The organism is Bradyrhizobium sp. AZCC 2262 (genome assembly GCF_036924535.1).
Classification (GTDB): domain Bacteria; phylum Pseudomonadota; class Alphaproteobacteria; order Rhizobiales; family Xanthobacteraceae; genus Bradyrhizobium.
The window spans coordinates 7,315,047-7,371,176 of record NZ_JAZHRT010000001.1 but is presented as its reverse complement, the minus strand read 5'-3'; the positions used below and the strand labels follow the sequence as shown (position 1 = coordinate 7,371,176).

General features: G+C 62.6%; 54 protein-coding genes, 1 tRNA gene and 1 pseudogene (2 of these 56 running past the window's edge). 35 read left to right on the top strand and 21 right to left on the bottom strand.

Annotation, left to right across the window (positions count from 1 at the left end; all coding sequences use genetic code 11):
- The 8 genes and pseudogenes from ctaD to V1283_RS34595 all read left to right on the top strand — a co-directional run.
- Nucleotides 1-1,431: pseudogene (gene ctaD / locus V1283_RS34630) on the top strand (cytochrome c oxidase subunit I) (it extends 196 nt beyond the left edge of the window).
- A 60-nt stretch (nt 1,432-1,491) separates the two neighbouring features.
- Nucleotides 1,492-2,430: a heme o synthase gene (locus tag V1283_RS34625; RefSeq protein ID WP_334391089.1), complete on the top strand. Its 939-nt coding sequence runs from the start codon at nt 1,492-1,494 to the stop codon at nt 2,428-2,430.
- Between the two features lie 18 nt (nt 2,431-2,448).
- Nucleotides 2,449-2,613, top strand: coding sequence for a CoxF protein (locus V1283_RS34620; protein WP_334391088.1), 165 nt, complete (start codon nt 2,449-2,451; stop codon nt 2,611-2,613).
- Nucleotides 2,614-2,636: 23 nt separating this feature from the next.
- Complete coding sequence (locus V1283_RS34615; protein ID WP_442895904.1) at nt 2,637-3,263, top strand: cytochrome c oxidase assembly protein; 627 nt, start codon at nt 2,637-2,639, stop codon at nt 3,261-3,263.
- Between the two features lie 91 nt (nt 3,264-3,354).
- Nucleotides 3,355-4,248, top strand: a complete 894-nt coding sequence (locus V1283_RS34610) for a cytochrome c oxidase subunit 3 (protein ID WP_334391086.1) — start codon at nt 3,355-3,357, stop codon at nt 4,246-4,248.
- Nucleotides 4,249-4,473: 225 nt separating this feature from the next.
- Nucleotides 4,474-4,863 (top strand): DUF983 domain-containing protein, encoded by a 390-nt coding sequence (locus V1283_RS34605; RefSeq protein ID WP_334391085.1) that lies wholly within the window; start codon nt 4,474-4,476, stop codon nt 4,861-4,863.
- Nucleotides 4,860-5,627: an SURF1 family protein gene (locus tag V1283_RS34600; protein ID WP_334391084.1), complete on the top strand. Its 768-nt coding sequence runs from the start codon at nt 4,860-4,862 to the stop codon at nt 5,625-5,627. Before V1283_RS34605 ends, V1283_RS34600 begins: the two co-directional genes overlap by 4 nt.
- Nucleotides 5,628-5,814: 187 nt before the next feature.
- The gene (locus V1283_RS34595; RefSeq protein WP_334391083.1) at nt 5,815-6,195 is read left to right on the top strand and encodes a nuclear transport factor 2 family protein; all 381 of its coding nucleotides are present in this window, start codon (nt 5,815-5,817) and stop codon (nt 6,193-6,195) included.
- On the opposite strand, the gene V1283_RS34590 is transcribed toward V1283_RS34595, so the two are convergent.
- Nucleotides 6,192-7,550 (bottom strand): histidine kinase, encoded by a 1,359-nt coding sequence (locus tag V1283_RS34590; RefSeq protein ID WP_334393282.1) that lies wholly within the window; start codon nt 7,548-7,550, stop codon nt 6,192-6,194. The two genes, V1283_RS34595 and V1283_RS34590, sit on opposite strands and share 4 nt — an antisense overlap.
- 88 nt (nt 7,551-7,638) lie before the next feature.
- Here V1283_RS34590 and V1283_RS34585 point away from each other — a divergent pair, with 88 nt between their 5' ends.
- Nucleotides 7,639-8,283: a response regulator transcription factor gene (locus V1283_RS34585; protein ID WP_334391082.1), complete on the top strand. Its 645-nt coding sequence runs from the start codon at nt 7,639-7,641 to the stop codon at nt 8,281-8,283.
- 130 nt (nt 8,284-8,413) lie between these two features.
- Here the strand turns inward: V1283_RS34585 and V1283_RS34580 are convergent, their stop codons facing one another.
- Entirely contained in the window at nt 8,414-8,656 is a 243-nt protein-coding gene (locus V1283_RS34580; RefSeq protein ID WP_334391081.1) for a hypothetical protein, read from the bottom strand.
- Between the two features lie 195 nt (nt 8,657-8,851).
- Between V1283_RS34580 and V1283_RS34575 the strand changes: the two genes are divergently transcribed.
- From V1283_RS34575 to V1283_RS34540, 8 genes are all read left to right on the top strand, one after another.
- Nucleotides 8,852-9,064, top strand: a complete 213-nt coding sequence (locus tag V1283_RS34575) for a hypothetical protein (RefSeq protein WP_334391080.1) — start codon at nt 8,852-8,854, stop codon at nt 9,062-9,064.
- 333 nt (nt 9,065-9,397) lie between these two features.
- On the top strand, nt 9,398-10,669 hold the full coding sequence (locus V1283_RS34570) for a lipoprotein-releasing ABC transporter permease subunit (RefSeq protein ID WP_334391079.1): 1,272 nt from the start codon (nt 9,398-9,400) through the stop codon (nt 10,667-10,669).
- 324 nt (nt 10,670-10,993) lie between these two features.
- Nucleotides 10,994-12,412, top strand: a complete 1,419-nt coding sequence (thrC, locus tag V1283_RS34565; protein ID WP_334391078.1) for a threonine synthase — start codon at nt 10,994-10,996, stop codon at nt 12,410-12,412.
- Complete coding sequence (locus tag V1283_RS34560) at nt 12,409-13,698, top strand: M16 family metallopeptidase (RefSeq protein ID WP_334391077.1); 1,290 nt, start codon at nt 12,409-12,411, stop codon at nt 13,696-13,698. Before thrC ends, V1283_RS34560 begins: the two co-directional genes overlap by 4 nt.
- Nucleotides 13,699-13,720: 22 nt before the next feature.
- The gene (locus V1283_RS34555; protein WP_334391076.1) at nt 13,721-14,308 is read left to right on the top strand and encodes a GNAT family N-acetyltransferase; all 588 of its coding nucleotides are present in this window, start codon (nt 13,721-13,723) and stop codon (nt 14,306-14,308) included.
- 131 nt (nt 14,309-14,439) lie between these two features.
- Nucleotides 14,440-15,051 (top strand): hypothetical protein, encoded by a 612-nt coding sequence (locus tag V1283_RS34550; protein WP_334393281.1) that lies wholly within the window; start codon nt 14,440-14,442, stop codon nt 15,049-15,051.
- A gap of 137 nt (nt 15,052-15,188) precedes the next feature.
- A complete protein-coding gene (locus V1283_RS34545) occupies nt 15,189-16,226 on the top strand; it encodes a trypsin-like peptidase domain-containing protein (RefSeq protein ID WP_334391075.1) in 1,038 nt (345 codons plus the stop codon).
- 65 nt (nt 16,227-16,291) lie between these two features.
- The gene (locus tag V1283_RS34540; RefSeq protein WP_334391073.1) at nt 16,292-19,537 is read left to right on the top strand and encodes a HEAT repeat domain-containing protein; all 3,246 of its coding nucleotides are present in this window, start codon (nt 16,292-16,294) and stop codon (nt 19,535-19,537) included.
- Between the two features lie 108 nt (nt 19,538-19,645).
- Here the strand turns inward: V1283_RS34540 and V1283_RS34535 are convergent, their stop codons facing one another.
- The 5 genes from V1283_RS34535 to V1283_RS34515 all read right to left on the bottom strand — a co-directional run bounded on the left by V1283_RS34535 (nt 19,646) and on the right by V1283_RS34515 (nt 22,226).
- Entirely contained in the window at nt 19,646-20,131 is a 486-nt protein-coding gene (locus V1283_RS34535; RefSeq protein WP_334391072.1) for a F0F1 ATP synthase subunit B family protein, read from the bottom strand.
- Nucleotides 20,132-20,135: 4 nt separating this feature from the next.
- Nucleotides 20,136-20,684 (bottom strand): F0F1 ATP synthase subunit B family protein, encoded by a 549-nt coding sequence (locus tag V1283_RS34530; protein ID WP_334391071.1) that lies wholly within the window; start codon nt 20,682-20,684, stop codon nt 20,136-20,138.
- Between the two features lie 59 nt (nt 20,685-20,743).
- Nucleotides 20,744-20,974: a F0F1 ATP synthase subunit C gene (locus V1283_RS34525; protein ID WP_016847054.1), complete on the bottom strand. Its 231-nt coding sequence runs from the start codon at nt 20,972-20,974 to the stop codon at nt 20,744-20,746.
- 55 nt (nt 20,975-21,029) lie between these two features.
- Nucleotides 21,030-21,785, bottom strand: a complete 756-nt coding sequence (locus tag V1283_RS34520; RefSeq protein WP_334391070.1) for a F0F1 ATP synthase subunit A — start codon at nt 21,783-21,785, stop codon at nt 21,030-21,032.
- Between the two features lie 69 nt (nt 21,786-21,854).
- Entirely contained in the window at nt 21,855-22,226 is a 372-nt protein-coding gene (locus tag V1283_RS34515; protein WP_334393280.1) for an AtpZ/AtpI family protein, read from the bottom strand.
- A 276-nt stretch (nt 22,227-22,502) separates the two neighbouring features.
- Between V1283_RS34515 and V1283_RS34510 the strand changes: the two genes are divergently transcribed.
- From V1283_RS34510 to V1283_RS34500, 3 genes are all read left to right on the top strand, one after another.
- Nucleotides 22,503-23,126, top strand: coding sequence for a 2-hydroxychromene-2-carboxylate isomerase (locus tag V1283_RS34510; protein WP_334391069.1), 624 nt, complete (start codon nt 22,503-22,505; stop codon nt 23,124-23,126).
- 64 nt (nt 23,127-23,190) lie between these two features.
- Nucleotides 23,191-23,730, top strand: coding sequence for a hypothetical protein (locus tag V1283_RS34505; RefSeq protein WP_334391068.1), 540 nt, complete (start codon nt 23,191-23,193; stop codon nt 23,728-23,730).
- 158 nt (nt 23,731-23,888) lie between these two features.
- Nucleotides 23,889-24,362 (top strand): secondary thiamine-phosphate synthase enzyme YjbQ, encoded by a 474-nt coding sequence (locus V1283_RS34500; RefSeq protein ID WP_334391067.1) that lies wholly within the window; start codon nt 23,889-23,891, stop codon nt 24,360-24,362.
- 59 nt (nt 24,363-24,421) lie between these two features.
- On the opposite strand, the gene V1283_RS34495 is transcribed toward V1283_RS34500, so the two are convergent.
- Entirely contained in the window at nt 24,422-26,101 is a 1,680-nt protein-coding gene (locus V1283_RS34495) for an MFS transporter (protein WP_334391066.1), read from the bottom strand.
- Nucleotides 26,102-26,419: 318 nt separating this feature from the next.
- On the opposite strand from V1283_RS34495, the gene V1283_RS34490 reads away from it, so the two are divergent.
- Both V1283_RS34490 and V1283_RS34485 read left to right on the top strand, forming a co-directional pair.
- The gene (locus V1283_RS34490) at nt 26,420-27,094 is read left to right on the top strand and encodes a response regulator transcription factor (RefSeq protein ID WP_334391065.1); all 675 of its coding nucleotides are present in this window, start codon (nt 26,420-26,422) and stop codon (nt 27,092-27,094) included.
- Nucleotides 27,095-27,101: 7 nt separating this feature from the next.
- A complete protein-coding gene (locus V1283_RS34485; RefSeq protein WP_334391064.1) occupies nt 27,102-27,773 on the top strand; it encodes an HAD family hydrolase in 672 nt (223 codons plus the stop codon).
- 163 nt (nt 27,774-27,936) lie between these two features.
- Here V1283_RS34485 and V1283_RS34480 read toward each other — a convergent pair whose 3' ends face one another.
- Nucleotides 27,937-28,578 carry a helix-turn-helix transcriptional regulator gene (locus tag V1283_RS34480; RefSeq protein ID WP_334391063.1) on the bottom strand — a complete coding sequence of 214 codons (642 nt, stop codon included), beginning with the start codon at nt 28,576-28,578 and terminating at the stop codon, nt 27,937-27,939.
- A 91-nt stretch (nt 28,579-28,669) separates the two neighbouring features.
- Between V1283_RS34480 and V1283_RS34475 the strand changes: the two genes are divergently transcribed.
- The gene (locus tag V1283_RS34475) at nt 28,670-30,073 is read left to right on the top strand and encodes an MFS transporter (protein ID WP_334391062.1); all 1,404 of its coding nucleotides are present in this window, start codon (nt 28,670-28,672) and stop codon (nt 30,071-30,073) included.
- A 50-nt stretch (nt 30,074-30,123) separates the two neighbouring features.
- On the opposite strand, the gene V1283_RS34470 is transcribed toward V1283_RS34475, so the two are convergent.
- Together V1283_RS34470 and hemA are read right to left on the bottom strand one after the other, a co-directional pair.
- Nucleotides 30,124-33,633: a PAS domain-containing hybrid sensor histidine kinase/response regulator gene (locus tag V1283_RS34470; RefSeq protein ID WP_334391061.1), complete on the bottom strand. Its 3,510-nt coding sequence runs from the start codon at nt 33,631-33,633 to the stop codon at nt 30,124-30,126.
- Nucleotides 33,634-33,763: 130 nt separating this feature from the next.
- Nucleotides 33,764-34,993: a 5-aminolevulinate synthase gene (gene hemA / locus V1283_RS34465; protein ID WP_334391060.1), complete on the bottom strand. Its 1,230-nt coding sequence runs from the start codon at nt 34,991-34,993 to the stop codon at nt 33,764-33,766.
- Nucleotides 34,994-35,394: 401 nt separating this feature from the next.
- Here hemA and V1283_RS34460 point away from each other — a divergent pair, with 401 nt between their 5' ends.
- Complete coding sequence (locus V1283_RS34460) at nt 35,395-36,711, top strand: (Fe-S)-binding protein (RefSeq protein ID WP_334391059.1); 1,317 nt, start codon at nt 35,395-35,397, stop codon at nt 36,709-36,711.
- A gap of 16 nt (nt 36,712-36,727) precedes the next feature.
- Here V1283_RS34460 and V1283_RS34455 read toward each other — a convergent pair whose 3' ends face one another.
- From V1283_RS34455 to V1283_RS34440, 4 genes are all read right to left on the bottom strand, one after another.
- Nucleotides 36,728-37,789, bottom strand: a complete 1,062-nt coding sequence (locus tag V1283_RS34455) for an MBL fold metallo-hydrolase (RefSeq protein WP_334391058.1) — start codon at nt 37,787-37,789, stop codon at nt 36,728-36,730.
- 144 nt (nt 37,790-37,933) lie between these two features.
- Nucleotides 37,934-40,060 carry a methyl-accepting chemotaxis protein gene (locus V1283_RS34450; protein WP_334391057.1) on the bottom strand — a complete coding sequence of 709 codons (2,127 nt, stop codon included), beginning with the start codon at nt 40,058-40,060 and terminating at the stop codon, nt 37,934-37,936.
- A 218-nt stretch (nt 40,061-40,278) separates the two neighbouring features.
- Nucleotides 40,279-41,007, bottom strand: coding sequence for an outer membrane protein (locus V1283_RS34445; RefSeq protein ID WP_334391056.1), 729 nt, complete (start codon nt 41,005-41,007; stop codon nt 40,279-40,281).
- A 222-nt stretch (nt 41,008-41,229) separates the two neighbouring features.
- On the bottom strand, nt 41,230-41,550 hold the full coding sequence (locus tag V1283_RS34440) for a helix-turn-helix domain-containing protein (protein WP_334391055.1): 321 nt from the start codon (nt 41,548-41,550) through the stop codon (nt 41,230-41,232).
- 101 nt (nt 41,551-41,651) lie between these two features.
- Between V1283_RS34440 and V1283_RS34435 the strand changes: the two genes are divergently transcribed.
- A complete protein-coding gene (locus V1283_RS34435; RefSeq protein WP_334391054.1) occupies nt 41,652-41,888 on the top strand; it encodes a hypothetical protein in 237 nt (78 codons plus the stop codon).
- A 21-nt stretch (nt 41,889-41,909) separates the two neighbouring features.
- On the opposite strand, the gene V1283_RS34430 is transcribed toward V1283_RS34435, so the two are convergent.
- Genes V1283_RS34430 through V1283_RS34420 form a run of 3 tightly spaced genes read right to left on the bottom strand, consistent with a single transcriptional unit; the run spans nt 41,910 to nt 44,837 of the window.
- Nucleotides 41,910-42,359: a MaoC family dehydratase gene (locus tag V1283_RS34430; protein ID WP_334393279.1), complete on the bottom strand. Its 450-nt coding sequence runs from the start codon at nt 42,357-42,359 to the stop codon at nt 41,910-41,912.
- A gap of 58 nt (nt 42,360-42,417) precedes the next feature.
- On the bottom strand, nt 42,418-43,881 hold the full coding sequence (locus V1283_RS34425) for a GH1 family beta-glucosidase (protein ID WP_334391053.1): 1,464 nt from the start codon (nt 43,879-43,881) through the stop codon (nt 42,418-42,420).
- A gap of 2 nt (nt 43,882-43,883) precedes the next feature.
- Entirely contained in the window at nt 43,884-44,837 is a 954-nt protein-coding gene (locus V1283_RS34420) for a glycoside hydrolase family 16 protein (RefSeq protein ID WP_334393278.1), read from the bottom strand.
- Between the two features lie 382 nt (nt 44,838-45,219).
- On the opposite strand from V1283_RS34420, the gene V1283_RS34415 reads away from it, so the two are divergent.
- Entirely contained in the window at nt 45,220-46,206 is a 987-nt protein-coding gene (locus V1283_RS34415; RefSeq protein ID WP_334391052.1) for an HD-GYP domain-containing protein, read from the top strand.
- Between the two features lie 148 nt (nt 46,207-46,354).
- Here V1283_RS34415 and V1283_RS34410 read toward each other — a convergent pair whose 3' ends face one another.
- Together V1283_RS34410 and V1283_RS34405 are read right to left on the bottom strand one after the other, a co-directional pair.
- Complete coding sequence (locus tag V1283_RS34410; RefSeq protein ID WP_334391050.1) at nt 46,355-46,861, bottom strand: YkgB family protein; 507 nt, start codon at nt 46,859-46,861, stop codon at nt 46,355-46,357.
- A gap of 46 nt (nt 46,862-46,907) precedes the next feature.
- Nucleotides 46,908-47,444 (bottom strand): carboxymuconolactone decarboxylase family protein, encoded by a 537-nt coding sequence (locus tag V1283_RS34405; protein WP_334391049.1) that lies wholly within the window; start codon nt 47,442-47,444, stop codon nt 46,908-46,910.
- A 131-nt stretch (nt 47,445-47,575) separates the two neighbouring features.
- On the opposite strand from V1283_RS34405, the gene V1283_RS34400 reads away from it, so the two are divergent.
- Both V1283_RS34400 and V1283_RS34395 read left to right on the top strand, forming a co-directional pair.
- Nucleotides 47,576-48,559 (top strand): AraC family transcriptional regulator, encoded by a 984-nt coding sequence (locus V1283_RS34400; protein ID WP_334391048.1) that lies wholly within the window; start codon nt 47,576-47,578, stop codon nt 48,557-48,559.
- Nucleotides 48,560-48,781: 222 nt separating this feature from the next.
- On the top strand, nt 48,782-50,194 hold the full coding sequence (locus V1283_RS34395) for a hypothetical protein (RefSeq protein ID WP_334391047.1): 1,413 nt from the start codon (nt 48,782-48,784) through the stop codon (nt 50,192-50,194).
- Between the two features lie 229 nt (nt 50,195-50,423).
- On the opposite strand, the gene V1283_RS34390 is transcribed toward V1283_RS34395, so the two are convergent.
- Nucleotides 50,424-50,498 (bottom strand) — tRNA-Thr (locus V1283_RS34390).
- A 305-nt stretch (nt 50,499-50,803) separates the two neighbouring features.
- On the opposite strand from V1283_RS34390, the gene V1283_RS34385 reads away from it, so the two are divergent.
- The 7 genes from V1283_RS34385 to V1283_RS34355 all read left to right on the top strand — a co-directional run.
- Nucleotides 50,804-51,004 (top strand): hypothetical protein, encoded by a 201-nt coding sequence (locus V1283_RS34385; RefSeq protein ID WP_334391046.1) that lies wholly within the window; start codon nt 50,804-50,806, stop codon nt 51,002-51,004.
- A gap of 75 nt (nt 51,005-51,079) precedes the next feature.
- Nucleotides 51,080-52,786: an FAD-dependent oxidoreductase gene (locus V1283_RS34380; protein WP_334391045.1), complete on the top strand. Its 1,707-nt coding sequence runs from the start codon at nt 51,080-51,082 to the stop codon at nt 52,784-52,786.
- A 15-nt stretch (nt 52,787-52,801) separates the two neighbouring features.
- Complete coding sequence (locus V1283_RS34375; RefSeq protein ID WP_334391044.1) at nt 52,802-53,110, top strand: UBP-type zinc finger domain-containing protein; 309 nt, start codon at nt 52,802-52,804, stop codon at nt 53,108-53,110.
- Between the two features lie 80 nt (nt 53,111-53,190).
- Nucleotides 53,191-54,087 carry an alpha/beta fold hydrolase gene (locus tag V1283_RS34370; protein WP_334391043.1) on the top strand — a complete coding sequence of 299 codons (897 nt, stop codon included), beginning with the start codon at nt 53,191-53,193 and terminating at the stop codon, nt 54,085-54,087.
- A gap of 145 nt (nt 54,088-54,232) precedes the next feature.
- On the top strand, nt 54,233-54,733 hold the full coding sequence (locus V1283_RS34365) for a hypothetical protein (protein ID WP_334391042.1): 501 nt from the start codon (nt 54,233-54,235) through the stop codon (nt 54,731-54,733).
- 87 nt (nt 54,734-54,820) lie between these two features.
- Nucleotides 54,821-55,645: an alpha/beta fold hydrolase gene (locus V1283_RS34360; RefSeq protein ID WP_334391041.1), complete on the top strand. Its 825-nt coding sequence runs from the start codon at nt 54,821-54,823 to the stop codon at nt 55,643-55,645.
- A 17-nt stretch (nt 55,646-55,662) separates the two neighbouring features.
- Nucleotides 55,663-56,130, top strand: partial view of an epimerase gene (locus tag V1283_RS34355; protein WP_334391040.1) — the 5' portion only. The gene runs 192 nt beyond the window's last position; the window shows 468 of its 660 coding nt (coding positions 1-468); it begins with the start codon at nt 55,663-55,665; its stop codon lies off the right edge, out of view.

Below are 56,130 nucleotides of genomic sequence, written 5' to 3'. Positions count from 1 at the left end.
ATCCGGGCGTCCAGTTCTTCCACGAAACGCATACCTACAATGTGTTCGTGACCTCGCACGGCCTGATCATGATCTTCTTCATGGTGATGCCGGCGATGATCGGCGGCTTCGGCAACTGGTTCGTGCCGCTGATGATCGGCGCGCCGGACATGGCGTTCCCGCGCATGAACAACATCTCGTTCTGGCTGCTGCCGGCGTCCTTTGCGTTGCTGTTGATGTCCACCTTCGTCGAGGGTGAGCCGGGCGCCAACGGTGTCGGCGCGGGCTGGACCATCTACGCGCCGCTGTCGACTTCGGGCCATCCGGGGCCGGCGGTCGATTTCGCGATCCTGTCGCTGCATCTGGCCGGCGCCTCCTCGATTCTCGGCGCCATCAACTTCATCACCACGATCTTCAACATGCGCGCGCCGGGCATGACGCTGCACAAGATGCCGCTGTTCGTGTGGTCGATCCTGGTGACGGTGTTCCTGCTGTTGCTGTCGCTGCCGGTGCTCGCCGGCGCCATCACCATGCTGCTCACCGACCGCAATTTCGGCACCACCTTCTTCGATGCCGCCGGCGGCGGCGATCCGGTGCTGTTCCAGCATCTGTTCTGGTTCTTCGGGCACCCCGAAGTATACATCCTGATCCTGCCCGCGTTCGGCATGATCAGCCAGATCGTCTCCACCTTCGCGAAGAAGCCCGTGTTCGGCTATCTCGGCATGGCCCTACGCCATGGTCGCGATCGGCGGCATCGGCTTCGTGGTGTGGGCGCACCACATGTACACCGTGGGCATGAACTCGGCGACGCAGGCCTATTTCGTCGCCGCCACCATGGTGATCGCGGTGCCGACCGGCGTGAAGATCTTCTCCTGGATCGCCACGATGTGGGGCGGCTCGATCGAGTTCAAGACGCCCATGCTGTGGGCGATCGGCTTCATCTTCCTGTTCACGCTCGGCGGAGTCACCGGCGTCGTGCTGGCGAACGCCGGCGTCGACCGTGTGCTGCAGGATACCTACTACGTCGTGGCCCACTTCCACTACGTGCTGTCGCTCGGCGCCGTGTTCGGCATCTTCGCGGGCTGGTACTACTGGTTCCCGAAAATGTCCGGCTACATGTATTCGGAAACGATCGGCAAGGTGCACTTCTGGTTCACCTTCATCGGCGTGAATCTGGTGTTCTTCCCGCAGCACTTCCTCGGCCTCTCCGGCATGCCGCGCCGCTATGTCGACTATCCGGACGCCTTCGCGGGCTGGAACCTGGTGTCGTCGGTCGGCTCCTACATCTCGGGTTTCGGCGTGCTGATCTTCATCTACGGTGTGGTCGACGCCTTCGTGCGCAAGCAGCAGGCCGCCGACAATCCGTGGGGTGCGGGCGCCACCACGCTGGAATGGACGCTGTCGTCGCCGCCGCCCTTCCACCAGTTCGAAGTGCTGCCGCGCGTGCAGTAAACGATTATTCGCGGCGCGGCGCCGTTTGCGTGCCGCGGCTTTAGTGAAGCGAGATAGATCTTGTCGGTAGTCGATCACAACGCCATCGATGCTCTCCCCCGGGTTTCCGAAGCGGAAGTCGGCGACTACCTCGCGCTGCTGAAGCCGCGGGTGATGTCGCTCGTGATCTTCACCGCACTCGTCGGTCTCGTCATCGCGCCGGGCCACGTCCATCCGATCCTGGCGTTCACCTCGATCCTCTGCATCGCGGTCGGCGCCGGCGCCTCGGGCGCGATGAACATGGCCTATGAGGGTGACATCGACGCATTGATGTCGCGCACCGCCAACCGGCCGATCCCGCGCGGACGCATCACGTCGGGCGAAGCCATGGCGTTCGGCCTGATCCTGTCGTTCTTCTCGGTGTTGACGCTTGGCATCCTCGTCAACTTGCTGGCCGGCGCGCTGCTGGCGTTCACGATCTTCTTCTATGTGGTGATCTACACCATGTGGCTGAAGCGCTGGACGGCGCAGAACATCGTGATCGGCGGCGCCGCTGGCGCGCTGCCGCCGGTGGTGGCGTGGGCCGCGGCCACCGGCTCGCTGTCGATGGAGCCGCTGCTGCTGTTCCTCATCATCTTCTTCTGGACCCCGCCGCACTTCTGGGCGCTGGCGCTGTTCCGCAGCGACGACTATGCCCGCGCCGGCATTCCGATGCTGCCCGTCGTCGCCGGGCCCGATGCGACGCGGCTGCAGATCCTGCTTTACACGATCGTGCTGGTCGCGATCGCGGCCGCGCCCTGGCCGCTCGGCTATTTCGACGCGATCTATGGCATCACCTCGCTGGTGCTCGGCGCCGGCATGATGTGGCTTGCCGTCGAGGTCTATCGCCGCCGCGTGGGCAAGGAAGCGCTGCGCGCCACGCGCCGGCTGTTTGCCTTCTCGATCTTCTATCTGTTTGCGCTGTTTGCGACCCTCCTGCTCGAGGTGGTCGTCCGCGCGGTCGCTCCAGTGTTCGGGTAGGGGGCGCATGGCGAGGACATGGACGACAATCGGAAGCCAGATGGAATCGTCCTCACCGAGGCGCAGAAAAGAAGCCGCCGGCAGCGCTCGATCGCCATCGCGCTCGCGCTCGGCGTGCTGGTCCTGCTGTTTTTCGCGGTCACCATGGTCAAGGGGCCGGGCGTCCTCGTCCGTCCGTTGTGATTGAGATGGAAAACAAACCGCAGATGCGCGAGGGAGTGACGGGAAGCGGCAAGACCACTTCGCGCCGAACCCTGACGCGCGATGCGGTGGTGGCCTCGATCTGCGGCTTCGTCGTGGTGTTCATGGTCGGCGCGTCCTATGCCGCCGTGCCCTTCTACGACTGGTTCTGCCGCGCCACCGGTTTCAACGGCACCACCCAGGTCGCGACCGCGGCGCCATCCGACGCGCCACTCGCGCGCAAGATCACGGTGCGGTTCGACGCCAATGTTGGCCCCGGCCTGCCCTGGAAATTCGAGCCCGAGCAGAACGAGATCGAGGTCCGGATCGGCGAAGTCGTCACCGTGTTCTATACCGTGACGAACCAGGCGGCGCGTACCACCGCCGGCCAGGCGGCCTACAACGTCGCGCCGCTGACGGTCGGCGCCTATTTCCAGAAGATCAACTGCTTCTGTTTCACCGAACAGACCATGGGCCCGGGCGAGAAGCGCGAGATGCCCGTGGTGTTCTATGTCGATCCGGCGCTGGCCAAGGACAGCGAGAACGACGGCCTGAACACCATTACGCTATCCTACACCTTCTATCCCGTGCGCGATCCGGCGCCGAAGCCGGTCGCGGCCGGCGAAGGCGACAAGCGCAAGGGAAACTTGTGAACCACGAATTCCGTATCTAACGGGATTTCGGCTTTGAAATTTGAGACGAATATGTGCCGAAGGGAACGGCACACCTAACGGAGAGACCGCAATGGCTACGGCGCAAGTCAAGCATCACGACTACCACCTCGTCGATCCGAGCCCGTGGCCGATCGTCGGCTCGATCTCGGCCTTCATCATGGCGGTGGGCGCTATCAGCTGGATGCACCACATGTACGCCGCGGCGCCGATCGTCTTCGGCGCCGGCACCATCGGCGTGCTCTACACCATGGCGAGCTGGTGGGGCGACGTGATCCGCGAAGCTCAGTACAAGGGCGACCACACCCGCGTCGTGCAGATCAGCCACCGCTACGGCATGATCCTGTTCATCGCCTCCGAGGTGATGTTCTTCGTCGCCTGGTTCTGGGCCTTCTTCAATTCCGCGCTGTTCCCGGCCGATGCGGTCCACGCCACCCGCGACGCGGTGTTCGGCTGCGGTCCGGGCACGGCGATGGGCGCCTGCAGCGTGCCGGGCACCTGGCCGCCGCATGGCATCGAGACCTTCGACCCCTGGCATCTGCCGCTGCTCAACACGCTGCTGTTGCTGACCTCGGGCACCACCGTCACCTGGGCGCACCACGCGCTGCTGGAAGGCGACCGCAAGGGCCTGAAATACGGCCTGATCCTCACCGTGCTGCTCGGGGCTGCCTTCACCTGCGTGCAGGCCTATGAATACGCTCATGCGACGTTCCACTTCTCCGGCAACGTCTATGGCGCGACCTTCTTCATGGCGACCGGCTTCCACGGCTTCCACGTGCTGGTCGGCACCATCTTCCTGCTGGTCTGCCTGTTCCGCGCCTATGCCGGCCATTTCACCTCGACCCAGCATCTCGGCTTCGAATTCGCCGCCTGGTACTGGCACTTCGTCGACGTGGTGTGGCTGTTCCTGTTTGTCTGCATCTATGTCTGGTTCCGTGGCGCGGGGGCCGTGGCCGGCGGGCACTGATACAGGCTTGACGTGCTACAAGGGGGCGGTCGGAAGGACCGCCCCCTTTTTTCTTTCTTCCTTCTCCCCTTGTGGGAGAAGGTGGCACGGACGAAGTCCGTGCCGGATGCGGGGTCTGTCTCTGCGGAGAGAAGCCCTCACCCGTCGCCTCACTTCGTGAGGCGCCACCCTAAGAGCGAGCTTCGCTCGTCTCGACCCCACAAGGGGAGAGGGGAAGGAACGAGTATGACGCCTGAGCAATCAACTACCGTCACCCAGAGCGCACTCCGCGGCATCGCCTGTCGCTGCCCGCGTTGCGGCAAGGGCAAGCTCTATGCGGGCTTTCTCAACCTGCGTCCGAATTGCGAAGCGTGCGGGCTCGACTACACCTTCATCGACGCCGGCGATGGCCCGGCCATCTTCATTATCATGCTGGCGGGCGCCGTCGTCGTCACCGCCGCCCTGATCGTTGAAATCAAGTATCAGCCGCCGTTCTGGCTGCATGCGGCGTTGTGGCTGCCGCTGATCATCGCGACCACGCTGCTGCCGCTGCGCGCGATGAAATCGCTGCTGATAGCGCTGCAGTTTCATCACAAGGCGGCGCCCGGCCGGCTGATCGACCGCGAGCCGAAATGACTGGTCTCTCGTCACGGCGACCGGCGGTTACCGGGTTCGCCATCTTCACGCTGCTGATGGTGATGGCCTTCGCGGGCCTCGGGATCTGGCAATTGCAGCGCCGCGTCGAGAAGCACGCGCTGATCGCCTTGCTGAACGAGCGGCTCGCCGCCGCGCCCGAGGCGCTGCCGGCACGAATGCAATGGAATACGCTGACGCCGGCCATGGACGAATTCCGCCGCGTCAGTTTTACCGCGACCTACGCGCCGGTGCCGGATGCCATGGTCTATTCTTCCGGCTCCGCGGTTCGCGACGACGTCTCCGGCCCCGGCACCTGGGCGTTCCTGCCGACGCAACTTGCCGACGGCAACACCATCGTGGTCAATGCCGGCTTCGTGCAGAACACGATGCAGGATCGCAACCAGCAGGATCGCGCCGTGAGACAGTTCGTCACCGGTGACCCGGTGCAGCTCACCGGCTATATCCGGTTTCCTGAAAGCGCGGGAACGCTGACGCCACCGGAGAGCGCTGCAAAGCGGCTCTGGTTCACCCGCGATCATCTTGCGATGGCGCGCGCGCTGGGCTGGGGCGAGGCCGGCAAGGCCGTCGCGCCGTTCTATGTCGATCTGGAAACGCCCGCGCCCGAGAGCGGCATTCCAAAACCCGGCCCGCTGTCCGTGCATCTGAAGGACGATCACATGCAATACGCCATCACCTGGTTCACGCTGGCGTTTGCGGTCGTCATCGCCTTCGGCGTGTGGTGGCGCGGGCAGCGCCGCGCCTAAAGATCCGTCCGTCCCCGTATTCACCCGGACTAGCCTGCAGGAACCGTTGTTCCGCACAATCGCTCGAGGTTCCACGGTGCGTTCCGGACAACAGGCCGTTCAGTGTCCATTCACGACGATCGCCATACGCCGTCACCCGCGTTCAGCGCTCCGGATTAGGCATTCTGACGTGGATGGGATTGCGGATTTGGCTGATGATTTCGATCAGTTAGCGTTGGTGGTCGACTGGCTGGACGCGTGCCGGAAGCGCGACCTCTTGGCATTGCTCGACCTCTATGCCGACGACGCGAGGTCTGAATGCCAGTGCGGTGAGGGCAAGGTCAGCGAAGGCCGCGCCGAACTCGAATCCTACTGGCGGCCGCGCCTCGATGCGTCCGCACCCACCGCATTCGGGCTGGAGGAAATCACGCCGACCTCTGAGGGCGTCGTGCTCGATTATCTGAGCCACGACGGCGAGCCGGTCCGCATCGCGTTCACCTTTTCACGTGATGCCAAGATCCTGCGGACCGCCTGCGCCCCCGCGGGGCAGGCGTTGCCGGCCTTGCGGATCAGGCTGACTGACCGTTAGCCTTGGGTCGGTCTTGCGCCGCGCGCATGTGCGGCGGAATCTCCGGCGGGAAGCCGGCAACGAACGCAGGTGCGGCCTCCTTCGCGCAGCAGTTCAAGCGACCCGCTCAGCGCCCGGGCGCGCTCCAGCATTCCCGTCAATCCGCGGCCGAACATCCGGTCGGCTGGAAAGCCGATGCCGTCGTCGGATATTTCCACGATCACCTCGCGGTCGTTGATCCCGGCGGCGACGTGCATCGCGTTCGCCTTGGCGTGGCGAAGCACGTTTGTCACCGCCTCCTGGATCACGCGATAGATTGTCTGTGACAGCAAGCCGTCGACCTCGTTCAGATCAGTGTCGATCTGCGACGTCACCTTGAGATCAGGCGCCTGCGCCTTCACGTTCTGCAGCAGCGTCTGGATGCTCCTCTCGAGGCCGAGCTCCTGGATGTAGAGCGGCCGCAGCCGGTCGAGGATGCGGCGGTTCGCCTGCTGCAATGTTTCGACCGACCGCAGAATGCCCTCGGCGGCGCTAATCAACTCCGCCTCGCCGGACGGGATGGATTCCAGCAGCACCACCGTGTTGGCGCGGATTCCGAACAACAGCGGCCCGAGTTCGTCATGCAGCTCGCGCGCCATATCCTGCCGCTCGTCGTCCTGCAGCGACACGATCCGGCGCAGCAGGCTGCGATTGTCCTGGCTGAGGCGGTTGAGGGTGCGGGCGAGTTCGTTGGCTTCCCGCGCGCTCTTGCGGATCTCGGGCGGCCCGGCGGGCGCAATCGGCTGCTCGTAATCGCCCGTTCGCATTCGGGTCAGGCCGTCGCCCAGACTTTGCAGCGGTCGCAATGCGGAACGCGCGGCGAAATGGGCGATGACCCCCGTCAACAGCATCAGGGTGATACCGGAGCAGGCGATCGCCAGAAATCCGATCCACTTCTCGTAGATGTCGGCGGACATGTCGGGCGCAACGACAATATCGCCGACCTGCCTTCCCTCGATCATCACGGGGAAGGCAGGTCTGGATTCGGGTATGATGAGGAGGCGAACGAACCAGTCAGGCACCGCTCCCAAGGGGGTCTGCACCTCGGGAAGATGACCATCGAGGTCGGTCCCGACGTGCCGAAACCGGATTGCTTCGGAGGCTCCCAGCGATTGCACGAACGCATCCAGCGTCGCTTGCGGATCGCTGGAGGTCCGAAGCGTGCCGTTGAGCGCAGCCGCAACGGCCCTGGCCGAGCGAGCGGTCGGTTCGGTTTCTTCCATAAGTTGCGCATTGGCAAAGATCTGGAGCGAAACGCCTCCGGCCAGCAAAGCGGCCACGAACATCAGGCCGAGCGGCAGCAATAACCGCGTTCGAAGAGAAAGCCTTTCCCACATTTCGACCAATATAACTCCTGCAACCCAAGATTTCTCTTTTCAAAAACCGCCAACCGCTTATTTAATTTAATTCAGAAGAGGATGGATGATGCAAAATACTACCAGATCGGCAACGCGGGTGTTGATCGTCGACGACCACCCGGTGGTCCTGTCGGGTTGCCGGTCGCTGTTTGCGTCGGACAATTCCGTGAAGATCGACGAGGCCACCGACGCCAAGTCCGGCCACCGCGCCTATGTGGCGAAGCGGCCCGACGTCACGGTGATCGATATCAAGCTTCCGGACGTCTCCGGCTTCGAACTGATGCGGCGCATCCGCAAGGACGATCCGGACGCCAGGATCATCATGTTCAGCATGAATGACGATCCGGCGTTCGTGGTTCGCGCGATCGAGATGGGCGCGCAGGGCTATGTCTCGAAGGGCGACGATCCAAGGATGCTGGTGAAGGCCGTCCGCAAGGTGGCGGCGGGAGACAATTTCATTTCGCCGCAACTGGCGGAGGCGGTGACGTTTTCGGGTGCTTCGATCAAGGCCAATCCGGCGTCACAAATGACGGCGCGCGAGCTGGAAATCCTGCGGCTGTTGGGCCGCGGCGACAAGATCGTCGAAGTCGCCGATGCGCTGGAGATTTCCTACAAGACGGTGGCCAACACCACCTCGCTGCTCAAGCAGAAGCTCGGCGCCAAGAATCACTCGGACCTGATCCGGATCGCGGTGGAGATGGGGCTCGGCTGAGCGCCGGCTGAATCAAACCTTCTTTATAATCCCCGAAACCGGCCGCGCCTCGACGGCGCGACCGTTCGCATCGCTGTCATTCGCGTATCGCCCGGGCAATGGGATGACGAAAAGCGAATCCAGCGAAGGCCTACCAGCGATGCTTGTGGTGGCCGCGCCCTCTGTACCATCCGTAATGATGACCGCGGCCGCGGCCCCATCCGTAGTGGTGTCCGCGCCCGCCGCGGCCCATGTGACCATGGCCATGCCCGTGGCCGCCCCTGACCTGGATCACGGCGCCGTCCGGCGCGGACGAGGGCGCCATGCCGAGCCTTGCGGAAGCGGATGCGGTCATGGCCAGCAGCGCAAGACCAATCAGGGCGATACGTTTCATACAGTGTCCTCCCGTTCGCGTGATTGCGACGTCAGGCACAAGTTTCCCGTGGAACGTTTTGTTCCGGCGCACGTGAAGTAAATAAAACAAAGCGGCATTCCGCCCGATCCTCGGGTGCGTCATTAACGGACGTTATGGCTATTTTCGGGAAAAATCGGCAATGTACGCCTCGCTGGCCGACGGCAGGAGCGGTGAATGGCTGACCCGGATATCGTGGAGATCGCCTGCGCGCGGGCGTGGAGCGTTTATCTCCTGATCAACAGCGGCATCGCTGAGAATGACACGCGGCGGGACAAACTGAGGCGCTTCATTCGCAGCCGCTGGGCGGCGGGCGACGACGAGACGGAGTTCTTGGCGGTCGAGGGTCTCAAATATCTCAAGAAGCTGGATGGGTCTCCGACCGGGTAGGCGTACGCCGCCGGCGGCCGGAGAACCGAAATTATCATCGGGAAAAAGTGGAGTGCGTCTTCGGGAGTTTCGCGCATGCCGTGTTGCGTATGAGGCGAGCACAACTCTCCATCATCACAGTCCGGAGCAAACCGCGCTTCCGCTCAAGGATTGAGCGGCGAATGGATATTTTGAGCTCTGGATTGCCGTGGGCGATCATTGTCGTCACTGACCTCATTCGACGCTTGCGCGTTCGCTGCACCCGGTCCGGCATGGCAGGAATATGGCGGTGGATGAAGATTGTTCATCGAAGCGCGCGCTCGAATCGTATCAGAAACGCGCTAAGGTGGAGCCATGGAGAATGTCCCGCGCCCCCTGCCGTTCTCGGCATTCGAATGGCTGGTATCCGGGCGCTACTTGCGGGCGCGCCGCAGGGAAGGCTTCATCTCCGTCATTGCCGGTTTCTCGTTCCTCGGCATCATGCTCGGCGTTGCGACGCTGATTATCGTGATGGCCGTCATGAACGGCTTCCGCAAGGAATTGATCGACAAGATCGTCGGCATGAACGGCCATCTTGTGCTGCAACCCATCGAGTCGCCGCTGACGGATTGGCAAGACGTCACTGAGCGCATCAGTCAGGTTCCAGGCATACGGCTTGCCGTTCCCGTGGTGGACGGTCCGGCGCTGGCATCATCGGCGCACAATGCCTCTGGCGTACTCGTTCGCGGCATTCGCGCCGACGATCTCAACAAGCTCGCCTCGATCGCCAGCAACATCCAGCAGGGTTCGCTGGACGCATTTGAGCAGGGACAAGGGGTCGCCATCGGACGCAGGCTTGCCGATCAATTGTCGCTGCGTGCCGGCGACAACATCACGCTGGTCGCGCCTGACGGCGCTGTGACATCGAAAGCCGTTGCGCCGCGTATCAAGCCTTACAGGGTTGCGGCGGTGTTCAGCATCGACATGTCGGAATATGATTCCGTGATGGTTTTTCTGCCGCTCGCCGAGGCGCAGGCCTACTTCAATCGCGCCGATGACGTGAGCGCGATCGAAGTTTTCATCGAAGCCAGCCCCGACAAGGTCGACAGCTTCCGACGGCCGGTGGCAGACGCCGCCGGGCGGCCGGTGTTTCTTGTCGACTGGCGGCGGCGTACCTCGGCCTTTTTCGCCGCGCTTCAGGTCGAGCGCAACGTCATGTTTCTGATCCTGGCCTTGATCGTGCTGGTCGCCGCGCTGAATATCGTCTCGGGCCTGATCATGCTCGTGAAGGACAAGGGCAGCGATATCGCCATTCTGCGCACCGTGGGCGCCTCGCGGGGATCGATCATGCGGGTGTTCCTGATCGCGGGTGCTGCAATCGGCGTTTTGGGCACGCTGACCGGGCTTGTCGTCGGCATGCTGATTTGCCTGAATATCGAATCGATCCGGCAATTCCTGTCCTGGATCACCAACACTGAATTGTTTCCGCCAAAACTCTACTTTCTGTCGAAGCTGCCGGCGGAGATCGATTTTGGCGAGACCGCCGCCGTCGTGGTCATGGCGTTGACGCTGTCATTCCTCGCGACGCTCTATCCATCGTGGCGCGCGGCGCGGCTCGATCCGGTCGACGCGCTTCGATATGAGTAGTTGGACACGCGCGGGCATTGGCCTGGAACGACGGTCCGTCGTCGTCCCTGCGAACGCAGGGACCCATACTCGGCGGCCGGTGTTGCTGGAAAAGACAGGATAACAAAGACCTCACAAACCAATTGCGGCCGGTGGCTATGGGTCCCTGCTTTCGCAGGGACGACGGCAGTTGTTTAACGAGACCTATCTCAATCTTTTCATCTCCATGCCATTTCCCCTTCGCCCCAAAACCCATTATGGTGGCCCTCGCTTCGCGCTTGGCGAAATCTAATTCATGATCGATATCAAAGGCTTGGCATAGGGCTTGCGCCTTTGGAGGGTGGTTTGACGCGCTATATTTCGACACGGGGGGAGGCCCCCGTCCTGGGTTTCTGCGATGTGATGCTGACCGGGCTTGCCCGCGACGGCGGCCTCTACGTGCCCGAGGTCTGGCCGCAGCTCTCGGCCGACACCATCGCGGGATTTTTCGGCCGGCCCTATTGGGAAGTCGCGGTCGACGTGATCCGGCCGTTCACCGCGGGTGAAATCTCCGACGCCGATCTCGGGCGCATGGCGAACGAAGCCTACGCCACCTTCCGCCATCCGGCCGTCGTGCCGCTCGATCAAATCGGGCCCAATCAATTCGTGCTGGAGCTGTTCCACGGCCCGACGCTGGCGTTCAAGGACGTCGCGATGCAGTTGATCTCGCGGCTGATGGATCACGTGCTGGCCAAGCGCAACCAGCGCACCACCATCGTGGTCGCCACCTCAGGCGATACCGGCGGCGCCGCCGTCGATGCCTTTGCCAATCTCGACAATGTCGATCTGGTCGTGCTGTTCCCGAACGGGCGGATCTCCGACGTGCAGCGGCGGATGATGACGACGACGGGCGCCCCCAACGTGCATGCGCTCGCCATCGAAGGCACGTTCGACGATTGCCAGGCGATCGTGAAGGCGATGTTCAACCATCACGATTTTCGCGATGCGGTCTCGCTGTCGGGCGTCAACTCGATCAACTGGGCGCGGATCGTGGCCCAGGTCGTGTATTATTTCACGTCAGCCGTCGCGCTCGGCGCGCCTGCGCGCACGGTCGATTTCACTGTGCCGACCGGCAATTTCGGCGACATCTTCGCAGGCTATGTCGCCAAGAAGATGGGGCTGCCGGTCCGCTGGCTGCGCATCGCCTCCAACGTCAACGACATCCTGCCGCGCACGCTCAAGACCGGCATCTATGAGGTGCGCGAGGTTCACGCCTCCGCTTCGCCCTCGATGGACATCCAGATATCCTCGAATTTCGAGCGGCTGTTGTTCGAGGCGAGCCGCCGCGACGCCGACAGTGTTCGCCGCCTGATGGGCTCGCTAAAGCAGTCCGGACGTTTCGTGCTGCCGGATGCCATGCTGGCCGCGATCCGCGAGGAGTTCGATGCCGGCCGCGCCGACGAGACCGAGACGTCGGCGGCGATCCGCGCCGCCTGGCGCGAGGCCGGCGACCTCGTCGATCCCCATACCGCGGTGGCGCTGGCGGTGGCCGACCGCGACACCTCGGATTCAAGGATTCCCAATATCGTGCTGTCGACCGCGCATCCGGCCAAGTTTCCCGATGCGGTGGAAGCCGCCTGCGGCGTGCGGCCGCAATTGCCGGCGTGGCTCGACGGTCTCATGACCAAATCCGAACATATCACGGTGATGAAAAACGATTCAGCCGAAGTGGAGCGATTCGTGCGCTCGGTGAGCCGTGCCGCGAAGCAGGGAGTTGCCGGATGAGCGTTGACGTAACCAAGCTGCCGTCCGGCCTGACCGTCGTTACAGACACCATGCCGCATCTGGAAACCGCTGCGCTTGGCGTCTGGGCTGGTGTCGGCGGCCGCGACGAAAAGCCGAACGAGCACGGCATCTCGCATCTTCTCGAACACATGGCCTTCAAGGGCACGACCAAGCGTTCCTCGCGCGAGATCGTGGAGGAAATCGAGGCGGTCGGCGGCGATCTCAACGCCGGAACCTCGACCGAAACCACCGCCTATTACGCGCGGGTGATGAAGGCCGACGTGCCGCTCGCGCTCGACGTACTCTCCGACATCCTCGCCAATCCGTCCTTCGTGCCTGACGAACTCGAGCGCGAGAAGAGCGTCATCGTGCAGGAAATCGGCGCGGCGCAGGATACGCCTGATGACGTCGTGTTCGAGCACCTCAACGAACTCTGCTTTCCGGACCAGCCGATGGGTCGTTCGCTGCTGGGCACCGCCAAGACGCTGAAGAATTTTGATCGCGACATGCTGCGCGGCTACCTCTCGACGCACTACCGCGGCCCCGATATGGTGGTGGCCGCCGCCGGCGCCGTCGACCACAAGCGCGTGGTGGAGGAAGTGGCGCAAAGATTTGCCGGCTTCGACGCCACGTCCGCGCCGAAGCCGGTGCCGGCGATGTTCGGCAAGGGCGGCTCGCGCGTGGTGCACCGCGACCTCGAACAGGCGCATCTGACGCTGGCGCTCGAAGGCGTGCCGCAGACCGATCTGTCGCTGTTCTCGCTGCAGGTGTTCACCAACACGCTCGGCGGCGGGATGTCGTCGCGGCTGTTCCAGGAAGTGCGCGAGAAGCGCGGCCTGTGCTATTCGATCTACACCTTCCACGCGCCCTATTCCGACACCGGCTTTTTCGGCCTCTATACCGGCACCGATCCCGGCGACGCGCCGGAGATGATGGAAGTCATCGTCGACGTCATCAATGATGCCGTGGAAACCCTCACCGAAGCCGAGATCGCCCGCGCCAAGGCGCAGATGAAGGCGGGGCTGTTGATGGCGCTGGAAAGCTGCTCCTCCCGGGCCGAACAGCTGGCGCGGCACGTGCTGGCCTATGGACGGCCGCAGACGGTGGAAGAGCTGGTGGCCAGGATCGATGCGGTCAGCGTCGAATCGACCCGCAATGCCGCGCATGCGCTGCTGTCCCGCAGCCGGCCGGCGGTTGTCGCGCTTGGCAGCGGCAGGGGGCTGGACACGGCGGTGGGTTTTGCGGAAGGATTGACGAGGTCGAAGGCGAAGACGCTGCTGCATTGAGGCAGAGCGGGGAGTAACGGGCATGGCCCTGTTTCGTTTGCCAACCAGCGGACCAGCCGCGCTCGTGCCTCGCGGCCACGGCCTGCTGCTGCGCGCCCCGCAAATGTCGGATTTCCCGCAATGGGCGCAATTGCGCGAACAAAGCCGCGCCTATCTCACGCCGTGGGAGCCGATCTGGCCGTCGGACGACCTGACCCGCGCCGGTTTTCGCCGCCGGTTGCGCCGCTACGTCGAAGATATCGCCGCCGACCGCTCCTATCCGTTCATCGTCTTCCGCGAGTCCGACGGCACCATGATCGGCGGCATCACGCTCGCCAATGTCCGTCGCGGCATCGTGCAGGCCGGCACCATCGGCTATTGGGTCGGCGAGCCCCATGCCGGCCGCGGCTACATGACCGAGGCGCTGCGGGTGCTGCTGCCGACGCTGTTCGGCGAGCTCAACCTGCACCGCATCGAGGCCGCCTGCATTCCCTCCAATTCGCCCTCGATCCGGGTGCTGGAGAAATGCGGCTTCACCCGCGAGGGACTGGCGCGGCGCTATCTCTGCATCAACGGCGTCTGGCAGGACCATCTGCTGTTCGGCCTGCTGCATGAGGATTTCCGCGGCTGAACCGTTGATTTTCAGGCCTTTTGGGTGCCTTGGGTTCGCCGCCATTGGGCTGCTATAAGGCCGCAGGGGAACAATGCGGAATGATGGGATTTCAGGGACGTCGCATGGGTAACAATCGTTTGGCCAGGGTGATGGCGGCTGCGGCGGTTGCGGGCGGGCTGGCCTGCCTGATGGCGGCGCCGGCGTCGGCGCAATCGATCACTGATCGTTTCAAGAGCCTGTTCGGCGGTAAGTCGGACGAGGAGCCGGCCACCAATGCGCCGGCGGCCGCGGTGCCCCAGGACACCGGCGACCTGACCTGTCCGCCGGTCACGGTCAGGGCCGGCGCGTCCACCTACGCCGTGGCGGCGCCCGGCAAGCAACCGGTCGGCAACGACCTGCGCTTTCAGGCGACGATCTCCAAAATGGCCCGCGAATGCAGCGTCAATGGCGGCGTGATCACGGCGCGGATCGGCATTCAGGGCCGCGTCATTGCCGGCCCGGCCGGCGCTCCGTCGTCGGTCCAGGTTCCGATTCGCGTCGCGGTGGTGCAGGGCGGCGTCGCCGAAAAAACCATCGCCACCAAGGCCTACCAGACCACCGTCACCATGACGGAAGGCGGCAGTGAGCCGTTTACGCTGGTGGCCGAGGATCTCACCTATCCAGCGCCCCCCGGCGCCGTCGGCGACAGCTACATCTTCTATATCGGCTTCGACCCGCAGGCCCTGAAGCCCGAACGCCCGGCGCCGAAAAAGAAGAAGTAGGGGCGTCCGCCCGCCGCCGGCTTGGCGGTCAAAGGGACGGTTGCCAATTGCCGAAATGCTCCGGATGCGATACGACTTAGAGGTGAAGATCTTTTCAGCACCATTACCATTAAGAGATGTTGAAAGGGAGCTCAGCCATGACCACGTCATCGTTGGACCCTCTGATATCCGATCTCCGCAGCCTCATCGGCAATGGTGACATTGACGACGCGTTCGAGCGGCTGCTGAACTATCTGCCGACGAATTCGTCCAATCCCAAGCTGTACAATGACCTCCTTACGCAATCGGGGCGCTATCAGATGGCGCGTCGGCGCCAGCTCGCCGGAACGGTTACGGCCGAGGCGGCGGCTGTCGAGGAAAACCTCATCAGGGCCTGGCTGACCGATTTCATCGGCAGGCTTCCTGCAAAGATCGAACGGCAGTTTGCGCCCGTTCCCGCCGCGGCGCTGCGCGCGAAAGAGGAAGCCCCGATCCGGGAAGCGATACCTAGGGATAGACTGCGGACGATGTCGGGCGAGAAGATTCTCGGCATCAACAATCTCAAGCAAATTTCCTGGATCGAGCGCGGGGTTCAGGTTTGCAAGAGCGTCTGCCGAATTCTCACGCCGAACGGATTGGGCTCGGGCTTCATGGTGGGCGGCGGAATGATCATGACCAACAATCATGTCATTGACAGCCGTGAGATCGCGGCCGAATCGGTAGTCGAATTCGATTATCAGCAGGACGGGTCGGGCCAGCTCCTACCAAGCTTCCGCTATAAGGTTGATCCTGATCGCTTCCACACCAATGCCGGACTCGACTACACCTTCGTCGGCCTCAAGGAAGACCCCGGCAAGAAGGCCTTGGCCTGGTGGGGATCTCTGCCGCTCAATCCTAACGCCGATCCAGTTCCGACCGAACATGTCTCGATCGTACAGCACCCGAACGGCGGGCTCAAGCAGATCGTATTGACGGCGAACCACGTGATCGCGACGAGACCTCCGCTGTTGCACTACATGACCGACACCATGCCGGGCTCGAGCGGTTCGCCCGTGTTCAACGACACGTGGCATGTGATCGCCATTCACCATTCTGCCGTTGAGACTGCCGAAACAGCGCAAGGCTACGTCAACGAAGGGATACTGATGTCTGCCATCAAGCCGGATGCTGGCGTGTTCTGGCCGGCGGAGAGGTGAGGGAGAGAAGCGCGTTCACGATGGCCTGGAGAACGAAAGAGTTGCCCTCAGTGCCGGACTCCGACGTGGTCGAGGATTTCCGGAAGGTGCAAGGATTCGTCGAGGACGGAGAATTGCTTGACGCGATAGAGTTGCTGCAGAGGGTTGCGGAAAATCGCGATACGAAAATTGCCCGGGAGTTGAGCGGTCTGCGGGGCCGGCTTTCATCCGTCGATGATGATGAACTGAGGGGGGTAGTGACTTCGGCAGATGCCAGCGTCGAACGGCAAAAAATCAGAGAATACTTTCTAACGCGCCTCGGAAAGCTGAAGCAAGGGCCGCTTTCCGAGAAGGAACTGAAGGCTCGCCGCGAGTACCTCGCAGCTTTCAAGATCGACGTTACCAATCGATTCAACGAGTCGATTCACAATGCTCGCTTGATGGACCTCGGATTGGCCGACACGCCTTCAGCGGTGAGGCTTCCCTGGATTTACAAGAATACTGCTACGCAACAGTCATTCGCCAGTCTTGATGAGGCCTTCGAGAGTTATGGGCGCCGCTTGCTGGTGCTGGGTGCACCGGGATCGGGCAAGACGGTAACCTTGCTCCACATTGCAAAGAGGCTGTTGGCCGAGGCCGAGAATGATCCGTCTGCACCGATCCCGGTGCTGGCAAATCTGTCGAAGCTGGATTTGAAGGAGTCGTCCCGAGGGGCACGATGGCCAATCGGCGGCCTTCAGGAAGAGCCGGTGAATCAGAGCAAGCACATCGAACGCTGGCTTCAGAAAGAACTCGCGGCCAATCCGTTCGTGTCGCCTGACATGGCTGGCCGGTGGATCCGCGAAAAGCGTGTTGCCGCGCTGCTCGATGGCCTTGATGAGGTCGATGACAGCTATCGAGCCAGCGTGGCCAAGTTGCTCAACGATACATATCTGCGCGAGCACCCGAGCTCGGTGGTCGTTGTATGCAGTCGCATCAATGAGTACAAACCGATTCAGGAGAAGAAGGAGTGGAGGCTGAACCTGGGAGGGTCGGTCACGCTGCAGCCGTTCAGCGATGCGCAGATCTTCGAATACCTCGAACTATCCAAAGCCGCCGGTTTGAAAGAGACCCTGCTCAACGACCCTACGCTTTACCAGATCGCCCAAACGCCGCTGATGCTCAGCATGCTCACGCTGGCCTATGCCGGCGTCGAGATAAATCAGGTTCCGTCATCGGGCTCGCCCATCGAACGTCGCCACCAACTGATGGAGCGATATGTCGAACGCATGCTGCAGCGAAAAATGCGCCGTGACCGGGGCATCGTCGTCGACAACAATCCGGACAACGACATTTCCGAGAAGGAATACCCGTTCTCGCCGGATCGGCTCAATCATTATCTCGGCTGGCTGGCCGTTCGCCTGAGCGTGAGGATGCAGACGGCTTTCTCGACCCCTCGGCTGTGCAGCTTTCTGCAGCGAGAGATCGGGCGCGACCGCTGGTTCGGCGTGTGGTGGGCCGGTGTTTTCGCCCGCGCGCCGTTGCTGGCTGCTTTCACGCTTTGCGGCGGACTTGCGCTGGCTCCCATGGAGCGGAGCGCGTGGCAGCTTGTCGCCGGGTTGGGGCTTTCCGGCATGCTGCTTTACGTCCTCACGGCATGGTCGTTTCGGTCCAACAAGAACGCATGGAACACTGGCGCAAGCCCGAGCGTCGTTCCCAAGGCGATCAAGCCCGCACCCGGAGTCACCGTTATCGCTGCCGCCGTAGCAGGTGGTCTTTGCGTCGGTTCGCTTGCGCTCGCGTCGGTGTTGCCGGGAAATATCCCGCCGATTGTCGCAGGGACGATAGGTGTTTGTCTTGCGGTCCTTGTTATGCTGATCGTGGGAGAGACGACCGGAACAGGGATTGCCGAGGCTAAGATGTTCATCGCCGGCACGGCCGCCGTCATCGGGCTGGGAATCCTTTGGCGTTTCACCGGCATGCCGGTGATATCAGGTGGGCCCGACATGGCATGGTATGCCTTCGCCGCCGTCCTGGCCGGATTTCAAATTTCCTTCCTGGGAATTGAAATCGCTCGAGAAGAAAATTGGTGGACCGGCCTCGCGGTTGTGGCGGGAATTGTCTCCATGCTCGCGGTGGGGTACAAGCTCATCGAGCTGCTGGAGCCTCTCGTGTGGTATCAGCCGTTGGCTGTGTTCCTGCTCATTTCACTGTCAGTCCTCTGCGTCCACGGCAAGCCATTCCTTTTTCTGGCAGGGGGACTTGCTGCGTTCGTGCTCGGTGCCGCAATACAGCAAGTGATCGGAGCGGCGATCGCCATGGTCGCCTACGGGGTCGTTGTGCTGGTAATCTCTGCCATCGAACCGGTTTCGGGGTATTCCTCGGAAAAGCCGGGAGTAGTCAGCGCGTGGAAGCAAGCATGGGTCCCGCGCACGGTCGACGTGGCAGAGGATTTCGCGGAGCGTTACTGGATCAGTCCCACGCTGTTTCCCGTTCTCGCAACCATGCGGTCGCTTCCGGTTCGCTTCCGACCGTTTGCGAACTATGCGATCGATTCTCTGCTTTTGAAGAGATCTGGGCCCGACATTGAATTCATGCACCGGATGCTTCGCGACTATTTCGCCCTTCGCGACTTGCAGCCATTTCTGAGGTCAAACGACCTTCCGAGTCGCGTGCAGGCCATTCGAAGCTTGGGATATCAGGGCGACGCGGCGATCGGCGCGCTTGCGGAATTCGTTCGGGACATGGATCCAGATATACGTGACGCCGCTGTATGGGCGCTTGGAAGGATCGCTTCTCCCGAGATTGTCCAGCATGTCGAAGCGGCGCTGACGGACAAGGTTGCAAGGGTTCGAGCAACCGCGGCGCTAAGCACCAAGGATATGCCAGATTTCGATCAGTATCGGCTGCTTCGACTGGTGGCCAATGATGATGATCTCGCTGTGCAGCGGGCAATGATAGAGCTTTTTCTGGAGAGCAAAAATCCACACGAGGATGCCGCGCGGCGGGCTCTCACCTTCCGGGAAGAATTGCGCGAAGCTGTGTGGGAGGTCATTCGCTCTGGCAGTTTGGGCAGATGGAAGGCGATAAGGGTTGCCGCTGAACTCAGGGATTCGAAGGCGTTGCCAGCCCTGATTGCGGTCCTTCAGGGAGGCGATCGCGACGCAGCCTCGGCGGCGGCCGCAGCGCTCGGAGAGATCAGAGATATCAAGGCGGCCAAAGCGTTGTCAAAGGCCGTAAATAGCAATGATAAAAACGTGCGCGACTCGGCGCGTGCGGCTTTGGCCGCACTTGGTGTTGGTACTGTGGAAGATGTGCCACGCGGGATTTTTCGATTTTTCGGAAGGCCGTAGTCCTAACCGCGATTAACAGCACTGCGCGCTTCGGGGCCCCCGGTTCGACGCAATAAAAAAAGCCGGCGCGATCGTCTCGCGCCGGCTTTGATCGATTATTGAAAGCGCTCAGTTCAGCTTGGCGCGAACCTCGTCAATGCCCTTGGCGAGCAGGTCGTCGGCGACCGAGCCCTTGACCGACTGCGACAGGATGGTCGAGGCGGCTTCGACCGCGGCGTTGGCGGCGGCGGCACGGACATCGGCCAGCGCCTGGGCTTCGGCCAGCGCGATCTTGCCCTCCGCGGTCTTGGTGCGGCGGGCGACGAAGTCTTCCATCTTGGCCTTGGCCTCGACCGCGATGCGCTCGGCCTCGGCCTTGGCGTTGGCGACGATTTCCCCGGCCTCGCGCTCGGCGCTGGCGCGCCGGGCCTGGTATTCGCCAAGCAGCTTGGCGGCCTCCTCCTTGAGACGTTTGGCGTCGTCGAGTTCGGCCCTGATGCGCTGGGCGCGATGATCGAGCGCCGTCAGCACCGTCTTGTGAATGCCGAGATAGGCAAACAGCACCAGGAGGATGACGAAGGCGATCGCGACCCAGGTTTCCGGTTGGGTGAACATCCGTCTATCCCTTCAACGTGGCATCGACGGCGCTGCTGACGGTTTTGCCGTCGGGCAGCACGCCGGTGAGGCGTTGCACGATCGCGCCGGCTGCATCCGCGGCGATGCCGCGGACATTGCTCATCGCGGTCTGCCGGGTCGCCGCGATCTGCTTCTCGGCGGCGGCAAGCCGCGTGGTCAGCTGATCTTCCAGCTTCTTGCGCTCGGCTTCCGAGGCCGCGTTCAGCTTCTCGCGGGTCTCGTTGCCGATCGCCTGCGCGCGGGAACGCGCCGAAGCGAGTTCGGTCTCATAAGCCTTCAGCGCAGCGTCGGACTCGTCCTTCAGCTTCTGCGCCGCGGCCAGATCGCCCTCGATCGCGTTCTGACGTGCGTCGATCACGCTTTCGACGCGCGGCAGCGCAATGCGGGATACGATCACATAGAGCGCGACGAACGCGATGACGAGCGACACCAGCTGCGAAGCAAACGTGCTGGACTCGAACGGAGGAAATCCTCCGCCGTGTCCGCCGTCTGCTTCGGTGTGGGCGCCGGTACCATGACTTTTCTCAGCCACGGGGTTCTCCTCTTGCTGTCAGCGCGCCGCCCGGACCGGGCGGCGCGAGTGGGTGCAGCTCAGAGCGGAACGAACAGCAGCAGCAGCGCGATCAGCAGCGAGAAGATGCCGAGCGCTTCGGTCACGGCGAAGCCGAAGATCAGGTTACCGAACTGGCCCTGGGCTGCCGAAGGATTGCGCACCGCTGCGGCGAGGTAGTTGCCGAAGATGATGCCCACGCCGACGCCCGCGCCGCCCATGCCGATGCATGCGATGCCCGCGCCGATAAGTTTTGCTGCTGCCGGTTCCATTTTCTAGAGCTCCTTGAGAGATAAGACAGAGTGAGGGTGGAAATTCCCCGGACGCTTAGTGTCCCGGATGAATGGCGTCGTTGAGGTAGATGCAGGTGAGGATCGCGAACACGTAGGCCTGCAGGAACGCGACCAAGAGTTCGAGCGCGGTCAGCGCCACCGTGAGCGCCAGCGGCAGCATGCCGCCGGCCCAGCCGAGTGCGCCGAGCGAGACGCCGAGCATGGCGACAAAGCCCGCGAACACCTTCAGCGCGATGTGGCCGGCCAGCATGTTGGCGAACAGACGCACGCTGTGCGAGACCGGCCGCAGGAAGAACGACAGGATTTCGATGAACATGACCAGCGGCAGGATGTAGCCTGGGACGCCCGACGGTACGAAGATCGAGAAGAACTTCAGGCCGTTCTTGTAGACGCCGTAGATCAGCACGGTGAAGAACACCAGGAGCGCCAGCGCCGCGGTGACGATGATGTGGCTCGAAACCGTGAACGTGTAGGGGATGATGCCGATCAGGTTCGAGATGCAGATGAACATGAACAGCGAGAAGATCAGCGGGAAGAACTTCATGCCTTCCGTGCCGGCGGTAGAGCGGATCGTCGTGGCGACGAACTCGTAAGAGATTTCCGCGATCGACTGCAGCCGCCCGGGAACCAGTTGCCCTCTTGCCATGCCGCCGATCATCAGCAGCGAGATCACCGCCACCGCGATGAACATGTAGAGCGACGAGTTGGTGAAGGCGATCGTGTGGTTGCCGATATGGCCGATCGTGAAGAGGGGTTCGATATTGAACTGGTGGATCGGGTCGATTTTCATCCGCGCGGCTCTTTATCCACCGGCCTGGCCGGCAATCGAATTTCAAATGTCGTGACTTCCCGTCGACGCTCAGCGCCTGCCTGGACCTGCGCCTGCAGTTCTCACCACGTTGACCACGCCGGCGACGAAGCCGAGCAGAAGAAACACGATGAAACCGAACGGCGATGTCGACAATAAACGGTCGAACCCCCAGCCAATCGCCGCTCCGACGACAACACCCGCGACCAATTCCGAGGAAAGCCGGAAACCAAGCGCCATGGCAGAAGTTCTGGCAGCTCTGTCTCCGCTTTCAGTTCCGGGTTGATCAGTCCTGATTTTGCGGCTGTCACGAATTTCGGACAACCGGTGATCCAGACTTCCGAGCCTTGCGGAAAGCGCAGCTTCGTCGGAAGACGGCTGATCGCGATTGCCACTTACGTTGTCGTTTTTGTCTTCGGCCATGCCCAAGACATTAAACGATGCCAACGGTTGATGGAAATTACGCCCGTCACCCTTGAAAGCCGCGCGGACCATACTTACCGCGTCTAATCAAGTCAAGATTAGGCCGTAACCAGTTATCTTATTGATTTAACTTGGTTTATTCAGTTGCCGCCTGCGACACTGTGGGCCCGCGATCGCAGTGCAGCAGTATTGCCACACGGATCGATCTTGCGTCCGTTTGAACGCTCTGTTGGGATGTCCGGAAGCGAAGCGAAAATCCCCCATGCCGGAGTGCGCATGCCGCGTCAGGTCGATTACTATTTCTCGCTCCAATCGCCCTGGGCCTATATCGGGCATCAGTCCTTTCGCCGTCTGGTAAGTACCTATGATCTCACGGTAAATCACAGGCCGGTGGTGCTGGTCGATCTGTTTTCGGAGACCGGCGGCCTGCCCTTGATGAAGCGCCATCCGGTACGGCAGCGCTATCGGATGGTCGAACTGCAACGCTGGCGCGACAAGCGCGGACTGAAATTTCATCTGCAGCCGGCGAACTGGCCATTCAACGCCCGCCTGGCCGATGGCGTCGTGATCGCAGCGCTCGAGGCCGGCCACGATCCCGATCGCTATTTGCGCCGCGCCTTCGCCGCCGTCTGGGAAGATCAGCTCAATCTCGCCGATCCCGCAACGATCGCGAAACTCGCCGACGATTCGGGGCTGCCCGGCAAGCAATTGGTGGAGCGTTCCGGCTCGGAGGAAATCAGCGCGGCGTATGAGCAGAACCGGCAGGACGCGCTGGGGGCCGATGTGTTCGGCTCGCCGGTCTATGTGCTGGAGGGCGAGGTGTTCTGGGGACAGGACCGCCTCGAATTGCTGGAAGATGCGTTGAAGTCCGGCCGCGCGCCCTATAGCTCAGTAGTATAGGGGCGCCTTGAAAGCGCCCCGACGGTCGAGGAAACCGGTACTGTCCTGAGGCGGGAGCAAGCCCATGAGCACAGCGAAATCGTCCTCGAAATTCTTAAAGCTCGTCGTGTTGGCCCTTTGTCTCGCAGGCAGCGAACAGGCGCTTGCGGGGGCGCTGCCGGAAACCGAGAACGGCCGCTATGCGTTGTCACCGACGGGGGATGGCGTGCTCCGGCTCGATACAAGAACCGGTGCGATTTCGACCTGTAACAATTCGGGCGCGGGCTGGGCCTGCTATGCCGTCCCCGACGAGCGCGCGGCGATGGACACGGAAATCGGCCGTCTGCAAGCGGACATTGTCCGGCTGCAGGCCGACAATGAAAGGCTCAAGGCCCAACTCGCCGAGCGCGAGCCCACAGCACCGGGCAAGATCGAAGAGCCGCTGCCGAAATCGGATTCGCTGAAGAAGAGCGAGCCGAAGGTGGCGGAAGGCGAGCGCAAGATCGAAATCCCGCTGCCGAGCGACCGCGACATGGATCGCATGATGTCATTCCTGGAGCGGGCTTGGCGGCGCCTGATCGAGATGGCCAACCGGGTGCAGAGGGACGTCAACGGCAAGATTTGACGGCGGTGGCGCGCTCTCGGGTCGTCCCTGCGAACGCAGGGACCCATAACCACCGCTGCTGGTTGTTTACAAAGAGTATCAACTCCGACCGCTCGAAATCGAGAGGCCGCGGAGTATGGGTCCCGGCGTTCGCCGGGACGACGGAGAGATGAGTTCATATGAGTTCACCCAAATCCCCCTCCCGCACCACGCCCTCCGCGGTCGCCGCCACCTCCATCGTGTCCTCGCTGCTGACGGTGCAGACTTCAGGCGCGGGCTTTACCGATCTCACCGCCGAGGTCGCGAAATTCGTGGCGGACGCACATGCGCGCGAGGGCGCGGTGACGCTGTTCATTCGTCACACCTCGGCATCGCTGACGATCCAGGAAAATGCCGATCCGACAGTGCTCGCCGATCTGACCACGGCGCTGAACCGGCTCGCGCCCGAGAATGCCGGATGGCGCCACGATACCGAAGGGCCGGACGACATGCCGGCGCATGTCAAGACCATGCTGACCGCGACCTCGCTGCATATCCCGGTGCTGCAGGGCGCGCTCGCGCTGGGCACGTGGCAGGCGATCTATCTGGTCGAGCACCGCGCGCGGCCGCACCGGCGCGAAATCGTGCTGCAGTTCATGGGCAGCGTGGATTAAAAACAGAAACGGCCGCGGATCACTCCGCGGCCGGTTTATTTTGCAAGGCCTGTAGCCGGTTATCCGGCCGTTTGGTTCTTCACGCCGGAACTGGTGCTGATGTCCACGCCTTTGGTATCCTTCAGGAAGATCGCCCCGATCACCAATGTCATCACGGCGATACCGATCGGATACCACAGCCCGGCATAAATATCGCCGGTCGCCGCTACGATCGCTGTTGCGAGCAGCGGAAGCATGCCGCCGAACCAGCCGTTACCGATGTGATACGGCAGCGACATCGACGTGTAGCGAATGCTCGTCGGGAACATCTCGACCAGGAAAGCCGCGATCGGCCCGTACACCATGGTGACGTAGATCACCATGATGACCAGAAGCAGCTCTGCCATGAACCAGTTGACCTGGGCCGTGTCGGCAAATTTCGGTACGATCTTGCCGTCAGCCGCCTTCTGCAGATTTGGGTATCCGGCATCCAATAACGCTGCGTTCCACTTGGCGGCGTCAAAACCGGTAACCTTGGTTGCACCCACCGACATGTCGACCGACTTCGATCCGGGCACGCTCACGATCTTGAACGAGAGGCCGGACTTGGTCAGCAAGTCTTGCGCGCGGTCGCATTGCGTGAAGTTCGACCACGGTCCGACGAAGATATGGAAGTTGCAGGTCGATTGATCCGCGGAGACCGTGATCGGATTCTTCTCCGCGAAGGTTTCAAGCGCCGGATTGACGTAGTGGGTGAGCCCCTTGAACAACGGGAAGAAAGTGATTGCCGCGATCGCGCAACCCGCCAGGATGATCTTCAGCCGGCCGATGCGATCCGACAACGCGCCAAACACGATGAAGAACGGCGTGCCGATCACGAGTGAGAGCGCGATCAACGCATAGGCCGATATGTAGTCGAGCTTGAGCGTGATCGTGAGAAAGAACAGCGCGTAGAACTGCCCCGTGTACCACACCACGCCCTGGCCAGCGGTCGCACCGAGCAGTGCGAGCAGCACGAACTTGTTGTTCGGGTAATGCAGGAAGCTTTCGGTCAACGGCGCCTTGGAGCCCTTTCCCTCTTCCTTCATCTTCGCGAAAATCGGAGACTCGTTAAGCCGCAGCCGGATGTAGACCGAGACAATCAGCAGCAAGACCGACACCAGGAAGGGAATACGCCAACCCCATTCGGCGAACATCTTGGCGTCCATGTAGACGCGGCAGAGCCCGATCACCAACAGCGCCAGAAAGAAACCTAGCGTCGCCGTGGTCTGGATAAAGCTCGTGGTATAGCCGCGCTCGTGGGGGCGCGAGTGCTCGGCCACATAGGTCGCCGCACCGCCATATTCGCCGCCGAGCGCGAGGCCCTGGGCAAGGCGCAGGGTCACGAGCATGAATGGCGCGGCCCAGCCGATGTTCGCGAATGTCGGAAGCAGACCGACGAGGAAGGTCGCGCCACCCATCACCACGATGGTGACGAGGAAGGTGTATTTACGGCCGACGAGGTCGCCAATGCGGCCGAAGATGATCGCGCCGAACGGGCGCACCAAGAACCCGGCCGCGTAGGTGGCGAAAGCCGAGAGCAATGCCGCCGTGTCATTACCCGGCGGGAAAAACAGCGCTGCGAAGAACGGCGCCAGCGTGGCGTAAAGATAAAAGTCGTACCACTCGAAGACGGTCCCGAGCGACGAGGCGAAGATGACGAATTTTTCGTCCCTCGTCATGCCGGATTCGCGTGCCGATGTCGCAGTGATAGTGGCCATTTTGAATCGCTCCCCAAGTCGTTGTTGTAAAGCTCGCCCGTTGCGCCGAACTTGGCCGGATTGAGCCACGGGCTTCGCCTTACGGTAACATCGCCGTGAAACCTGCCCCAATACGACTTTCGGCCCTTTGCACGGCGTTTCCAGCGTATTGGCGGTCCACTTCGCGCCCGGCCCCACTGGGGCATGCATGTCGTATTGCGGCGCACAAGCGCGCGGGTTAACTGCTTTCAAACATGATAGGATTGGGCGCTTGCGCAAGCCGGCCCGACGGGAGACAAAGCGAAGCGGACTAGTCGCAAGCTGATGCAAGAGAGCCGAATGACGACCGCTGCAAATACCCATCTCGTCATCGCCGATGATCACCCCTTGTTCCGCGACGCGTTGCGTCAGGCGGTCGCCAGCGTCGTGGCATCCGCCGTCGTCAGCGAGGCCGGATCGTTCGACGATCTCACCGCGCTGCTCGAACGGGATTCCGACGTCGATCTGATCCTGCTCGATCTCACCATGCCGGGGATCTCGGGGTTCTCCGGCCTGATCTATCTGCGCGCGCAATACCCGGCGATTCCGGTGGTGATCGTGTCCGCGAGCGACGATGCCGGCACGATCCGCCGCTCGCTGGATTTCGGCGCCTCCGGCTTCATCCCCAAGCGCTTCGGCGTAGAAACCCTGCGCGATGCCATCATGAAGGTGATGGAGGGCGACGTCTGGGTTCCGCCGGACACCGATCTCACCTCGGCCGACGACCCCGACATGTCGCGGCTGCGCGATCGTCTGGTCACGCTGACCCCGCAGCAGGTGCGCGTGCTGATGATGCTGTCGGAGGGGCTGCTCAACAAGCAGATCGCCTACGAGCTCGGCGTGTCGGAAGCGACCATCAAGGCGCATGTCTCGGCGATCCTGCAGAAGCTCGGCGTCGAGAGTCGAACGCAGGCCGTGATCGCCGCCGCGAAGATCGCCGGCGGCCAATGGCGCCAGGGAACGCCGACGGGGTAATAGCGCGATGTCCGGATCCCGAAGGGCGCTGCTGTTCGATATCGACGGCACGCTGGCCGACACCGACGCGCTTCATCTGGAAGCGTTCAATCAGGTGTTTGCGCCTCATGGCCATGTGTTCGATCGCGACCGCGCCTCGAAAGAGCTCATGGGTTTTTCCAATATTTCGATCAGCGAACGGTTTCTGCCGGGCCGGTCGCCGGAGCGACAGGCGGCCATCATGGCTGAAAAGGAAGAAGCGTTCCGCAAGCTTGCGTCGGGGCAAATCAAACCGCTGGCGGGTCTGATGAAGCTGCTTGCCCTGGCGGATCGCGCTGACGTCGCCATGGTGGCGGTAACCAACGCGCCCCGCCTGAACGCCGAAATGATGCTTTCCGGACTTGGCATCATGCAGCGGTTCAAGGCTGTCATCATCGGCGACGAGCTTCCGCACGGAAAGCCGCACCCGCTGCCGTATCTGGAAGGTTTACGCGCCGTGAGCGCCGCGCCCGGGCTGTCTCTCGCATTCGAGGATTCCCGCTCCGGCGTTCAATCCGCTTCGGCGGCCGGCATCGCGACGATTGGAATACGGACGAGCCTGGGCCATGGCGATCTGGTCGCTGCGGGCGCGGTCTGCACGGCCGAGACTTTCGACGATCCAAAACTGGTAGGGCTGGTCGGCAAGACCATGAACTGGTGACGTCCGACGAGCGCGTCAGTGCCTACTCTGCCGCCACCATCTGTTGCGCCCGCCACTGGCCGAGCGGAGCGCGGACGGCCAATGGCGCCAGGGAACGCCGACGACCTGAGACCGTTCCGCCTCCGCCATCCTGAGGCGCTCGCATCGCGAGCCTCCAATGCGCTCATCGTGGCTGCCGCGTGATCCGGTACGCGCAGCGACGAGCGCCCGCGAGAATATGATCGATGCGTTCAACGGTCACGTCGGTCCCCAGCACGGCGCGGAACACCGCAAGTTCCGAACGGCAGAGACCTTGGCAAGCGGTTGCTGCCGCGCAAATCGGGCAGTGGTTCTCGACCAACAGAAAGCTGTCCCGGGTGTCCTTGGCCACGTTTGCCATGTAGCCCTCACGGCTTCGAATCCGTGCCAGCGCCGTCAGCTTCTGACGAAGTGAATCCTGCGCGCGGACGAATTTGCGGTAGTTGGCTACGATCGCACGCTCGCGGTGCGCGATCAGCCTTTCCCGGCCGTCGTCGCCAAAGACGTCGCGCATGGATTGCAATAAATCCAGGGTTAAATCGGAGTGGCGGTCGGGGAACCGCTCGTGGCCGTGCGGCGTCAACCGCCAATATTTCCTCGGCCGCCCGCGCCCTTCGCGCTGGTCCTCGCTCTCCACCAGGCCTGCCGCTTCAAGCTTGAGGAGGTGCTGACGCGCGCCGGCCGGGGTCATGTCAAGGCGCGCGCCGACGTCGGCGGCAACCTGCGGTCCGCGCGTCTTGAGGTGAAACAGGATGCGATCCTGACTGCGGTCCTGGTCTTGACTCATGGGTTTATTTTAGAAATAAAATGCTATCTAAAATAACCCGGATGTCCGTCGCTGGCAACTCCCGGCGCGTTGGTCCGGAGGGAGGCCCGACATGGAGCTGGACTCTGTCCGGGAAGGATGGCGATCACTCTTTAGACGAGAATGGATTCCGACACTCACTATCCTGCTTGGCGGGGTGCTGCTGCAATCCATGAACGTATTGCTGCTGACGACCGTGCTGCCATCCATCGTCGGTGAACTCGGTGGCGTTGCCATGTTGAGTTGGCCGACCACCGCCTACCTTGCCTCCTCCATCGTCGCCGCGAGTTGTGCTGGCGTGCTCGCGACCGCGATTGGCTCCCGGACAGTTTATTGCGCGGGCGTCACGGTATTCGCCCTCGGCGCGCTGCTTTGCTCGCTGGCCCCGGCGATGGGCTGGATCGTTGTCGGCAGGCTCATTCAGGGATTCGGCGGCGGCCTGGAGGCTGCCGTCGCCTATGTGCTGGTCCGCGGCACGTTTCCGGAGTCGGCCTGGTCACGAACCATTGCGCTGATGTCGACCAGCTGGAGCATGTCGGTCCTGATCGGTCCTCTCGTCGGTGGGGTGTTCGCCCATTTCGGCAACTGGCGCAGTGCCTTTGTCACGACCGCCGTTATTGGCGTTGTCCTGGCAATAAGCGCCCTCTTCATCTTGCCGTCGGTGGCGACCCGTGGAACGTCACCCCTGTGCGTGCCCGCCGGACGGGTCGCCCTGATCTGCCTCGCGATTGCTGCAATGTCCGCCGCGTCCGTCGTCGCGCCGCCGCTTGCGAAATCGGCACTGATCGTCGCGGCGATCGTCTCGCTCGCGGTGATGTTGCGGCTCGACCGTTTGGCAACGACCCGGCTCTTGCCGAGCGACGCGTTTTCATGGCGCACGCAGACGGGTGTCGGGCTATGGCTCGCGCTGCTGCTCTGCATCACCTTCAGCCCGCTTCAGATCTACGTGCCCATGTTCCTGCAGCAGCTGCATGGTTTCGATCCGCTCTCGGCCGGCTTTGCCGTCGCCAGCGCCTCGCTGGCATGGACCGTCGCCTCGCTTGCAACTGCCGGGGTGTCGGTACGCTGGGCGGATCGGTTGATGTTGACCGGGCCAGCAGCCATGGGGCTGAGCCTGATGGCCATCGCGCTTCTCGCGCCGCATGCCACGGCATCCGCATTCCTGCTGGTCTCGGCAATTGCCGTACTGGGGGCGGGCATCGGCCAGTGTTGGCCCTTCGTCGCGCACCGGATCATGGACAGCGCCACGGCGGGCAACGAGGTGGTTGCGGCCTCGTCAGTCCCCACCGTGCAGCAAATGGGCTTTGCATTCGGCGCGGCGATAGCGGGGCTGATAGCCAATGCCAGCGGCCTGTCGGCTGCAATTCCGGATCAGGGAATGGCGCGCACCGCCTTCTGGGTGCCGGCGAGCTTTGTCGTGCCGGCGATGCTCGCTTTCCTGACCGGGCTGCGCTTGCGCGCGTTGCGCAAACCCTGAGTTGGCCTCGCCATCCCCGCCAATAACCAACATCGAAAAGAAGTGGACCGCTACTCCGCCGCCACCATCTGCTGTGCCCGCCACTGGCCGAGCAGGGCGCGGAGCGAGGCCGGTTTGACCGGCTTGTTGAGGATCGCGATGTTTTCCTCGCGCGCGGCGGCGCGAACATTGGGGCTGCGGTCGGCCGTGATCAGGATGGCTGGAATGTTTTCGCCGAAACGGCGGCGGATCTCGCGGATCGCGGCGACGCCGTTGCCGCGGTCGAGATGGTAGTCGACCAGGAGGCCGGTCACGCTGCTGCCGGAGGACTCGATCGCCACGATCGCGGCGTCGGGGTCGGTCACCGCGATCACCTCGGCATCCCACGCCGTCAGCAGCGTCTTCATGCCGTCGAGGATCGCCGGGTCATTCTCGATGCAGACGATCAGCGCCCCGCTCATCGGCGCTTTGGAGAGTGGCGTCGCGCTGGTGACGGCGGCGGTGTGGTTGACCGCCTTGGCGACAGGCACCGTCACCGAAAACACCGAGCCGCCACTGGCGTTGGCGTCGATCGCGATGCCGTGCTTCAGCACCCGCGCCAGCCGCTCGACGATGGAGAGGCCAAGACCGAGGCCGCGCGCGATCCGCGCGCCCTGTTCCAGGCGGTGAAACTCCTTGAAGATCTCGCCGCGCTTCGTCACGGGAATGCCGACGCCGGTGTCGTAAACACCGATCTTCAGGGATTGGCCCTGGCGGCGGCAGCCGACCAGCACGCGCCCGCGCGGGGTGTACTTGATGGCGTTGGAAATGAAATTCTGCAACAGCCGCCGCAGCAGCAGCCGATCGGACTCCACCGGCAGCGAGCAGGGAACGAAGGTCAGTTCGAGCCCCTTGGCGCGGGCGATCGGCGCGAATTCGATCTCGAGCGAGCGCATCAGGTCGGCCATCTTGAAGCTGGTGATCGCGGTCGTCATGGCGCCGGCATCGAGCCGCGAGATGTCGAGGAGCGCGCCGAGGATCTCCTCGATCGCCTCCAGGGAGTCGTCGATGTTTTCCACCAGGCGCGAATCCTCGCCGCCGTTCTGCCGCTCGACGAGGCTCGTCACATAAAGCCGCGCCGCGTTGAGCGGTTGCAGGATGTCGTGGCTGGCGGCCGCCAGGAACCGGGTCTTCGAGATGTTGGCGTCCTCGGCGGTACTCTTGGCCTGCGCCAGTTCGGAATTCAGGCGGGTCAGTTCCTCGGTGCGGTCGCGCACGCGCTTTTCCAGCGTCGCATTGGCGCGTTCCAGCGCTTCGGCAGCCTCGAAGCTCGGCGTGACGTCGGAGAAGGTGATGACGAAGCCGCCGCCTGGCATCCGGTTGGAGCGAACCTCGATCACCATGTGGCGGTCCGGCAGGCGCTCCAGATAGGGTTCGCCCTCGGTGGTGTAGGCATCCAGCCGCCGCTGCAGCAATCCATCGGGGTTGCCGAAGGCGGCCGGGCTGACGGCGCCCATGAATTCGAGGATTTCCTGCAGGGGGATGCCGAGCTGCACCAGATGCGGCGGCAGCGCGAGAATTTCACCGAACTGGGCGTTCGAGCAGATCAGTTGCAAATCCGCGTCGAACACCGCGATGCCCTGGCGCACATGGTTCAGCGCGGTCTGCAAAATCTCACGGTTGAAATGCAGCGCGGCGTGGGAATCGTCGAGCAGCTTCAGCGCGGCCTTGGCGGAGACGGTTCGCTTGCGCAGCAACAGCGACATCACGAGGCGCGAGGAGGCGGCTCCGATCGAGGAGGCGATCAGGCGTTCGGCATATTGCAGCAATTCGAAATCGGCGGGCGCGGCCGGATCGAGATTGCCGGGATGGCCGGCGGCAAAGGCCTCGAAGGCCTGGGCAGCGCGCTCGGGGCCGAGATATTGCGCCACCGTGCTCTGGATGTCCTGCACGGTAACCGTCGTTCGCCAGCGCCGGAACGTCGGCGCGATCGGCGCCAGCGTGTTGGGCACGAACAGATCCGCCTGCAGCCGTTCGATCGAGGACGGCCGTTGCGCGAGCGACATCACAATGTAGGTCAGGATGTTGAGCGAGAGCGACCACAGCACGCCATGCATCAGCGGCGGCAAATCGGCGCCGAACAACGCCCGCGGACGCAGCGCCTCGATGCCGAGCGGTCCGTGTTGCAGCAGCAGCAGGCCAGTGGGATTATTTTCCAGGAAGCTCGGCAGGAACAGCGTATAGGCCCACACCGCAAAGCCGACCAGCATGCCCGTCATGGCGCCGCGGGCGGTTCCCTCGCGCCAGAACAGGCCGCCGAAGAAGGCCGGCGCCAGTTGGGCAAGGGCTGCGAACGACAGCAGGCCGATCGCCGCCAGCTGCGCATTGCCGAGCGCACGATAGTAGAAATACGCCATCACCATGATGGCGAAGATCGCAAAGCGCCGGATCCTGAGCAGGAAGTCGCCGAAATCCTTGCTGCTGTCGCGCGTCGCGGGGCTGCGCTGCAGCACCAGCGGCAGAACGATGTCGTTGGAGACCATAATGGAGAGCGCGACGCATTCCACGATCACCATCGCGGTTCCGGCCGACAGGCCGCCGACGAAGACGGCAATGCTGAGCAGCGGGGAATCCGCCTCGATCGGCAGCGCCAATACGTACATGTCGCTGTCCACGGCGCCGAACGGAAAGGTGACGAGGCCGGCGAGCGCGATCGGAATCACGAACAGGTTGATGGCGACCAGATAGAGCGGAAACAGCCAGCGGGCGCGGCTGACCTCCTCGGGGCTGGCGTTCTCGACCACGCTGACGTGAAACTGCCGCGGCAGCAGCATGATCGCGCAGAACGACAGCAGCGTCATGGTCAGGAAATTGCCGATCGACGGCACATAGTTGATCGCGCGCACCGCCTCCGGGGTCTTCATCGCGCGTTCGATCAGCTCGACCGGCGTGAACATCCAGAAGGTGACGAAGGCGCCGGCGGCGAGGAAGGCCACCAGCTTGACGATGGATTCGGTGGCGACCGCCAGCATCAGGCCGTGCTGGTGCTCGGTGGCGTCGCTCTGGCGGGTGCCGAACAACACCGCGAATGCCGCCATCGCCAGCGTCACGACCAGCGCGATGTCGCCGATGATCGGGATCGAGGAGAACAGCTTGTCCTCGCTCAGGATCGTCTCCAGCGAGGACGCCACCGCCTTGAGCTGGAGCGCGATGTAAGGCACCGATCCGACGATCGCGATCACAGCCACCGTGCCAGCGACCGCCTGGCTCTTGCCGTAGCGCGCCGCGATGAAGTCGGCGATCGAGGTGATGTTCTGCGATTTGGCAAGATGGATCACGCGCCGCAGCAGCGGCGTGCAAAGCCCGATCATCAGGATCGGGCCGACATAGATCGCAAGAAAATCGAAGCTGGTGCGGGTGGCGAAACCGACCGAGCCAAAGAAGGTCCAGGAGGTGCAGTAGATCGCCAGCGACAGCGGATAGATCAGCATGCTGGCGCGGCCGCGCTGGCTCGGCGACAGCCGGTCGCCGTAGCTGGCGACGCCGAACAGCAGGCCGATATAGGCGAACGCGGTGGCGATAACGCCCCAGTCGTGCAGCATCGCTGCTTGTCTCCCTTTCCGGCCTTGGAGCGTTCGAAACCGCCGGGGCCGGAACGGGTGAGTATAAACGCTTTGGGCCGGCAGCGCACCGCGCTGCCGGCCCAATTTCCAGCGATTAGGAAAGGTAGGATTACTCGGCCGCCAGCGATTGCTGCTTCAGCGGCAGGCCGAGACGGTCCCAGACCTGCAGCAGCGCTTCCGCGAGCCGATCGACCAGGCCGTCGTCGTGGTAGGGCGAGGGCGTGATCCTTAAGCGCTCGGTTCCCTTGGCGACCGTCGGATAGTTGATCGGCTGGATATAGATGCCGTGCTCCTCCAGCAGCATGTCGGAGGCCTGCTTGCACTTTTCCGGATCGCCGACGAACAGCGGAACGATATGCGTTTCGTTCGACATCACCGGGAGGCCTGCGGCGTTGAGGATCGCCTTGACCCGGGCGGCGCGGTCCTGGTGGCGCTCGCGCTCCCAGTTCGAGGCTTTCAGATGCCGGATCGCGGCGGTCGCTGCCGAGCAGATCGCCGGCGGCAGCGCCGTCGTAAAGATGAAGCCCGGCGCATAGGAGCGAACAGAGTCGATGATCTCGGCGCTGCCAGCGATATAGCCGCCGAGACAGCCGAAGGCCTTGGCGAGCGTGCCTTCCAGCACGTCGATGCGATGCATGACACCGTCGCGCTCGGCGATACCGCCGCCGCGCGGGCCGTACATGCCGACCGCATGGACCTCGTCGACATAGGTCATGGCGCCGTATTTCTCGGCGAGATCGCAGATCTTTGCGAGCGGGGCTACGTCGCCGTCCATCGAATAGAGGCTCTCGCAGGCGATCAGCTTCGGCCGGTCCGGACCCGCCGCGATCAAGAGTTCTTCCAGATGCGCCATGTCGTTGTGGCGGAAGATCTGGCGTTCGCAGCCGGCCTGGCGGACGCCTTCGATCATCGAATTGTGGTTCAGCGCGTCGGACAGAATGAGGCAGTCCGGAATCAGTTTTGCGATCGTCGAGATGCCGGTCTGGTTCGAGACGTAGCCCGAGGTGAACAGCAGCGAAGCCTGCTTGCCGTGCAGGTCGGCCAGTTCCTGTTCGAGCTGCACCAGCGGATGGTGGGTGCCGGCGATGTTGCGGGTGCCGCCGGCGCCGGTGCCAACTCTTGTGGCGGTCTCGACCATGGCGCCGACCACCTTGGGGTGCTGGCCCATCCCGAGATAGTCGTTGGAGCACCAGATCACGACATTGCGCGGGCCCTTCGGCGAGTGCCAGACCGCGTGCGGGAAGCGACCCGCGATCCGTTCGAGGTCGGCGAAAACGCGGTAGCGCCGCTCGTCATGCAGGCGATTGAGGGCGGCGCGGAAGAATTTGCTGTAATCCATCACAAGACCTGGAACGGAACCGGCCGGATTGGCCATCCTTCTTAGATTAGAACCTTGCCCTTTTTTAGAGCTTTTCCAGGTTTAATGTCTACGCGAAATCCCACATTTCGGCCCGCCTCCGGGATGCTCCCTAGGCGAAGCAAATGTTGATCCTGATCAATGCGTTAGATGTGGAATGCACTCCGTGCATCCCGGGTACCGGGGGACGCGCATGGTTAGGTGTATCTCTTCCGGACACCGCCGATCGAGGGGTCCGCTTTTGAGGCCAACACGGACGCTCGTTTAGGGCGAACCGACCGGCTGGTTTTCGCATATCGGTTGGGACCGGCCTGAGCTATGGTTCCAGGGTCGATATCGAGCCTCTGCTCAATCGCATTGGCTATGGGCAGGAGCCGCAGCCGATGAGCGACACCTCTTTCGAGACGGCGCTGGACGCTCGGGTCGACGAGATGCTCGATGCGTGCACGCGCTGTGGCAAATGCGTCGAAGCCTGTCCAAGCGTAACCCCCGCCGGCATCGCGGACGCGAGTTCCACCGACATTATCAGCGGCATCCTCGACATCCTGCGCACGGGTGACGGGCCCGAGGCGTCACGCAAATGGGCGGCGGCCTGCATGCGGAGCGGCGAGTGCATCAAGGCGTGCGACTACGGCGTCAATCCGCGCTTCCTGCTGGCCATGGCGCGCGTCGCTATGGCCAAAAGCCAGAATGAGCTGCCCGAACGGCGGCGCCAGGGCCTGACGCTATTCCGCGACGACAGCCGCGATGTGGCTGTGCTGTCGCAGTTGCAGCTTGATGGCGAGGTGCTGCAGCGGCTCGGCCAGAAATCAGCATCGGCCGCGATACCGGCCGAGGCGCCCGATTTCGTGTTCTACACCGGCTGCAATGTGCTGAAGAACCCCCATATCGCGCTGCTTGCCCTCGACATCATGGATGCGCTCGGCGTCATCTACCAGGTGATGGGCGGGCCGAGCCATTGCTGCGGCATCAAGCAGATGAATACCGGCGACGTCGAAATGTCCGGGCGCATGGGCGCAAACTCGATCGAAAAGATGTCGCACTCGAAATCCGGTCAGGTGATCTCCTGGTGTCCGAGCTGCTACGTCCAGTTCACCGAGACGAATATTCCGGCCATTGAACGGCAAGGCGGCGCGCGGCCGTTCGAGATGACGCCGTTCCTGCTGTTTCTCCGTGAACGGTTGGCTCAGTTGACCCCGCTGTTGCGCCGGGAGGTCAAGATGCGGATTGCGCTGCACCGGCATCCCGGCGTAGCCGGCGTCATGGAAGCCGCCGCGGAAATCCTGCAGGCGATCCCTGGCATCGAACTCGTCGATCTGCAGCAACCGGCGGTCGGCCTGCAGAGCAACAATCTCCGCGTCCTGCCCGCGTTCAAGCGCGAATTGCAACGCAATGAGCTTCAGGCGGCTTCTGATGCCGGCGTCGACGCGCTGGTCGCCGTTTATCATTCCGATCATCGCGAATTATGCGCGCACGAACGCGACTGGCCGTTTCGCATCATCAACGTGCTCGAAGTCGTCGGCGCCAGCATGGGCCTGCACCGCGACGACCGCTACAAAGAGCTCAAGCTGATGCAGGATGCCGATCAGATCGTCGCCGAATGCAAGGACCTGATCGCGCAACATTCGCTGGATGCCGCGGTAGCCCGCAGCGTCATCGTCAAGGGGATGCTCGGCGACCAGCCGCTGCCGCTGAAATAGCCACCGGGGCTCGCCGTCAGGTGGTGCGGAACCGCAGCACGCCGTCGCTGACTTCGCAGGTCAGGCGGCCCTCGACCAGCATGTAATTGACGTGGGCGACCAGTTCGCCGGCGGCAAAGCCCATCTGGTGCTCGTCCAGCACGTGCTTGTGGAACACGACCGGCACGAGTTCCTTGGAAGTCTGCGGCACTTCCCGGCAGGCTTCGGCGATCAGGCGGCAGCGATCCTCGTGATGGTCGGCGAGCTGCTTGATGCGGGTCTTCAGGCCGTAGAACGGCACGCCGTGGCCGGGCAGCACCATCACATCGTAGGGCAGCGTGGTGGTCAGGCTGGCGAGCGAGGCCAGATATTCGCCGAGCGAATTCTGGTCGGGCTCGACTGCCCAGACGCTGACATTCGGCGAAATCTTGCTCAGCACCTGATCGGCCGAGAGGAATAATTTGTCGGCGGCGCAATACAGCATCACCTGGTCGAGCGCGTGGCCGCCGCCGGTGATCACCTTGAAGCGGCGGGTGCCGATCACGACCTCGTCGCCATGCGAGATGCGGCGATAGGAGGGCGGCAGCACCGAGACCCGCTTCAAATAGTCCTGGCCGCGGCCGAGCAATTTGTCGGTCAGGCCCTCGTCCATGCCATGCCGGCGGAAGAACAGCCGCTGGGCGTTGCGCCGCTCCTCGGTGCCGCGGTTTTGGTGATAGACCGATTGCAGATATTCGACCTGCGACATCTGCAGCGGGCAGTCGAAGCGCTCGACGATCCAGCCCGCGAGACCGACGTGATCGGGATGCGAATGGGTGACGATCAGCCGGGTGACCTTCACATGCCGCAGCGGCCCCTCGAACAGGGTGGTCCAGGCCGCGATGGATTCCTCATTGCCGAAGCCGGAATCGACCATCGCCCAGCCGTCGCCGTCGGCCAGAAGATAGATGTTCACGTGATTGAGCCGGAACGGCAGCTTGAGGCGGACCCAAAGCACGCCGGGCATCACCTCGACGACCTGATCGTGGCCGGGGTGGTTTTCCCAGGGGTATCGCAGTGCCTCGGCCGAGGACTGCACGATTTCGTTTTTCGAATGCATGCTACCGGCTTAGCGGTAGAGGCGGCGTCGCGCTAGTTGAAAAACGGGCTGCCTGTCATTCCGGGATGGTCCGAAGGACCAGACCCGGAATCTCGAGATTCCGGGTTCGATGCTCGCGCATCGCCCCGGAATGACGGAGGGAAGTCACGCCGCCCGGATATTCGACAGGAACGCGTCGATTTCCTCGCGCAGCACGTCGGCCTCGCGGCGCAGCGCGTCGGAGGCGGTCAGCACCTCGCTGGCGGTGGTTCCGGCCTGCGCCGAGGCGCTGGAGACGCCGACGATGTTGGTGGAAACCTCGCTGGTGCCGCTCGCGGCATGCTGGATGTTGCGCGCGATTTCGCGCGTCGCCGCACCCTGCTCCTCGACCGCGGCCGCGATCGCGGTGGTCACCTCGTTGATCTCGGCGATCGTGCTGCTGATGTTGCGGATCGCGGAGACCGCGGTCTCCGTCACCGTCTGCATGCTGCCGATCTGCTGGCGGATCTCGTCGGTGGCCTTCGCGGTCTGGTTGGCGAGGCTCTTGACTTCGGAGGCGACCACGGCAAAGCCGCGGCCGGCGTCGCCGGCGCGCGCCGCCTCGATGGTGGCGTTCAGCGCCAGCAGGTTGGTCTGCGAGGCGATGGTCTGGATCAGGTCGACCACCACGCTGATCCGCGCGGCGTTATCCGCGAGCCCTTGCATGGTGGCGTCGGTCGCGCCGGCGTCTTCGACCGCCTTGCGGGCGATTTCCGACGACGTGACGACCTGACGGCCGATCTCCTCAATCGAGGAGGACAATTCTTCAGTGCCCGACGACACGGTCTGCACGTTGGCCGAGGTCTGCTCGGCGGCGGTCGCCACCGTGGTCACCAGTGCGCTGGATTTGTCGGCGCTCGCCGACATGGTCTTTGCGGTCGACTGCATCGAGCCCGCAGCCGTCGACAGGCTGTCGAGGGCGGTGCGAACGGTGGTTTCGAACTCGACGATACGCGCTTCCATGCGGCTGGCGCGTTCACCCTTGGCTATGCGATCCTTGTCCTGGTCGGCGGAGAGCGCGCGGCTCTGGATCATGCTCTCGCGGAACACCTGCAGCGAATCCGCCATGACGCCGATCTCGTCCTGGTGGTGGGTCTGATAGACCTCCGATTCGAGGTCGCCGCTGGACAGCAATTGCATCGAACGCTGCAGATTGCTGATCCGCCGCAGGATGTTGCGGCCGACATAGAGCCAGACGAACAGGATCGAGCCGACCAGCGTCGATACGCCGAGGGCGAGCATGACCATGGTCCCGAACGAGATCTCCTGGCGCGCCTGCCAGGCCGCGGCGTCGGTTTCCTTCTGCACGGCGTCGACCAGTTGCTGCACACTGATGCCGAGGCCGACATTGAGCTTGCGGGTTTCCTCCAGAATGGTCTGGCCGTAATCGTCCGAATCCAGCTCCTGCTGGCGGACCTTGAAGACGCCGGTCTTGCCGTCGGCAAGCGCCAGCAGGCTTAGGGTCGTGTTTTGAACGGAGCGCATCGCCGTGGTTTTGGGCAGCGCTTCGAGATTGGACTTCACGCGCGCCTGCGCGGTGCGGAAGTCCCTGGCGGTGGCTTCGAGTACATCGGCGCTGGTGGTCGAAAGCGCGGCGATCATGTCGAACGCTATGAGATTGCCGCTGGCGGCGATGTCGGCGAGCTGGTCGGCCGTCTTGTGGGCCCGGATGGCTTCGGCCTGCGAGAAGTTGGGGGCAGCGTAGATGCTGTAGAGCTCGGTCTGCGCGTCGATTGCCGCTGGTCCCGCAGCGGCCACGAAGCGCCGCTGCGCCTTGCGAACCGCATCGTAGAGCTTTTCGTGCTGGGCGCCCAGTTCGAGTCGCTCGCGCGCGGCCCCGCCGAGGCTCTTGATCACCTCATCGATGTTCTTCATGTTCTCGGTGAGGGCGGCGACGACCGCCTTGTCGGCACCGAGTTCGACGATCTCGCCGAGCTTCTGCAGCGCGACCGCCTGGGTTTCCTTCATTTTCTTGGTTCGATCGTTCAGCGCCTCTTCGCTGCGCGCGGCCAGCAGCGCCGGCCCCTGGCTGGCGAGGCTGGCGCTCTGTGCGGATAGCTGCAGGCTGGCGGCGAGACGGGGGATATCCCGCCCGCTCAGGTCGACCATGGTTCCGCCGAGGCGCCCGAGCATCAGGCCGGCGCCGGCGGAGATGACGATCGCCATGCCAGCGATGACGGCGAAGGCGGCAAACAGACTGCCCCTGACGCCGAAACGAAAACCCTTGAGCCGTGATTTGGATCGTGCCGACATTTTTCCCGCTGTCCCGTCTACGCTACCTTGAGATGTTTCCTTGCGCGGCAGTATCGCGATACCCGGTTAACAAGTTTGGAACCGGAAGGCTTTTCGCCGCATTTTTGACAACCGATTGCTTGCTTTTGATCGATTTTTTCCGTGAACCGGAAAACGGTGTCCAAAAAGCAAAAGGCCGGCATGAAAGCCGGCCTTCCGCAATTCACAGTTGAAAGCGCTCAGTAGCGTGCCACCACCGGGCTTGCGAAGTTGAAGCGATAATTGACGCCGAGCTTCAGCGTGTGGTCTTCGGTGGTGAAGCTGCCGAACGGCGCCAGCGCGACAGGCGTCACGAAGCGGGAGCTGCCGAAGTTGTAATACATGTACTCGCCTTTGACCGACCAGTTCGGGACGAACATGTATTCGACGCCGGCGCCGACGGTGTAGCCGTTGCTGTGGTTGCCATCGAGCAGGAAGGCGGTCGGAACGCCGCCGAGCGTCACCCTCTCGGCGTTGTCCGAATAGGCGTAACCGCCTTTGACATAGGCCAGGCCCGGACCCCAGGTGTAGCCGATGCGAGCCGTGATCGAGCCGAGGCCGCGCTGATCGTTGGTATAGACGTAGCCGCCGGGGAAGGTGGCGGTGAGGTTATTCTTGCCGAGCCAGGAATACTGGCCCTCGGTGCCGAGCACCCAGTTCGGCGCGAACTGCCAATCGAGGCCGGCCTGAACGCCGCCGAGCAGGCGGGCGCTGGAATCGCTCAGCACCGCGCCGTTGAAGTTGTTGCTGCCGCTGAAGGCGCCGCCGAGATGGCCGCCGATATAGAAGCCGGTCCATCTGGCGACGGCCATCGCTGGCTCATAAGCGGGTCCCTTGTAATAACGGCCGGACCCGAGGTCGGCGCCAGGGGCGGGGGCTGCGGCGGTGAGGGCGGCGAAGGCCACGAGGGCGGCGAGGATCTTCTTCATTGTGCTGGTCTCCGAAAACCGTTCGGCGACCCTGTGTGCGGGGCGCCTTCCATGCCCACGCAATTAGACTGCATTTATCTAAAATGCTGTCACCCGGATGTGACAGCGAATGCTAACTCAACCCATTGGCGAACAAACGTTTTTTGTACTTAATGAAGGCCTAATCAAAGGTAAGGAAAGGCTTAATTTCCGGCCCCTCCGGAGCCTCCGGGCAAGCTTCGCTTAACCAATGCGGCGCCGCACGTCGCTGCGCATCTGCTCGCGGAAGGCCTGCCGGCGGGCGGGGCGGTCCTTCACCAGGACGTCGTGGCGGTCGAACACGTTGAACATTTCGAGGATCGGATAGTGGTCGCTGGCCATCGCCAGGATGCGCAGCAGCTCCGCCACGGGTCCGGTCGGGCCGGTGACCTCCCATTTGCGGATGGTGTCGGCGCCATCGGAGGGCGGCAGCCCGCAGAGTTTGGCCATGTCGGCCACCGACAGCGGCTGGCCGATGGCCTCCCCGAGATGCTTGCGAAGTTTCTTCAGTTCGGCTCCGGTCACGGCTTCTCCGTCCAAATCGACATCTGTGAAGTACGTCACGCACGGCGTCGGGCATGGCGGCTATACGCAACTCATAAGGTTTCCTGATGAGGAGGCAAACCATGCGCCGATTACTCGAAAGCCTGACCCCCGACGCCCGCCGGATCTACTGGCAATGGGTCGGCGGCATGTTCGCACTTTATGTCGTGCTGTTGCTCACCGCGGCAGGCGTATTCGTCGGTCACGAATCATCGCGCAAGCTGGCGCAGGAACCGGTCGCGACTGTGGCAATCGACGGCAAGCAGCGCTCCATCTCCGAGATATCGGCGCCGCTGCGGCAAGCCGCGAGATATGATTGAGAGCCGGGTACGGGCGGCGCTCTAGGTTGATGGGGGTCGGCGAGGAACGATAGCGATCGGGGTGAAGGTATAGACGGCCTCGCCGTTCTGATTGAACACAGTCCATTTCACCAGCGCTATGCCTTGCGGCTTTGTTCGCGATGGCGTGAGGCCGACAACCTCTCCTTCGAGATGGAGCGTATCGCCGGGTCGCACCGGCGCCATCCAGCGTAGCTCGTCGACGCCCATCCCAATCAAGGGATGGCGACCGAACGGCCGAACTTGGACGGCGAGGTTCATGGCGATCGCAGCCGTATGCCATCCCGAAGCCGCGAGACCTTTGAATGCCGTTTTTGCCGCAGCGGCTTCGTCCAGATGCATCGGTTGCGGATCATATTCCGCAGCGAAACGTTTGATGTCGCTTTCGGTGATCTGCACGTTTCCGCTCTTGAAACGCATCCCCAACGCAAGATCGTCGAACCACTCAATCATCGTGTGCTCCTTCAAACGGATCGGCATCGGTTCGCTGGATGGAAGTGAATCGCGCTGTTCAGACGCCGATCGCATTTCGCGCCACCACGTCGCGATAGAAGGCGACGCTCAGTTTCGGGGTCCGGCGCTGCGTCTCGAAGTCGACGTGGTAGAGTCCGAAGCGCTGCCCGTAGCCGAAGATCCATTCGAAATTGTCCATCAGGCTCCAGAGGAAATAGCCGCGGACCGGCACGCCCTCCGACGTCGCGCGCTGCAATTGCCTGAGATAATTGCGCAGATACATGATGCGATCGAGGTCGTAGACCTGACCATCGGCATGAAGCTTGTCTTCCGACGAGGTGCCGTTCTCGCTGATGTAGATCGTCTCGATATTCCAGACTTTTGCCGCCAGGCGCGGCGCCCAGTAGATCGTCTCCGGCCCCACGCGCAGCCATTCCGAATTCATGTGCGGGAACGAGGCGGGGAACGGCAGCACGCGCCAGCCGGACGGCTTGTCGGAGGCCGCGATATAGAATTGCGGCGCGTAGATGTTGAGGCCGACGAAATCATTGGGTGAGGAAATGATCTTCAATTCCTCATCGGTGAATTTTGGCGCGGCCGGGCCTGCGAACTGCAGAAACCCGTCGGTGTATTTGCCCTCCAGGATGACGCCGAGGAAGCCCGAATTCAATTCGCGCGTCGCGATCTCGGCGGCGCGAACGTTTTCCGGCGTGTCGAACGCCGGCACGCAGGCCGCGATGTTTTCGGCCGGACCCACCTTGGTGCCCGCGCGTCCATGCGCGCGGATCGCCTGGACGGCGAGGCCGTGCGCCAGCGCCACGTGATGGCGGACCTGGTTGACTTCCGCGTCCGGCAGCTTGAGGCCGGGGGCATCGATGCCCCATCCATAGCCGAAATTCACGAACCTTCCGGCTTCGTTGATCGTGAAGATCGACCTGACGCGATCAGTGATACGCGCCGCCACGTAGCCGGCATAATCCCCGAATGCTTTCGACGTTTCGCTGGATCGCCAGCCGCCCACTCTGTCCTCGAGCGCCTGCGGCAGGTCCCAGTGATAGAGCGTCGCATATGGCTCGATGCCCTGCTTGAGCAACTCGTCGATGAGGCGGTCGTAGAAGTCGAGGCCCTTGGGGTTCGGCTTGCCCGTTCCTTCCGGAAACACCCGCGGCCACGCGATCGAAAACCGGTAGGCTCTTGCGCCCAATTCCCTGATCAGGCCGATGTCTTCCTTGTAGCGGTGGTAGTGATCGTTGGCGAAATCGCCGGTGGTCTTGTCCTCGATCTTGCCGGGCGTGTGCGCAAAAGTGTCCCAGATCGAGCGGCCGCGGCCGTCTTCGTTCACCGCGCCCTCGATCTGGTAGGCCGAGGTGGCGGTGCCCCACACGAAGTCCTTCGGAAAACTCGCAGGCCCCGGCCGCTCGGCTGCCCCTTGCGCCGTCGCGTCGGCCGGCGGCGCGGCGATGCCGAGCGCGGACAGGCCAGCAAGCCTTGCAAAATGCCGGCGCGAGAATTTTCCGAACATCGTCATCTCCGGTCAGCGCGTTCGTCGATCTGGTAGGCGGATATCCTGTCGATCTCGAATGCGACGACATTGGGAGATTCGCCGTCGACGAACCCCACGCCCTCGAAAGTCTTCGAGCCCATCGCGAGGTTGATGATCATATACATGGGCACACCGAAGCCGACCGGCACCTTGATCTCGGAGACCGGCTGGCGGTCGATGAAATAGGTGATGCGATCCGGCTGCCACAGCACGCCGTAGTCGTGGAAGACGGTCGGGGCGTCCGATACCCTGAAGTCGAACCCGCAGCGTTCCACGCGCTGTGTCTCCGGTATCCGCCAATGCGTCGTCATCACGATGTCGCCCGGTTGTTGCCCGCGGCCCTCCATGACGTCGACTTCCGGCGGCCAGCCGCCATCATCGGCGAGCATCCAGAACGCCGGCCACACGCCGACGCCGACCGGTATCTTGGCGCGCATTTCGAAATAGCCGTACTTCTGGGAAAACCGGCTCTGGGTCGTCAGGATGCCCGAGATATATTCATTATCGAAGAGAACGGTTTTCAGTGCCGGCGGGGTGCGGCTGGCTGTGATCGAGAGAACGCCGTCCTTGACCTTGAACGGGTCGAGGCCGAGCGGCGTTGTTTCCCGTCCGCCATAGCGCGGATCGACATAGATCTGCTGCTCGCCATTATAATTGGTCTTGCGCCTGAAGTCGGAGCCGGCGCCGCCCCAATAGCGCGCCTCCGGCCAGGCGGCGCCGCCGGCGTAATGCGACGCCCATCTTTCATCCAGCAGCGGATGGCTGTCGAAATCATCGTGGAAGGTTCGGTGCAATGATACCGAAGCAAGCGACGCGGGATCCGGTGCTTCGATGCGGCGGCATTTTTCGCCAAGGATGGCGGTCGCGACCTGCAGCGTGAGCTTAGCTGTCGCGCCGGCCAGATCGGCCTGCGCGAACGCCGGACTGGCGAACATGCAGCCGATCGAGACCAAAGCGCGCAGCGTCAATCTCTCGGTTCCCGGTTCGCTTCGGGACGACAGGAGATCATTCACTGACTTTGCCCTCGATCTGACGATCCTTCGGAACTCGACCGATGTGCTCACCTGTTTGAGGTACGTAGTTATACGTGGTGTATGCTTAACGGCAAGGTAGCCAAGTTTGATGTTGACTAAAATGCTTGGGATGCCTCGCGCGAAGTACGGGGCTCGGTCGTCCGGACCATCGGAAAGACAATTCATTTTCTTTTTAGTGCTTCAATTTTAAAGGGCAGCTACCTCGAGAGTACCGGGAACGGAAGTTTAATGCTCGTCTACTTTGTGACAGACGAACCGACGAAGTTACCGGGCGATTCGTGCCATGCTCGAACCGCAACACGCCGTGGTACCCTGGGTACTGGACGGCGACGGCACCGGGATCAGGTCGCATGGCGTGCTGATGGTCGACATTGACCTGCGGCAGATGGCGCGCGTCGATCAGGTCAAGTTCGTCATGCAAGAGCTTGCCGACATTCCCGAGAAGCTGTTCGTCGTTCACAATCTCTCCCGTTCGATGGTTGCGCAGGCCCATGCGCTCGGCGCAACCGCCGTCATTTCACGCCCCAAGGAAGCGGTTCTCAAGGTCGCGCAGATCGAAGAGGCGGAAGCGGCCGAGGAGGATAAAGCGGCCGATCCGGCAGTTGAGCTGGACGAAGGTGTGGCCGCCTTCGCCTCGATGTTTTCGAATGTGCGCCGTGGCAAGCCACTGAACCTTGTCGATGCGAAGCGCGCGACGTCGAGGATCGTCACCCGCGTCGGGCAGGACGGGCTTTCGACCTGGCTCGACGAGGTGCGCCGCTATCATGAGGGCACCTTTCAGCACTGCCTGCTTGTGACCGGTGTTGCGGTCGCCTTCGGGCTGGATGTCGGATTCTCCGGCGGGGATGTCTCGCGGCTCGGAATGGCGGCGACGCTCCACGACATCGGCAAGGCGCGCATCCCGCTGTCGATCCTGGACAAGCCGGGACGCCTCGACCCGGACGAGGAGGAGATCATCCGGCGCCATCCCGCGATCGGATATGATCTGCTGAAGGGCGTACCGGGCATCAGCCCGGAAATTCTGGATGGCGTGAGGCATCATCACGAATATCTTGATGGCTCCGGCTATCCGGATGGACTGGCGGGCTCGCAGATTTCCGATCTGGTCAGATTGCTGACGATCGCGGACATCTTCGCAGCACTTGTCGAGGCCCGGCCATACCGGCCGCCAATGGCCCGGCAGGACGCCTACCAGATCCTCTGCGGCATGGAGGGCAAACTGGAGGGGGCGCTGGTCAGGGCGTTCCGGAAAGTGGCGCTGGCGGGGTGATGAACCTGTGGGCTAACCGGCCGCACTGCCCGCAACAAGATGCATATCCCGAAGCCGGCGAGTGGGAATTTTGAATGCTCATAACCAAGCTCGCCGGCAAGTTTCGCATTTGCCGGCGAGTTGCTGAGGTGCGAGCAGATCCGTGATTTCACTGCCGGATCAGCCTGACCACGTCCTGCCTCAGCAGGTAGAGCGACACGGCGAGCAGAACGACATCCTTCATGAGAAAGGGAACGTTGCCGGTCATCGCGGGGAATCCTCCCGCAGCGACGTCCCATCCCTCCGGCATGAATGGAATGATGGTGACGGTCGCGATGAAGGTGCCAGTCGAGCCGAGGGCGCCGAGGATGCCGAGTCGCTTGTCCCAGAAGCCGGCGAGCAACAGGGTCCCGAACGTCCACTCCGAGGCGCCCAGAAAATAGCTGGCGCCGGCGTGGCCGAATACCGGGTAGAGCCACCAGATCAGCGGCCCGTTGCTGATGAACGGGACCAGTCTTTCGAACTCGTATGGAAACCACTTTTGGTAACCGAAGAAGAAAAACATGATCACCATGGAGGCCCGGACGACGTGGTAGTCGAGATCTTCCGCGAGCAGGCCGGACCTGTAGAGCGTGCGGACGAGAGGGTTTTGAGCGGTGTTGGCAAGCGTGGTCATGGTCGTGGTCCTTTCATTCAAGATGATCTGACTGGGCGCGGTCGCTTCACGCGACGGCGGGGAAGTCGATCTCGGTGTCGTTGATGCGGTTGAACACGTTGGTGAAGACGGTGGTCGCGAAGGCCAGGCTGATGTCCACGAGCTGAGCGTCGCTGTAGCCCGCAGCCTTGATGGCGGCGAAATCCTGATCGCTTACGGTGCCGCTGGATTGCGCAAGCTTGCGGACGAAGCCGACCAATGCATCGCGCTTGGCGTCATCCGTTGGCTGGCTATCGCGGATTTGCTTCAGCACCTCCGGCTTCACACCGGCGAGCCTGGCAAGATGGTTGTGGGCGGCGACGCAGTAGTCGCAGCCGCCTGCCGCGCTGATGACGAGCTTGATGATCTCCTGGTCGCGCTTCGTCAGCGTACCTGCAGCGAGCACCGCGTCGGCGGCGAGGACCGACTTGAGGGCGGCGGGACCGTGGGCGGCGATGACCGCGAAGGTATTCGGCACACTGCCGATCGCCTTCTTGATCTGGCCATGAATCTGGCCCGACGGGCCGGTGTCGGTTTCGAGGTTCGGAACTGAAAGACGGGACATGGTGTCACTCCTGCGTTTGGGTTGGTGAACGATTGCGGAGTGACAATAGGACCTCGATTTGAGACACTGAATGTCATATAATCTCGATTATATGCTCCATCGTCTCAAGATCGTCGCTTTCAGGAATCGCCATGGATTGGCTCAGCCGGCTGTTCGAAATGATGCCCGTACGCGGGCGGCTCGATCTGCGCTGCTCTTACGGCGCGCCATGGCGCATCGATCAGGGGCCTGGAGGAGCGAACGAAATCCCGTATCACGCTGTGCTGGCCGGCTCGGCGACGCTGGACGATCCGGCGGGAGGGCGACCGCTGCGGCTGAAGGCGGGCGACATCCTGCTGCTTCCCGGCAATCCTCGTCACGTCATGCACGACGGCAGTGGCACCGCGCCCCTGCCAGCCCGCAACCGCGCGGCTCTCAACTTCACGATCAGCGAAAATCCCGGTTCGGACGAACGACTTGATCTCTTGTGTGGACACTTCGCCATTGCACCTCCGCATGACCGGCTGCTACGCAGCTATTTGCCGGCGCGTCTGGTCGTGAATGTCGGCGTTCACGCCGGACAGAACGAGGCTGGCGGGCAGCTTGCAGGTCTGGTCTCCCTGATGCGTGGTGAGTCCGCAGGCGATCTCCTGGGTGGCCGTGCGATGCTCAACGCGCTGTCGACCGCGATGTTCGCGCTAGTGCTGCGGCTCGCCAGCGAGATGGATGAAGCACCGCAAGGTTTCCTCGCGTTGGCCGCGCAACCGCGTCTGGCGCCGGCGGTGGTCGCTCTATTCAACGAGCCAGCGCGGGCATGGTCGTTGCCGGAGCTCGCGCGACTGTGCAACATGTCTCGGGCCACGCTCGCCCGCCAATTCCAGGAGAAGCTCGGAAGATCAGCCAGCGATCTCCTGACCGACATTCGGATGACGCTGGCAGCGAACGAACTGAAGAGATCGTCCCTTTCCACCGGCGGCGTAGCGGAGGCGGTCGGGTACCAATCCGAAGCGGCCTTCCAGCGCGCCTTCAAGAGCCACATGGGCGTCACGCCGGCTCAATGGCGCAAAACTCAGAGACGTGAAGTCCTCGTAAGCCCTGCAGTCCGCGTTGGCGCCAAGCCGGGGAAAAAATCCTGAGTGCCGCTTACCCGCACAAGAACCGCGTTCAAATTGCGAACAAGCGGCTTTCTTGTTCGAATGGATGGTGCTGCCAGACAGGATTGAACTGTCGACCTCTCCATTACCAAGGAGATGAATTGAGCCTGTGTCGGCTTTTGAGATCGGCCATGCCGCCGTGGCTTTCCAGCAACGCACCACGTTCTTGCTCGCGGAGTGGTTGTGGTGTTAGGAATCCGATCAATGCACGCTAAATCAATGAAACGATTACATACTGCGCTTTTGCTGGCAGCATCCGTGCTGCCGCTTCTTGTTCTATTCAGGCTCGCCGTGACGGCGCTCTACGCCTCGCCCGAGACCGACGATTTCTGTTTTTCCTATCACTACGCCGTCGATGGACTCTTCGGGACGGTCGCCCTCTTCTACAAGACAGCGATCGGCCGCATCCTTCCGATGGTCATCATGACGCTGCCGGCGATGCTCTCGCGCGCAATCCCGCTCGATATGTTCATCGTCTATCCCTTAATGATGTTCTGGTCCCTGCTCGCCTTCATTGCAGTATCCGCATGCGTCTGCAACAGATTGTGGCCGGCGATTCCGGGGTCGCTGCTTTTATTTCTCAGCGCCACCTTCGCAGCGACGATTGGCGTCAACGCTGTTAGCTTCCGTGAGATGTTTCTGTGGCTTCCTGGCATTGCCTGCTATCTCGTGCCGGCCGCCATGGTGCTGGTCGTCCTTACCGAACTCACCGTAAACGCGATGGCTGGCGCTCAGCTTTCCACCCGGCAGATCGCCGTTCTCGGTGCACTTTGCTTCCTTGCGGCAACCTGCAACGAATTCACGCCCGTATGGATCATGGCAGTGATCGGCATTTCGTTCGCCGCCCGCGGCTTCACGGAGTTTCGTCGCCACGCGATTCTCGGGGCATGCACCTTGGCGGGCTTCCTCGTCCTCCTCGCCGCGCCCGGCAACCTAGTCCGGATATCGCTGTATCCGGCCGGGGGGCGGATTTGGCCCTCGATCGACGGTGCTATCAACTATTTCGCCTTTGACTTGATGATACTGATCGGGCAACCGACCATCATCGCATGGCTCGGGATCGTTGCCACCGTATCCATCTTCGTGATGTCGCCGAAGCCGGTCCGGCTGCTTCCCGCCGCCGTGGTGGTGATCGGAATCCCAGCCCTATTCTTGCTGTGCAGCTTCATCACCTTTTTCATTGCCTATTATGCCACCGGCGAATTGCTCGCGCTGCGGGCGCGGAACGAGATCGAGGTTTTTATCATCGCAAGCTTGACGATTTCCGTCGCGGGCATTGCGCGATTTGCCGGGCAGTTCCTGCCGAGCCGACCGCTTCAGATGCAGACGGCTGGGATCATCCTTTCTGCGCTGCTCTGCGTACATCTGCTTGGCAGTCCCACCATGGCCATCCTCAAAACGGAGCGGCCCACGTTCAACACCTTCTGGCTCGAAAGCGTACATCGCCACGCTTCGATCGCCCTCTCCGGGGAAAATGATATCGTTGTTCCGAACCGCACCGTTCGCCCCTCGCTCCTCATGCAGGAGGATCTTACGGACAATCCGGGGAGACTGCCGAACGATTGCGTCGCCGCTTTCTACGGCAGGAAATCCGTCATTATGCAGCCTGCGCCCTAGGGGTTGAAGATTTTGTCGGAGACCTGTGGCGAGGTCATGTTGATGCCGGCAGGCTGCCCATCCAGTGTCAGGCCTCTTCGATGCTTGGCTGACACTAGGCCAGCCGCCGACCTCGCGAGACAAAAGCAGTGGACGTGTGACTGGAAAAACACTGCCCCGTTATTCGGCGCGCTGTGTGGGAAGCCAGTATGGGACGCAAACGCTAAACCGCTGAAAAGGCCTAAAAAGCTGGTGCTGCCAGACAGGATTGAACTGTCGACCTCTCCATTACCAATGGAGTGCTCTACCACTGAGCTACGGCAGCATGCCCGGTATCAGGGAATCGGCCTTAAAGGCCCCTACAGGCGGCCGGTTCTTGCCACAAGGGCCCCTCTGGTGCAAGCGCGCGGACGGGGCGGGAAGGGGGCAAAATCGCTAAAAATCGGCGCGGGCTGCTTCGACGGGGGCAACTCCCGCCAATCCGGTTCCCATATCCTCTTCCTGACCTCGAAATGCGTGGGATTGGAGTTCAGGCGAGCGACGCGACCCGCCCGGCGCTACTGCTCCCATGGGCAGTGCACAGATGTCACCGTTTGGTTATTCTTCGCTATCACGGTTATTGGGTCCGGCATGAAGGGCGATCAAGACAGGGACGCGAAAAAGTCCGGCGCGGATGTGAAGGATTCACGGCGCGACCGGCTGAAGCTGGCGTTGCGCGAAAATCTCAAGCGGCGGAAGTCGCAGGCCCGCGGCCGCGGCGATGCGAGCGCATCTTCCGAAAGTGCCGACGCCTCCCTAGATGACGCCAGCGGAGAAAAGCCGGACGCGTAGCATCGCGACAAAATTCGCTCACGTCGTTCTGGCACGCTCTCTGCCTTGTTCTGTTTCTGTTATGGGGCGACGACAATGAGTGCAGATATCACGACCGCTCCGGCCACCGGCGTCAATGCTTACGCGTTTCCGCGTCACGAGCAGACCTTCCCGGTCCTGACGCCTCAGGAAATCGAGCGCATGCGCCGGTTCGGGGTGCCGCGAAGCTACAGGGATGGCGAAGCCCTGTTTGAAACCGGCACAGTCGGTCCCGGCATGTTCGTGGTGTTGTCCGGCACAGTCGCCGTCAGCCAGCGCGACGGCCTTGGTCATGTCACGCCCATCATCGATCAGGGAGCGGGGCAGTTTCTGGCCGAGATCGGCCAGCTCTCGGGCCGCCTCGCCCTCGTCGACGGCCATGCTGAAGGCGACGTCGAGACGCTCCTGATCCCGCCCGATCAGTTGCGCGCGCTTCTGGTTGCGGAGGCCGAACTCGGCGAGCGGATCATGCGCGCGTTGATCCTGCGCCGCGTCAGCCTGATCCAGGGCGGCGCCGGCGGGCCGGTGCTGATCGGCTCGGCGTCGCTCGGCGACACGGCGCGGCTGCAGAATTTTCTGGCGCGCAACGGCCAGCCGCACCATGTGCTCGATCCCGCAACCGACAAGGATGCGGCCGATCTCGTCGCGCGCTATGCCACCTCGCGCGCAGATCTGCCGCTTGTCGTCTGCCTCGATGGCCGGGTGCTGCGCAATCCGTCCGAGCCGGAGATCGCGTATGCGATCGGCATGATCGGCGAGCACAACCATGAAAAGCTTTACGACGTCGCCGTGGTCGGCAGCGGGCCGGCGGGCCTCGCTACTGCGGTCTATGCAGCTTCCGAAGGATTGTCGGTCGCCGTGTTCGATGCGCGCGCGTTCGGCGGCCAGGCCGGCGCCAGCGCCAGGATCGAAAACTATTTGGGCTTTCCGACCGGCATTTCGGGCCAGGCGCTGGCCGGACGCGCGTTCAACCAGGCGCAAAAGTTCGGCGCCAACATGCTGATTCCGGTTTCGATCCGATCGCTCGATTGCAGCCGCACCGATGGCGCATTCGGGCTGGCGACCGATTGCGGAAAGAATATGCGCGCCAAATCTGTCGTGGTCGCGAGCGGGGCGCGCTACCGCCGGCCCGAGATCGCAAATCTGGAGAAGTTCGAGGGACGCGGCGTCTGGTACTGGGCCTCGCCGATCGAGGGAAAGTTGTGCCTCGGTCAGGATGTTGTGCTGGTCGGCGGCGGCAATTCTGCAGGGCAGGCCGCGGTGTTCCTGTCCGGCCATGCACGCAAGGTCTACATGGTCATCCGCGGCGGTGGGCTCGGCGCCAGCATGTCGCGCTACCTGATCGAACGCATCGAGGCGACTGACAACATCGAATTGATGTTCAACACCGAACTGGTCGGCCTCGAAAGCGATGACGACGCCTCGCTGGCGCGCGTGCGCTGGCGCAGCCGCCTGGGCCCGGAAGAGCACTCGCTCGATATCCGCAACGTATTCCTGTTCGTCGGAGCTGATCCCGCAACCGGCTGGCTCGACGGTTGCGGCGTGATGGTCGATCGCGGCGGCTTCGTGGTAACGGGCGCGCAATGCAAACAGAAGGATGGGCAACAGGCATCGCCGCTGGAAACGTCGGTGCCCGGCGTGTTCGCGGTCGGCGACGTGCGCTCGGGCTCGGTCAAGCGGGTCGGCGGCGCGATCGGCGAGGGGGCGCAGGTGGTGGCTGCACTGCACGGCTATCTCGCCGATGCCATGAAACCGTCGCTCTAGGGAGGGGATGTCAGGATGTCCAAAGGCTGCAGCCATATCGCCGGCATTCAAACGGTGACCCCGAGCGCGCTCGGTTGCGAGGAGTGCCTGAAAAGCGGAAGCGAGTGGCTGCATTTGCGGATCTGCCGCACCTGCGGCCATGTCGGCTGCTGCGACGATTCGCCGAACAAGCACGCGACCGCGCATTTCCATGCGACCAGCCATCCCGTGATCGAAGGCTACGATCCGCCGGAAGGCTGGGGCTGGTGCTATGTCGACAAGGTGCTGTTCGATCTGTCGGAGCGAAAAACTCCACACAACGGGCCGATACCGCGCTACTACTGATTCCTCTTTCAACGAAGAATGAGGAATCTCACGTGCAATGCCTACCGAGAACGCTACGCGCCATCGCGTCGAGCATGTGGATGGCATTATCGGTCGCATTGCTTCCTTCAAACGGTTCGTTCGCACAGTCGCCTCAGGGCAAATCTGCGCCTCAGAGCAAATTTGCCGAAGTCAACGGCGTCAAGCTGCACTATCTGGTTGCCGGCAAGGGCGATCCCGTCGTCCTGCTGCATGGCTTTGCCGAAACCAGCCATATGTGGCGGCCGCTGATCGCAAAACTGTCCGACAAGCACACGGTGATCGCGCCTGATCTTCGCGGCTTCGGCCAGTCGTCGGCGCCGGAAGGCGGATACACCAAGAAAGCGATGGCGCAAGACATCCACGCATTGGTGAAAAGCCTCAAGTACGATCGCATCCGGCTGGTCGGTCATGATATCGGACTGATGGTCGCCTACGCCTATGCGGCGCAATACGCTGATGAAGTCGACCGGATCGTGCTGATGGAAGCGTTCCTGCCCGGCGTCGGCGAATGGAATAACGTCTTTCTGCTGCGCGATCTCTGGCACTTCCACTTCTTCGGCAAGACGCCGCTGGCGCTGGTCACCGGCCGCGAGCGGATTTATCTCGAACATTTCTGGAACGATTTTGCCGCCAATGCCGCGAAATCCGTCTCCGAAGCCGATCGTGAATTCTATGCGAGGGAGTATGCCAGGCCCGGCCACATGAAGGCCGGCATGGAGGTTTTCCGCGCATTTCCGCAGGACGCCGTCGAATTTGCGGACCTTGCGAAGACCAAATTATCGATGCCGATGCTGGTACTGTCAGGCGAGAAGGCCGGTGGTCCGTTCCTGATCGAGCAAGGAAAAATGGTCGCGACCAATGTCGAGGGTGTGCTGGTGCAAGGCCGGGGACATTGGCTGATGGAAGAGGCCCCCGATCAGGTGATTCCCAAACTGGTCGAATTTCTCAATCGCTAAAACTTTGCCCGGTGTTTAGGCAAAAGTCTTGCGCGATATGACGGAGCCCGATGCGCGTCCTGCAAGCCGGCTGCACGGTTTGGTGAGTAGCAATTGCATATCGAGCGCCATAAAGTTAGACGGGTTCTAAAAAGGGGTGCGCATCATGATCTTGGGTATGAGTCTGGACACATTTGTTCTCGTGCATGTCATCATCAGCCTCATCGGGATCGTCGCGGGCCTGGTCGTGATGTTCGGGATGCTCGGCTCGAATCGGATGCCGGGCCTGACTGCGATCTTCCTCTTGTTCACGATACTGACCAGCGCCACCGGCTTTCTGATTCCGCCGCTGCTGTCCGAGAAGCTGTTGCCGTCGCACATGATCGGCATCCTCTCGCTGATACTGCTGGCGATCGCCTGCATCGCGCTCTATGTCATGAAGCTGTCGGGCTCCTGGCGCTGGATCTATGTGCTGACGGCGCTGATCTCGCTCTATTTCAACGTCTTCGTACTGGTGATCCAGAGCTTCCTCAAGATACCGGCCTTGACCGCGCTTGCGCCGGGCAACCCGCCGACCGGGCCGGTGTTCGCGGTGGTGCAAGGCATCGTGCTGGTGTTCTTCGTTGTCATGATCATCGGCGTGTGGCGGCGATTCCGGCCGGCGTGATCGAATTCGGCGGAAGACTGCGAGGCCGGCGGACTTGCATCTGCCGGCTTGATCGACATTGACGGCGTAACAAGAGGAGAATTCCCCATGCCCACCATCACGACCAAGGACGGCATCGAGATATTCTACAAGGATTGGGGCAAGGGGCAGCCGATCGTGTTCAGCCACGGCTGGCCGCTGTCGGCCGACGACTGGGACACGCAGATGCTGTTCTTCCTGAACAACGGCTTTCGGGTCATCGCCCATGATCGCCGCGGCCATGGCCGCTCCAGCCAGGTGGCCGACGGGCACGACATGGACCATTACGCCGACGACCTCGCGGCGCTGACCGCCCATCTCGACCTGAACAACGCCGTTCATGTCGGCCATTCCACCGGCGGCGGCGAGGTGGTGCACTATATCGCCCGTCACGGCGAAAGCCGGGTGGCGAAGGCGGCGATCCTCAGCGCAGTGCCGCCGCTGATGGTGCAGACAGCGGCCAATCCCGGCGGCTTGCCCAAATCGGTGTTCGACGACCTGCAGGCGCAGCTCGCCGCCAACCGCTCGGAATTCTATCGTGCGCTGCCGTCGGGCCCGTTCTATGGCTACAACCGGCCGGGCGCCAAGCCGTCCGAGGCCATCATCCAGAACTGGTGGCGCCAGGGCATGATGGGCGGCGCCAAGGCGCATTACGACGGCATCGTCGCCTTCTCGCAGACCGATTTCACCGAAGACCTCAAGAAGATCACGGTGCCGGTGCTGGTGATGCATGGCGACGACGACCAGATCGTGCCTTATGAAGACTCCGCGCCGTTGTCGGCGAAGCTGTTGAAGAACGGCACGCTGAAAACCTACAAGGGCTTTCCGCACGGCATGCCCACCACCGAAGCGGCCACCATCAACGCCGACCTGCTTGCGTTCATCAAGGGATGAGCGGAGCTCACACTGACATGAAGGTGATCCTGTTCGGCGGCAGCGGCATGGTCGGGCAAGGCGTGCTGCGCGAATGCCTGATCGACGCGAGCGTCGAGGCGGTGCTGTCGGTCGGGCGCAGCTCGCTCGGCGTTCAGCATCCGAAGCTGCGCGAACTCCTCCACCAGGATTTCACCGACTATTCCGCGATCGAACCGCAGCTTGCCGGCTACGACGCCTGCTTCTTCTGCCTTGGCGTTTCCTCGATCGGCATGGACGCCGAGCGTTACCGGCATTTGACCTACGACATCACCATGGCGGCGGCGCAGACCTTGGCGCGACTCAATCCCGGCATGGTCTTCACCTATGTCACCGGCCGTGGCACCGACTCGACCGAACAAGGCTCGCTGATGTGGGCGCGGGTCAAGGGCAAGACCGAGAACGATCTGCTCAAGCTGCCGTTCAAGGCGGCCTACATGTTCCGGCCCGCCGGCATCCAGCCGCTG

Excerpts from the sequence above, each read along its gene's own strand:
- V1283_RS34620 (WP_334391088.1), top strand. The coding sequence starts at position 2,449 with ATGGACGACAATCGGAAGCCAGATGGAATCGTCCTCACCGAGGCGCAG.
- V1283_RS34615 (WP_442895904.1), top strand. The coding sequence starts at position 2,637 with ATGCGCGAGGGAGTGACGGGAAGCGGCAAGACCACTTCGCGCCGAACC.
- V1283_RS34610 (WP_334391086.1), top strand. The coding sequence starts at position 3,355 with ATGGCTACGGCGCAAGTCAAGCATCACGACTACCACCTCGTCGATCCG.
- V1283_RS34605 (WP_334391085.1), top strand. The coding sequence starts at position 4,474 with ATGACGCCTGAGCAATCAACTACCGTCACCCAGAGCGCACTCCGCGGC.
- V1283_RS34600 (WP_334391084.1), top strand. The coding sequence starts at position 4,860 with ATGACTGGTCTCTCGTCACGGCGACCGGCGGTTACCGGGTTCGCCATC.
- V1283_RS34590 (WP_334393282.1), bottom strand. The coding sequence starts at position 7,550 with ATGTGGGAAAGGCTTTCTCTTCGAACGCGGTTATTGCTGCCGCTCGGC.
- V1283_RS34585 (WP_334391082.1), top strand. The coding sequence starts at position 7,639 with ATGCAAAATACTACCAGATCGGCAACGCGGGTGTTGATCGTCGACGAC.
- V1283_RS34580 (WP_334391081.1), bottom strand. The coding sequence starts at position 8,656 with ATGAAACGTATCGCCCTGATTGGTCTTGCGCTGCTGGCCATGACCGCA.
- V1283_RS34575 (WP_334391080.1), top strand. The coding sequence starts at position 8,852 with ATGGCTGACCCGGATATCGTGGAGATCGCCTGCGCGCGGGCGTGGAGC.
- V1283_RS34570 (WP_334391079.1), top strand. The coding sequence starts at position 9,398 with ATGGAGAATGTCCCGCGCCCCCTGCCGTTCTCGGCATTCGAATGGCTG.
- V1283_RS34560 (WP_334391077.1), top strand. The coding sequence starts at position 12,409 with ATGAGCGTTGACGTAACCAAGCTGCCGTCCGGCCTGACCGTCGTTACA.
- V1283_RS34555 (WP_334391076.1), top strand. The coding sequence starts at position 13,721 with ATGGCCCTGTTTCGTTTGCCAACCAGCGGACCAGCCGCGCTCGTGCCT.
- V1283_RS34550 (WP_334393281.1), top strand. The coding sequence starts at position 14,440 with ATGGCGGCTGCGGCGGTTGCGGGCGGGCTGGCCTGCCTGATGGCGGCG.
- V1283_RS34545 (WP_334391075.1), top strand. The coding sequence starts at position 15,189 with ATGACCACGTCATCGTTGGACCCTCTGATATCCGATCTCCGCAGCCTC.
- V1283_RS34535 (WP_334391072.1), bottom strand. The coding sequence starts at position 20,131 with ATGTTCACCCAACCGGAAACCTGGGTCGCGATCGCCTTCGTCATCCTC.
- V1283_RS34525 (WP_016847054.1), bottom strand. The coding sequence starts at position 20,974 with ATGGAACCGGCAGCAGCAAAACTTATCGGCGCGGGCATCGCATGCATC.
- V1283_RS34520 (WP_334391070.1), bottom strand. The coding sequence starts at position 21,785 with ATGAAAATCGACCCGATCCACCAGTTCAATATCGAACCCCTCTTCACG.
- V1283_RS34515 (WP_334393280.1), bottom strand. The coding sequence starts at position 22,226 with ATGGCCGAAGACAAAAACGACAACGTAAGTGGCAATCGCGATCAGCCG.
- V1283_RS34510 (WP_334391069.1), top strand. The coding sequence starts at position 22,503 with ATGCCGCGTCAGGTCGATTACTATTTCTCGCTCCAATCGCCCTGGGCC.
- V1283_RS34505 (WP_334391068.1), top strand. The coding sequence starts at position 23,191 with ATGAGCACAGCGAAATCGTCCTCGAAATTCTTAAAGCTCGTCGTGTTG.
- V1283_RS34500 (WP_334391067.1), top strand. The coding sequence starts at position 23,889 with ATGAGTTCACCCAAATCCCCCTCCCGCACCACGCCCTCCGCGGTCGCC.
- V1283_RS34495 (WP_334391066.1), bottom strand. The coding sequence starts at position 26,101 with ATGGCCACTATCACTGCGACATCGGCACGCGAATCCGGCATGACGAGG.
- V1283_RS34490 (WP_334391065.1), top strand. The coding sequence starts at position 26,420 with ATGACGACCGCTGCAAATACCCATCTCGTCATCGCCGATGATCACCCC.
- V1283_RS34485 (WP_334391064.1), top strand. The coding sequence starts at position 27,102 with ATGTCCGGATCCCGAAGGGCGCTGCTGTTCGATATCGACGGCACGCTG.
- V1283_RS34480 (WP_334391063.1), bottom strand. The coding sequence starts at position 28,578 with ATGAGTCAAGACCAGGACCGCAGTCAGGATCGCATCCTGTTTCACCTC.
- V1283_RS34475 (WP_334391062.1), top strand. The coding sequence starts at position 28,670 with ATGGAGCTGGACTCTGTCCGGGAAGGATGGCGATCACTCTTTAGACGA.
- V1283_RS34470 (WP_334391061.1), bottom strand. The coding sequence starts at position 33,633 with ATGCTGCACGACTGGGGCGTTATCGCCACCGCGTTCGCCTATATCGGC.
- hemA (WP_334391060.1), bottom strand. The coding sequence starts at position 34,993 with ATGGATTACAGCAAATTCTTCCGCGCCGCCCTCAATCGCCTGCATGAC.
- V1283_RS34460 (WP_334391059.1), top strand. The coding sequence starts at position 35,395 with ATGAGCGACACCTCTTTCGAGACGGCGCTGGACGCTCGGGTCGACGAG.
- V1283_RS34455 (WP_334391058.1), bottom strand. The coding sequence starts at position 37,789 with ATGCATTCGAAAAACGAAATCGTGCAGTCCTCGGCCGAGGCACTGCGA.
- V1283_RS34450 (WP_334391057.1), bottom strand. The coding sequence starts at position 40,060 with ATGTCGGCACGATCCAAATCACGGCTCAAGGGTTTTCGTTTCGGCGTC.
- V1283_RS34445 (WP_334391056.1), bottom strand. The coding sequence starts at position 41,007 with ATGAAGAAGATCCTCGCCGCCCTCGTGGCCTTCGCCGCCCTCACCGCC.
- V1283_RS34435 (WP_334391054.1), top strand. The coding sequence starts at position 41,652 with ATGCGCCGATTACTCGAAAGCCTGACCCCCGACGCCCGCCGGATCTAC.
- V1283_RS34430 (WP_334393279.1), bottom strand. The coding sequence starts at position 42,359 with ATGATTGAGTGGTTCGACGATCTTGCGTTGGGGATGCGTTTCAAGAGC.
- V1283_RS34425 (WP_334391053.1), bottom strand. The coding sequence starts at position 43,881 with ATGTTCGGAAAATTCTCGCGCCGGCATTTTGCAAGGCTTGCTGGCCTG.
- V1283_RS34420 (WP_334393278.1), bottom strand. The coding sequence starts at position 44,837 with ATGTTCGCCAGTCCGGCGTTCGCGCAGGCCGATCTGGCCGGCGCGACA.
- V1283_RS34415 (WP_334391052.1), top strand. The coding sequence starts at position 45,220 with ATGCTCGAACCGCAACACGCCGTGGTACCCTGGGTACTGGACGGCGAC.
- V1283_RS34410 (WP_334391050.1), bottom strand. The coding sequence starts at position 46,861 with ATGACCACGCTTGCCAACACCGCTCAAAACCCTCTCGTCCGCACGCTC.
- V1283_RS34405 (WP_334391049.1), bottom strand. The coding sequence starts at position 47,444 with ATGTCCCGTCTTTCAGTTCCGAACCTCGAAACCGACACCGGCCCGTCG.
- V1283_RS34400 (WP_334391048.1), top strand. The coding sequence starts at position 47,576 with ATGGATTGGCTCAGCCGGCTGTTCGAAATGATGCCCGTACGCGGGCGG.
- V1283_RS34395 (WP_334391047.1), top strand. The coding sequence starts at position 48,782 with ATGCACGCTAAATCAATGAAACGATTACATACTGCGCTTTTGCTGGCA.
- V1283_RS34385 (WP_334391046.1), top strand. The coding sequence starts at position 50,804 with ATGAAGGGCGATCAAGACAGGGACGCGAAAAAGTCCGGCGCGGATGTG.
- V1283_RS34380 (WP_334391045.1), top strand. The coding sequence starts at position 51,080 with ATGAGTGCAGATATCACGACCGCTCCGGCCACCGGCGTCAATGCTTAC.
- V1283_RS34375 (WP_334391044.1), top strand. The coding sequence starts at position 52,802 with ATGTCCAAAGGCTGCAGCCATATCGCCGGCATTCAAACGGTGACCCCG.
- V1283_RS34370 (WP_334391043.1), top strand. The coding sequence starts at position 53,191 with ATGGCATTATCGGTCGCATTGCTTCCTTCAAACGGTTCGTTCGCACAG.
- V1283_RS34365 (WP_334391042.1), top strand. The coding sequence starts at position 54,233 with ATGATCTTGGGTATGAGTCTGGACACATTTGTTCTCGTGCATGTCATC.
- V1283_RS34360 (WP_334391041.1), top strand. The coding sequence starts at position 54,821 with ATGCCCACCATCACGACCAAGGACGGCATCGAGATATTCTACAAGGAT.